The sequence below is a fragment of the Brevundimonas sp. UBA4553 genome (assembly GCF_002387245.1).
Taxonomy (GTDB): domain Bacteria; phylum Pseudomonadota; class Alphaproteobacteria; order Caulobacterales; family Caulobacteraceae; genus Brevundimonas.
Window position 1 is genome coordinate 273515 of the sequence record NZ_DGLD01000002.1, and the last position, 54217, is coordinate 327731.

58 protein-coding genes and 1 pseudogene (1 of these 59 only partly in view) are annotated in these 54217 nt (G+C 67.0%); 40 read left to right on the plus strand and 19 right to left on the minus strand.

The features are described 5' to 3' along the window. Positions 1 to 455 precede the first annotated feature (455 nt). The gene (locus B4A39_RS02715; RefSeq protein ID WP_292032995.1) at positions 456 to 2255 is read left to right on the plus strand and encodes a M3 family oligoendopeptidase; all 1800 of its coding nucleotides are present in this window, start codon (positions 456 to 458) and stop codon (positions 2253 to 2255) included. On the opposite strand, the gene B4A39_RS02720 is transcribed toward B4A39_RS02715, so the two are convergent. Beyond that, positions 2252 to 3064 (minus strand): universal stress protein, encoded by an 813-nt coding sequence (locus B4A39_RS02720; protein WP_292032998.1) that lies wholly within the window; start codon positions 3062 to 3064, stop codon positions 2252 to 2254. The genes B4A39_RS02715 and B4A39_RS02720 overlap by 4 nt on opposite strands. A 101-nt stretch (positions 3065 to 3165) precedes the next feature. Here B4A39_RS02720 and B4A39_RS02725 point away from each other — a divergent pair, with 101 nt between their 5' ends. The 13 genes from B4A39_RS02725 (at position 3166) to B4A39_RS02785 (ending at position 12508) form a co-directional block, all read left to right on the plus strand. Further along, entirely contained in the window at positions 3166 to 4527 is a 1362-nt protein-coding gene (locus B4A39_RS02725; protein WP_292033000.1) for a serine hydrolase domain-containing protein, read from the plus strand. Positions 4528 to 4601: 74 nt separating this feature from the next. Then, positions 4602 to 4850, plus strand: a complete 249-nt coding sequence (locus tag B4A39_RS02730) for an aa3-type cytochrome c oxidase subunit IV (protein WP_292033001.1) — start codon at positions 4602 to 4604, stop codon at positions 4848 to 4850. Positions 4851 to 5073: 223 nt separating this feature from the next. Beyond that, a complete protein-coding gene (locus B4A39_RS02735) occupies positions 5074 to 6207 on the plus strand; it encodes a Re/Si-specific NAD(P)(+) transhydrogenase subunit alpha (protein ID WP_292033003.1) in 1134 nt (377 codons plus the stop codon). Then, entirely contained in the window at positions 6204 to 6455 is a 252-nt protein-coding gene (locus B4A39_RS02740; protein WP_292033007.1) for a hypothetical protein, read from the plus strand. Before B4A39_RS02735 ends, B4A39_RS02740 begins: the two co-directional genes overlap by 4 nt. Further along, positions 6455 to 6781, plus strand: coding sequence for an NAD(P) transhydrogenase subunit alpha (locus B4A39_RS02745; RefSeq protein ID WP_292033008.1), 327 nt, complete (start codon positions 6455 to 6457; stop codon positions 6779 to 6781). The genes B4A39_RS02740 and B4A39_RS02745 overlap by 1 nt, the downstream gene beginning before the upstream one ends. Continuing rightward, on the plus strand, positions 6778 to 7062 hold the full coding sequence (locus tag B4A39_RS02750; RefSeq protein WP_292033010.1) for a hypothetical protein: 285 nt from the start codon (positions 6778 to 6780) through the stop codon (positions 7060 to 7062). The genes B4A39_RS02745 and B4A39_RS02750 overlap by 4 nt, the downstream gene beginning before the upstream one ends. 11 nt (positions 7063 to 7073) lie before the next feature. After that, a complete protein-coding gene (locus B4A39_RS02755) occupies positions 7074 to 7451 on the plus strand; it encodes a hypothetical protein (protein WP_292033013.1) in 378 nt (125 codons plus the stop codon). Positions 7452 to 7493: 42 nt separating this feature from the next. After that, entirely contained in the window at positions 7494 to 8912 is a 1419-nt protein-coding gene (locus tag B4A39_RS02760; RefSeq protein ID WP_292033015.1) for an NAD(P)(+) transhydrogenase (Re/Si-specific) subunit beta, read from the plus strand. Positions 8913 to 8950: 38 nt separating this feature from the next. Continuing rightward, the gene (locus tag B4A39_RS02765) at positions 8951 to 9685 is read left to right on the plus strand and encodes a hypothetical protein (RefSeq protein WP_292033017.1); all 735 of its coding nucleotides are present in this window, start codon (positions 8951 to 8953) and stop codon (positions 9683 to 9685) included. Further along, the gene (locus B4A39_RS02770; RefSeq protein ID WP_292033020.1) at positions 9679 to 10131 is read left to right on the plus strand and encodes a hypothetical protein; all 453 of its coding nucleotides are present in this window, start codon (positions 9679 to 9681) and stop codon (positions 10129 to 10131) included. Before B4A39_RS02765 ends, B4A39_RS02770 begins: the two co-directional genes overlap by 7 nt. Positions 10132 to 10183: 52 nt before the next feature. Continuing rightward, positions 10184 to 10591 carry a cupin domain-containing protein gene (locus B4A39_RS02775; protein WP_292033023.1) on the plus strand — a complete coding sequence of 136 codons (408 nt, stop codon included), beginning with the start codon at positions 10184 to 10186 and terminating at the stop codon, positions 10589 to 10591. Continuing rightward, positions 10584 to 10997 carry a DUF1801 domain-containing protein gene (locus B4A39_RS02780; protein WP_292033026.1) on the plus strand — a complete coding sequence of 138 codons (414 nt, stop codon included), beginning with the start codon at positions 10584 to 10586 and terminating at the stop codon, positions 10995 to 10997. Before B4A39_RS02775 ends, B4A39_RS02780 begins: the two co-directional genes overlap by 8 nt. Positions 10998 to 11038: 41 nt before the next feature. Then, a complete protein-coding gene (locus B4A39_RS02785) occupies positions 11039 to 12508 on the plus strand; it encodes an amidohydrolase family protein (RefSeq protein WP_292033027.1) in 1470 nt (489 codons plus the stop codon). On the opposite strand, the gene B4A39_RS02790 is transcribed toward B4A39_RS02785, so the two are convergent. Both B4A39_RS02790 and B4A39_RS02795 read right to left on the minus strand, forming a co-directional pair. Continuing rightward, positions 12486 to 13064, minus strand: a complete 579-nt coding sequence (locus tag B4A39_RS02790; protein ID WP_292033029.1) for an HdeD family acid-resistance protein — start codon at positions 13062 to 13064, stop codon at positions 12486 to 12488. The genes B4A39_RS02785 and B4A39_RS02790 overlap by 23 nt on opposite strands. Positions 13065 to 13136: 72 nt before the next feature. After that, positions 13137 to 13379 (minus strand): hypothetical protein, encoded by a 243-nt coding sequence (locus B4A39_RS02795; RefSeq protein ID WP_292033033.1) that lies wholly within the window; start codon positions 13377 to 13379, stop codon positions 13137 to 13139. Between the two features lie 93 nt (positions 13380 to 13472). Between B4A39_RS02795 and B4A39_RS02800 the strand changes: the two genes are divergently transcribed. The 3 genes from B4A39_RS02800 (at position 13473) to B4A39_RS02810 (ending at position 16878) form a co-directional block, all read left to right on the plus strand. Next, positions 13473 to 14462, plus strand: coding sequence for a helix-turn-helix transcriptional regulator (locus tag B4A39_RS02800; RefSeq protein WP_292033035.1), 990 nt, complete (start codon positions 13473 to 13475; stop codon positions 14460 to 14462). A gap of 68 nt (positions 14463 to 14530) precedes the next feature. Then, positions 14531 to 15967, plus strand: coding sequence for a hypothetical protein (locus B4A39_RS02805; RefSeq protein ID WP_292033037.1), 1437 nt, complete (start codon positions 14531 to 14533; stop codon positions 15965 to 15967). Positions 15968 to 16044: 77 nt separating this feature from the next. Then, positions 16045 to 16878, plus strand: a complete 834-nt coding sequence (locus B4A39_RS02810; RefSeq protein WP_292033039.1) for a universal stress protein — start codon at positions 16045 to 16047, stop codon at positions 16876 to 16878. Between the two features lie 4 nt (positions 16879 to 16882). Here the strand turns inward: B4A39_RS02810 and B4A39_RS02815 are convergent, their stop codons facing one another. Further along, a complete protein-coding gene (locus B4A39_RS02815; RefSeq protein ID WP_292033040.1) occupies positions 16883 to 18313 on the minus strand; it encodes a helix-turn-helix domain-containing protein in 1431 nt (476 codons plus the stop codon). 169 nt (positions 18314 to 18482) lie between these two features. Between B4A39_RS02815 and aceA the strand changes: the two genes are divergently transcribed. Together aceA and B4A39_RS02825 are read left to right on the plus strand one after the other, a co-directional pair. Then, entirely contained in the window at positions 18483 to 19760 is a 1278-nt protein-coding gene (gene aceA / locus B4A39_RS02820) for an isocitrate lyase (RefSeq protein ID WP_292033042.1), read from the plus strand. A gap of 14 nt (positions 19761 to 19774) precedes the next feature. After that, positions 19775 to 19984, plus strand: a complete 210-nt coding sequence (locus B4A39_RS02825; RefSeq protein WP_292033044.1) for a hypothetical protein — start codon at positions 19775 to 19777, stop codon at positions 19982 to 19984. 12 nt (positions 19985 to 19996) lie between these two features. Here B4A39_RS02825 and B4A39_RS02830 read toward each other — a convergent pair whose 3' ends face one another. Next, on the minus strand, positions 19997 to 22285 hold the full coding sequence (locus B4A39_RS02830) for an ATP-binding protein (RefSeq protein ID WP_292033046.1): 2289 nt from the start codon (positions 22283 to 22285) through the stop codon (positions 19997 to 19999). A gap of 149 nt (positions 22286 to 22434) precedes the next feature. Here B4A39_RS02830 and B4A39_RS02835 point away from each other — a divergent pair, with 149 nt between their 5' ends. From B4A39_RS02835 to B4A39_RS02865, 7 genes are all read left to right on the plus strand, one after another. Further along, positions 22435 to 23859, plus strand: coding sequence for a sensor histidine kinase (locus tag B4A39_RS02835; protein WP_409449548.1), 1425 nt, complete (start codon positions 22435 to 22437; stop codon positions 23857 to 23859). A gap of 107 nt (positions 23860 to 23966) precedes the next feature. Then, entirely contained in the window at positions 23967 to 25397 is a 1431-nt protein-coding gene (gene pstC / locus B4A39_RS02840) for a phosphate ABC transporter permease subunit PstC (protein ID WP_292033050.1), read from the plus strand. Further along, positions 25390 to 26697, plus strand: a complete 1308-nt coding sequence (pstA, locus tag B4A39_RS02845) for a phosphate ABC transporter permease PstA (RefSeq protein WP_292033052.1) — start codon at positions 25390 to 25392, stop codon at positions 26695 to 26697. The genes pstC and pstA overlap by 8 nt, the downstream gene beginning before the upstream one ends. Positions 26698 to 26701: 4 nt before the next feature. Further along, entirely contained in the window at positions 26702 to 27574 is an 873-nt protein-coding gene (pstB, locus tag B4A39_RS02850; RefSeq protein ID WP_292033054.1) for a phosphate ABC transporter ATP-binding protein PstB, read from the plus strand. 8 nt (positions 27575 to 27582) lie between these two features. Then, on the plus strand, positions 27583 to 28335 hold the full coding sequence (phoU, locus tag B4A39_RS02855) for a phosphate signaling complex protein PhoU (RefSeq protein WP_292033057.1): 753 nt from the start codon (positions 27583 to 27585) through the stop codon (positions 28333 to 28335). Positions 28336 to 28375: 40 nt separating this feature from the next. After that, positions 28376 to 29065 (plus strand): phosphate regulon transcriptional regulator PhoB, encoded by a 690-nt coding sequence (gene phoB / locus B4A39_RS02860; RefSeq protein WP_105562885.1) that lies wholly within the window; start codon positions 28376 to 28378, stop codon positions 29063 to 29065. 96 nt (positions 29066 to 29161) lie between these two features. Beyond that, entirely contained in the window at positions 29162 to 29881 is a 720-nt protein-coding gene (locus tag B4A39_RS02865; protein WP_292033065.1) for a CPBP family intramembrane glutamic endopeptidase, BDIM_20840 family, read from the plus strand. Here B4A39_RS02865 and B4A39_RS02870 read toward each other — a convergent pair. Beyond that, complete coding sequence (locus B4A39_RS02870) at positions 29878 to 30813, minus strand: Hsp33 family molecular chaperone (RefSeq protein WP_292033068.1); 936 nt, start codon at positions 30811 to 30813, stop codon at positions 29878 to 29880. The two genes, B4A39_RS02865 and B4A39_RS02870, sit on opposite strands and share 4 nt — an antisense overlap. Positions 30814 to 30990: 177 nt before the next feature. Here B4A39_RS02870 and B4A39_RS02875 point away from each other — a divergent pair, with 177 nt between their 5' ends. The 7 genes and pseudogenes from B4A39_RS02875 (at position 30991) to B4A39_RS02900 (ending at position 38769) form a co-directional block, all read left to right on the plus strand. Further along, complete coding sequence (locus B4A39_RS02875; protein ID WP_292033070.1) at positions 30991 to 31518, plus strand: hypothetical protein; 528 nt, start codon at positions 30991 to 30993, stop codon at positions 31516 to 31518. Positions 31519 to 31602: 84 nt separating this feature from the next. After that, a pseudogene (locus tag B4A39_RS16400) lies at positions 31603 to 32127 on the plus strand (HAD-IB family phosphatase); the annotation flags it as partial. Between the two features lie 120 nt (positions 32128 to 32247). Then, on the plus strand, positions 32248 to 33492 hold the full coding sequence (gene serA, locus B4A39_RS02880; RefSeq protein WP_349679242.1) for a phosphoglycerate dehydrogenase: 1245 nt from the start codon (positions 32248 to 32250) through the stop codon (positions 33490 to 33492). A 98-nt stretch (positions 33493 to 33590) separates the two neighbouring features. Then, a complete protein-coding gene (locus B4A39_RS02885) occupies positions 33591 to 35393 on the plus strand; it encodes an autotransporter domain-containing protein (protein ID WP_292033076.1) in 1803 nt (600 codons plus the stop codon). Positions 35394 to 35632: 239 nt separating this feature from the next. Next, positions 35633 to 36259, plus strand: a complete 627-nt coding sequence (locus B4A39_RS02890) for a M23 family metallopeptidase (RefSeq protein ID WP_292033077.1) — start codon at positions 35633 to 35635, stop codon at positions 36257 to 36259. A 99-nt stretch (positions 36260 to 36358) separates the two neighbouring features. Beyond that, positions 36359 to 37327, plus strand: a complete 969-nt coding sequence (locus tag B4A39_RS02895) for an ABC transporter ATP-binding protein (protein WP_292033079.1) — start codon at positions 36359 to 36361, stop codon at positions 37325 to 37327. Continuing rightward, the gene (locus B4A39_RS02900) at positions 37324 to 38769 is read left to right on the plus strand and encodes an ABC transporter permease (protein ID WP_292033081.1); all 1446 of its coding nucleotides are present in this window, start codon (positions 37324 to 37326) and stop codon (positions 38767 to 38769) included. The genes B4A39_RS02895 and B4A39_RS02900 overlap by 4 nt, the downstream gene beginning before the upstream one ends. Positions 38770 to 38896: 127 nt before the next feature. On the opposite strand, the gene rpsU is transcribed toward B4A39_RS02900, so the two are convergent. Further along, positions 38897 to 39139 (minus strand): 30S ribosomal protein S21, encoded by a 243-nt coding sequence (rpsU, locus tag B4A39_RS02905; RefSeq protein WP_184271562.1) that lies wholly within the window; start codon positions 39137 to 39139, stop codon positions 38897 to 38899. 189 nt (positions 39140 to 39328) lie between these two features. Between rpsU and B4A39_RS02910 the strand changes: the two genes are divergently transcribed. Beyond that, positions 39329 to 40009 carry a COQ9 family protein gene (locus B4A39_RS02910; protein WP_292033083.1) on the plus strand — a complete coding sequence of 227 codons (681 nt, stop codon included), beginning with the start codon at positions 39329 to 39331 and terminating at the stop codon, positions 40007 to 40009. 4 nt (positions 40010 to 40013) lie between these two features. On the opposite strand, the gene B4A39_RS02915 is transcribed toward B4A39_RS02910, so the two are convergent. Continuing rightward, positions 40014 to 41111, minus strand: coding sequence for a 5-(carboxyamino)imidazole ribonucleotide synthase (locus B4A39_RS02915; RefSeq protein WP_292033085.1), 1098 nt, complete (start codon positions 41109 to 41111; stop codon positions 40014 to 40016). Position 41112: 1 nt separating this feature from the next. Next, on the minus strand, positions 41113 to 41604 hold the full coding sequence (gene purE, locus B4A39_RS02920; protein ID WP_292033088.1) for a 5-(carboxyamino)imidazole ribonucleotide mutase: 492 nt from the start codon (positions 41602 to 41604) through the stop codon (positions 41113 to 41115). 135 nt (positions 41605 to 41739) lie between these two features. On the opposite strand from purE, the gene B4A39_RS02925 reads away from it, so the two are divergent. Next, positions 41740 to 42306 (plus strand): GGDEF domain-containing protein, encoded by a 567-nt coding sequence (locus B4A39_RS02925; RefSeq protein ID WP_292033324.1) that lies wholly within the window; start codon positions 41740 to 41742, stop codon positions 42304 to 42306. A 13-nt stretch (positions 42307 to 42319) separates the two neighbouring features. On the opposite strand, the gene B4A39_RS02930 is transcribed toward B4A39_RS02925, so the two are convergent. Genes B4A39_RS02930 through B4A39_RS02940 form a run of 3 tightly spaced genes read right to left on the minus strand, consistent with a single transcriptional unit; the run spans position 42320 to position 43665 of the window. Beyond that, entirely contained in the window at positions 42320 to 42544 is a 225-nt protein-coding gene (locus tag B4A39_RS02930; protein ID WP_292033090.1) for a YdcH family protein, read from the minus strand. 39 nt (positions 42545 to 42583) lie between these two features. Beyond that, positions 42584 to 43051, minus strand: a complete 468-nt coding sequence (locus tag B4A39_RS02935; protein ID WP_292033091.1) for a TIGR02444 family protein — start codon at positions 43049 to 43051, stop codon at positions 42584 to 42586. Further along, on the minus strand, positions 43048 to 43665 hold the full coding sequence (locus B4A39_RS02940) for a UbiX family flavin prenyltransferase (RefSeq protein WP_292033092.1): 618 nt from the start codon (positions 43663 to 43665) through the stop codon (positions 43048 to 43050). Before B4A39_RS02940 ends, B4A39_RS02935 begins: the two co-directional genes overlap by 4 nt. 115 nt (positions 43666 to 43780) lie before the next feature. On the opposite strand from B4A39_RS02940, the gene B4A39_RS02945 reads away from it, so the two are divergent. After that, positions 43781 to 43954 (plus strand): YdcH family protein, encoded by a 174-nt coding sequence (locus B4A39_RS02945; RefSeq protein WP_292033094.1) that lies wholly within the window; start codon positions 43781 to 43783, stop codon positions 43952 to 43954. Between the two features lie 71 nt (positions 43955 to 44025). Here the strand turns inward: B4A39_RS02945 and B4A39_RS02950 are convergent, their stop codons facing one another. Next, the gene (locus B4A39_RS02950) at positions 44026 to 44691 is read right to left on the minus strand and encodes a DUF1013 domain-containing protein (RefSeq protein WP_292033095.1); all 666 of its coding nucleotides are present in this window, start codon (positions 44689 to 44691) and stop codon (positions 44026 to 44028) included. A 216-nt stretch (positions 44692 to 44907) separates the two neighbouring features. Between B4A39_RS02950 and B4A39_RS02955 the strand changes: the two genes are divergently transcribed. Next, positions 44908 to 45552, plus strand: coding sequence for a beta/gamma crystallin-related protein (locus B4A39_RS02955; RefSeq protein WP_292033097.1), 645 nt, complete (start codon positions 44908 to 44910; stop codon positions 45550 to 45552). Between the two features lie 43 nt (positions 45553 to 45595). Here B4A39_RS02955 and B4A39_RS02960 read toward each other — a convergent pair whose 3' ends face one another. After that, positions 45596 to 46567: an NAD(P)H-quinone oxidoreductase gene (locus B4A39_RS02960; RefSeq protein ID WP_292033328.1), complete on the minus strand. Its 972-nt coding sequence runs from the start codon at positions 46565 to 46567 to the stop codon at positions 45596 to 45598. Between the two features lie 79 nt (positions 46568 to 46646). On the opposite strand from B4A39_RS02960, the gene B4A39_RS02965 reads away from it, so the two are divergent. After that, positions 46647 to 46850 (plus strand): DUF1192 domain-containing protein, encoded by a 204-nt coding sequence (locus B4A39_RS02965; RefSeq protein WP_292033099.1) that lies wholly within the window; start codon positions 46647 to 46649, stop codon positions 46848 to 46850. A 139-nt stretch (positions 46851 to 46989) separates the two neighbouring features. Beyond that, a complete protein-coding gene (locus tag B4A39_RS02970; protein ID WP_292033332.1) occupies positions 46990 to 47481 on the plus strand; it encodes a DUF1465 family protein in 492 nt (163 codons plus the stop codon). 25 nt (positions 47482 to 47506) lie between these two features. Here B4A39_RS02970 and B4A39_RS02975 read toward each other — a convergent pair whose 3' ends face one another. Both B4A39_RS02975 and rpmE read right to left on the minus strand, forming a co-directional pair. Further along, positions 47507 to 49063, minus strand: coding sequence for a L,D-transpeptidase family protein (locus tag B4A39_RS02975; protein ID WP_292033101.1), 1557 nt, complete (start codon positions 49061 to 49063; stop codon positions 47507 to 47509). A gap of 163 nt (positions 49064 to 49226) precedes the next feature. Then, positions 49227 to 49451, minus strand: coding sequence for a 50S ribosomal protein L31 (rpmE, locus tag B4A39_RS02980; RefSeq protein ID WP_105562861.1), 225 nt, complete (start codon positions 49449 to 49451; stop codon positions 49227 to 49229). A 131-nt stretch (positions 49452 to 49582) separates the two neighbouring features. On the opposite strand from rpmE, the gene B4A39_RS02985 reads away from it, so the two are divergent. Continuing rightward, positions 49583 to 51442, plus strand: a complete 1860-nt coding sequence (locus tag B4A39_RS02985) for an ABC transporter transmembrane domain-containing protein (RefSeq protein WP_292033104.1) — start codon at positions 49583 to 49585, stop codon at positions 51440 to 51442. Between the two features lie 223 nt (positions 51443 to 51665). Here the strand turns inward: B4A39_RS02985 and B4A39_RS02990 are convergent, their stop codons facing one another. The 3 genes from B4A39_RS02990 to efp form a co-directional block, all read right to left on the minus strand. After that, positions 51666 to 52700: a glycerophosphodiester phosphodiesterase gene (locus tag B4A39_RS02990; protein WP_292033106.1), complete on the minus strand. Its 1035-nt coding sequence runs from the start codon at positions 52698 to 52700 to the stop codon at positions 51666 to 51668. 81 nt (positions 52701 to 52781) lie between these two features. Beyond that, entirely contained in the window at positions 52782 to 53588 is an 807-nt protein-coding gene (locus B4A39_RS02995) for an inositol monophosphatase family protein (protein WP_292033108.1), read from the minus strand. A 136-nt stretch (positions 53589 to 53724) separates the two neighbouring features. After that, positions 53725 to 54217, minus strand: partial view of an elongation factor P gene (gene efp, locus B4A39_RS03000; protein ID WP_292033110.1) — the 3' portion only. It continues 74 nt past the right edge of the window; the window shows 493 of its 567 coding nt (coding positions 75-567); its start codon lies off the right edge, out of view — the gene reads right to left on this strand; its stop codon occupies positions 53725 to 53727.

Below are 54217 nucleotides of genomic sequence, written 5' to 3' on the forward strand. Positions count from 1 at the left end.
GGAGCGCGGACGGTTCTCCATACGACGTCTCAGGACAGCGCATGACGTGGTCTCAAGCCGCGCGAACGCGCGATAGACCACAAGAAAGACAAGACGCCGCAGGGGCCTAGAGACGGTGCGTTCGACCCGTCCGCCAGAGAGGTCCCGGTCAGGGGCGCGGGGGTTACGCGGACCGTTCCAGGACTGCACGCCGGTGCAGCCTGCTCGTCATGGGCGCCGGGGGTAGCCGCAAAGAACGGCGCCTGCCCCGAGCTCATGTCCAACTCTTCGCGCGGGGCGTCGGTCTTCGTCGAAACGGTAAAACCAAATCACTCCGGGCGAAGGCCCGGCGCCCCGCCCAGCCCTCCACCGCCCGCTGCGTCAGCGAGGCGGGCAAGCGTGTTCCGTCTCCCGCAGGGGGGAGAAGGCGCCGCACCCGCTTGCGCCCGCAGGCCCGCGCCCCCACAACCAAGGGCATGAACGCGCCCATGAAGACGACCGATTTCACCGACGCCCCGCTGTGGGACCTGTCCGACCTCTACGCCTCGCGCGAGGATGCGCGCATCGCCGCCGACCTGGATCGGGCCAAGACCCTGGTGGACCAGATGAACGCCTTTCAGGGCCAGCTGGTCCGCCAACGTGGCGACGCGGCGGCTCTGGGACAGTCGCTGGATCAGACCATCGCCCTCTATGAGCAGGCGGCGGACGTCATGGGCGGTCTGGGCGCCTACGCCTTCCTCGCCGCCTCGACCGCGCGCGACGATGCGGGCGCGCAAGGCTTCGAGGCCAATATCCGCGAGAAGATGACGGTCATCGCCACCCCTACCGTCTGGCTGACGCTGGAGATCAACCAGCTTGAAGAGGCCGAGATCGAAGCGGCCCTGACGGCTCATCCCGCCGCCGCGCGCTGGTCGCCCTGGTTGCGCCGGGTGCGGTCGATGAAGCCGCATGAGCTGTCCACGGAGCTTGAAACCTTCATCGCCGAACGCGGCCCCATTCAGGCCCAGTGGCCGCGCCTGTTCGACGAGACCCTGGCGGCGCTGCGGGCCGAGGCCGAGGGCGAGAGCCTGACCCTGTCGGAGGCTCTGAACCGCCTCAGCGACGCCGACGCCGCCAAGCGCGCCTCCGCCGCCGAGGGCCTGTCGAAGGCCTTCGCCGACAAGGCCCAGACCATGGCCATGGTCATGAACACCGTCGCCGCCGACAAGGCGCTGGAGGACAGGTGGCGCGGCTTCAAACGCCCCGCCGACAGCCGCCACCTCGGCAACGAGGTCGACGGCGAGAGCGTCGACGCCATGGCCGAGGCCGTGGCCGAAGCCTATCCGCGCATCTCGCACCGGTATTACGCGCTCAAGGCCAAGGCCATGGGCAAGACGGCGCTGGACCACTGGGACCGCAACGCCCCCATCGAGGCGACGCCGCCGCGCACCTATGACTGGGCGCAGGCCCGCGCGGTGGTGCTGGCCAGCTTCGCGGACCTCGGCGGCGACTTCGCCGATCGCGCCGCCTGGTTCTTCGACCGGCCGTGGATCGACGCCAGGGCCCGACCGAGCAAGCAGTCGGGCGCCTATGCCCACCCGGTGACGGCCGACCGTCACCCCTATGTCTTCCTGAACTGGATGGGCGAGCGGCGCGACCTGCTGACCCTGGCCCACGAACTGGGCCACGGGGTGCACCAGACCCTGGCGGCGGCGCAGGGCTCGCTGCTGGCGGACACCCCTCTGACCCTGGCCGAAACCGCGTCCATCTTCGCCGAGGGGCTGACCTTCGACCGTCTGCTGGCCGAGGCGACGCCTGCCGATCAGCGCGCCCTGCTGGCGGGCCGTATCGAGGACGGCCTGAACACCGTGGTGCGCCAGATCGCCTTCCACCGCTTCGAAACCCGCTTCCACGACGAGCGCGCGGCGGGCGAGGTTTCGGTCGAGCGCATTGGCGAGATCTGGATGGAGGAACTGGGCGCCAGCCTCGGCCCGGCGGTGACGCTGAACCCCGGCTACGAGAACTGGTGGGCCTACGTCAGCCACTTCGTCCACTCGCCCTTCTATGTCTACGCCTACGCCTTCGGCGACCTGCTGGTCGCGGCCCTGATGGAGACGCGGGCCAAGGACCCTGCGGCCTTCACGCCCCTTTATCGCGACCTGCTGTCGGGCGGCGGCGCCCACACCTATGTCGAGGCGCTGAAGCCGTTCGGCCTCAATCCCCGCGACCCGGCCTTCTGGACCATCGGGACCAAGCGTCTGGAACGTCTGGTCGATCAGTTCGAGGCGCTCGGCTAGGTCTGGCGCACCACCAGAACGTCGCAGGGGAGACGCTTCAGCAGGGTCGAGGCCTGGCTGCCCAGCGTCGCCTGCACCAGGCCGCTGCGTCCGTGCGAGCCTATGACGACCAGGTCTGGCGCGTCCCTGCGGACGCGTTGTTCCACGACCGTTTCGACATCGCCCTTGAGCACGAGGCTGTGGATGGCGTCGGGCCTTGCCGGCGCCGCCCGTTTGACGAAGGCGGCCATCTCGGCCTCCGCCTCCTCGCGCGCTGCCTCCGCCACATCGGCGGAGGGCATGCGCGCCTCGAAGGGCACGCTGTAGGCGTTGACGATCTCGAAGCGCGCATCCGGGAACAGCTGCAACGCCGTCTGGAACGCCTGCTGGGCGCCCTCGGAATAGTCGGTGGCCACCAGGATGGAGCGATACGGGCCGTCGGCGCGACGCTTCACCACCAGCACTGGCTGCTCGGCGTGCCGCACAAGGTGATCGACCGCAGTGCCCAGGAAGAAGTCGCTCAGACCGTTGTAGCGTCCGGCGCCGGTGACGATCAGATCCGCGCCCTGACCCGCGGCGAGGGCGGCCAGAACCTTGGGCGCTGCGCCGTGGTCAGAGATGACCGTCGCTTCGGACAGCGACGGCGGCAGCGCGTCGCGCACGGCGTGCAGGATCTCTTCGTCGCGCTCGCGATCGAAGCCGGGACCCTCGACGACATGGGCGACCGTGACCGAGGCCCCGATCTGCTCCGCCAGCAGGGCGGCGCGGTCCAGCGGACGATCGCTGCGCGCGGTCAGGTCGGTGGCGACGAGGACGGTCGAGGCTGGCATGGCGGCTCCTTGATCCGGCGGGACGATGGCAGGCCATCATGAACGCTGGTCGATGGGCGTCAACGCGTTGACAGGTCGCGTCAGGCTGCGAAGCTTGCGGCATGATGACCCTGTCCCGTTTCGCGACCATCGCGACCGCCCTGTCTCTGGCGAGCGCGGCTGCCGCCCAGACGCCGCCGACATCCTCCGCGTCGGCGACCCCGACCCATCGCGCGCTTGCGGCCGGCTACAAGGCCCTGACGGTCTGCAGCGCGGTCTTCACGGCGCGGGAAGCGGGCGCGGATCGGACACCGGCCAGTGTCGAAGCGAACGAACTCGTCGGCATCTATCCCGAACTTCAGCCTCTGATCGGCGCTATGTCGGTTGAAATGACAGCCGACGCCGTCTCTGTCGCCTGGGACGAGGCGGCGCCGCCGCGCATCGCCACCTACGCGGCGGGCCGGGGGTGCGTGATCGAGCCGATGGGGGCGACGCAGACGTCCCGGCGCCCGCCGCTGGCCCGCTCGACCTCGACGTCGGAGCTTCCCACGGCCGCGCCGCGCGGCGATGCGACGGCCTTGAACAGTGCGGTCGATCGCGCCTTCGCTGGCGGCTTCGGCGTCGGAACCAATACGACCGGCGTGGTCGTGCTGCAGGACGGCCGCATCGTCGCCGAACATTACGCTGCCGATTTCGGACCCCATGTGCCGCAGCGCACATGGTCGGTGGCCAAGAGTCTGGCGGGGACCCTGATCGGAGCGGCGGTCCATCGCGGCGAGGTCGACGTGACTGCGCCGGCGGCCATCGCCAACTGGCGCGCCCCGGGCGATCCGCGCGCCGCCATCACGCTGGAAGCCCTGATGCGAATGTCGTCAGGCCTGACCAGCGACACGGCGGGCAACCGCACCGACGGCCTGTATTTCGGCGGCACCACCGTGGACGAACAGGCGCCGGGCTGGCCGCTGCTGGCGCCGGTCGGTTCAACCTATCGCTACGCCAACAACGACACCCTGCTGGCGGTTATGGCTATATCGCCGACGTTCGAGGCGCACCCGCCGGCCGAGCTGTTCGACCGCCTGGGCATGACGCATACGTTCGCCGAGACGGACTGGCGCGGGAACTACATCCTGTCCAGCCAGGTCTGGACCACGGCGCGCGATCTGGCGCGGTTCGGCCAGCTCTATGTTCAAAACGGCGTGTGGGAGGGCGAACGCATCCTGCCAGAGGGCTGGGGGACCTTTGTCTCGACGACGTCGGGCCCGCAGCCGCCGACCGGCGCCTTCGGCTATGGCGCGACCTTCTGGGTGATGAACCGCTCGGACGGCGTGCCCGCCGACGCCTTCGCGGCCTTCGGCAATCGCGGGCAGTACGTGGTTATCGTGCCCAGTCGCAACCTCGTCATCGTGCGGCGCGGCGAGGACCCCGCGGGCAAGGGTTTCGACATCGCCGCCTTCGCACGCGATGTTCTGGCGGCGCTTGATTGAGCCCGGCCCTTGAGCGCCGCGCCCCGACCGCTATAAGAGCCGTCGAAATCTCGACTCTTTTTCGGAAGACCTGAATGGCCGACCAGCACGCTGACAACGCCGACCACGCCTATGTGCATGGCGCGATGGAAATCTCCGAACAGGTCTCGACCTGGCATCTGTTCATGTTCATGGCCAAGTGGGGTTCGCTGCTGACCGCCGCCCTTCTGGTGCTGCTGACCGTGTGGTTCGCCGTCGGCGCGGGCTTCATCGCCGGCGCCATCAGCGGCGTGGCCGTGTTTGTGATCGGCTTCGTCGCCCTGCGCTCCAAGCCCGCTCACTGAGATCGGACCGCCTCGCGGTCTAGGAATCCAGCCCGTCGAGCTTTGCGCTTGGCGGGCTTTTTCGTGCCGTTCGCCTCGCGTCGGGCGGTGGAAATTTGCGTCCGTGAGGGAGAAACTCTGGCGGGTCGCAACAAAATGTCAGGCTGAGGGGCGGTTTGCGCTTTGACGCCCCCTTTCGCTTCGTCCTAACGTTCAGGTCCTGGGGGATTTGGGAGGGATTCGCTTGGCTGTCGCCATCGCCGTGACCCGCGAGCGCCGTGAAGGCGAAACGCGTTGCGCTGTAACGCCGGAGACGGTGAAGAAGCTGATCGCCCTGGGCGCGACCGTCTCGGTCGAGGCCGGGACGGGGATCGGCTCGTCCATTCCCGACGCCGACTATGCCGAGGCTGGCGCCACGGTGAAGCCCGACACCCGCGCTGTGCTGGACGGCGCCGACATCGTGCTGAAGGTGCGCGGCCCGACAGCGCAGGAGACCAGCGCGCTGAAGTCCGGCGCTATCGTCGTCGCCATGCTGGACGCTTATCGCGAGAAGGCTGCGGTCGAGGCGCTGAAGGGCGCCAATGTCACCGCCTTCGCCATGGAGTTCGTACCGCGCATCACCCGCGCCCAGGTCATGGACGTGCTGTCGTCCCAGGCCAATCTGGCCGGCTATCGCGCGGTGATCGAGGCGGCCTACGCCTTCGGCAAGGGGTTCCCGATGATGATGACGGCGGCGGGCACGGTCGCCCCGGCCAAGGTCTTCGTCATGGGCGTGGGCGTGGCGGGGCTGCAGGCCATCGCCACGGCGCGGCGTCTGGGCGCGGTCGTCACGGCCACCGACGTGCGTCCGGCCACCAAGGAACAGGTCGAGAGCCTGGGCGCCAAGTTCCTGGCGGTCGAGGACGAGGAGTTCAAGAACGCCCAGACGGCGGGCGGCTACGCCAAGCCGATGTCGCCGGAATATCAGGCCAAGCAGGCCGTCCTGACCGGCGAACACATCAGGAAGCAGGACATCGTCATCACCACGGCTCTGATCCCGGGCCGCGCGGCGCCGGTTCTGGTCAGCGCCGAACAGGTGGCCTCGATGAAGCCCGGCTCGGTCCTGATCGATCTGGCGGTCGAGGCGGGCGGCAATGTCGCGGGCGCCAAGGCGGGCGAGGTCGTGACCACGGCGAACGGCGTATCCATCGTCGGCTACACCAACCTGCCCGGTCGGATCGCGGCGGACGCCAGCGCCCTCTATGCGCGCAACCTCGCGGCCTTCGTCGGATTGATGCTCAAGGACGGCGTCGTGACGCTGGACCTGGACGACGAAATCCTCAAGGCCGCCGTCGTCACCCACGGCGGGGCCGTGGTGCATGAAGGTGTGAAGGGATGATGAGCGATAACTTGCGCGGCTTTTTCGGGGCTGCGGCTTGGTTGTTAATCGTGATCGGCGTCATCATCGCGGTAGGGCACGGCCTTCGGATGTTTGGCTTTTTCAGCCCGCCAATCGTGTCTGTGAACCAAGGGGCGGTGTTTCAGGGGCTGTCCGTGATAGGGGCGATTTTCGCTCCCATCGTTCAGGGCGGGATGCTGTTGAGCTTGCTGAGTATCGACGAACGCATTCAGAACAGGGGACAATGATGGAACACGTCGATCCCACGATCTTCCGCCTGGCCATCTTCGTGCTGGCCATCTTCGTCGGCTACTATGTGGTGTGGAGCGTGACGCCTGCGCTGCACACGCCGCTGATGGCCGTGACCAACGCCATTTCCAGCGTCATCATCGTCGGCGGCCTGATCGCCGCCGCGGCGCTCAGCCCTGAGGCGGCTGGTCCGAACGCCTGGATCGCCAAGGGCGCGGGCGTGGTCGCCGTGACGCTGGCCAGCGTCAACATCTTCGGCGGCTTCATGGTCACGCGACGGATGCTGGCCATGTACAAGAAGAAGGAAAGGCCCAAGGCCTCGTGATCTTCTCGCCGACCCTGTTCGCCTTTTATGTCTCCTGGGCCGTCACCGGTCTGGGCGTGGGCCTGTGGATCTGGAGCTGGGTGCGAGTGAAGGACCCCATCGGCAAGCTGCGGTTCCAGGACTGCGGCGTGGTGCTGGTCTTCGCCGCCGTCCTGACGCGTATCGTCATTCAGAACCGAGAGATGACGATCTTCGACTGGGCCATGATATTCCTGGGGCCGCTGTTCATCGCCGCCGCACTGTGGCGGCTGACCCGCACCCAAAGTCTGACCAAACGCTAAGAGTAACCGTGATGAAATCCACCCTGATTTTCGCCGCTGTCCTGACCGCCGCCGTCGGCGCGTCGGGCGCCGCCTCGGCTCAAAAGACCGAAGAGGTCGGGCAGAACCCTTACGGCGGCCTGCACTGGTCCGTCGCCGCGCCGCAAGGCGCCAGCTGGACCCTGCAGTGCCAGTTCTCGCCCGTGACCATTCGCGGCATCCACATGAACCGCATCAACCACACGGGCACGGGCCGCATGGCCGGCCGCCTGCCCAGCGACAACGGCAGCTGCCGCGTGACCAAGACGGGCGGCGAGGGCGGCGTCGGCGTCGCCGTCGTCAAGAACGGGGTGGCGACCGCCGCAGGCACCAATGACCCGGCCGCGCCGGCCGTCGTCAACGTCTTCTGATCTGAAATGACCGACTGACATGACCCTTGGGGAGGGGATCTGATGAACGCATCCATAGCCGCGCTGGCCTATCTGGCCGCGGGGGTCCTGTTCATCCTCTCGCTCAGGGGCTTGTCCAGCCCCGAGACCAGCCGTCGAGGCAATACGCTTGGCATGATCGGCATGGGTCTGGCCGTCGGCGTGACCCTGCTGACGCTGGGAACCTCGGGCGCGCTCGACTTGCTGACCCTGGCCCTGATCGGCGGAGGCGTCGTGGTCGGTGGCGGCGCGGGCGCCCTGATCGCCAAGCGGGTGCCGATGACGGCCATGCCGCAGCTGGTCGCAGCCTTCCACTCACTGGTGGGTCTGGCCGCCTGTCTTGTGGCTGTCGGCGCCGTCTATGCCCCTGACGCCTTCGGCATCATGACGGCGGAGGGCGGCATCAAGACCCTGTCGATCGTCGAGCTGTCGCTGGGCGTGGCCATCGGTGCGATCACCTTCACCGGCTCGGTCATCGCCTTCGCAAAGCTGGACGGCCGGATGAGCGGCTCGCCCATCCTGCTGCCGGCGCGCCACCTGATCAACATCGGTCTGGCCCTGGCTCTGGTCTTCCTGATCGGGGTGCTGATCGGCACCGGCGGCACGGCCATCTGGGCCTTCTGGGGCGTGTTCGCCATCGCCCTGATCCTGGGCGCGACCCTGATCATTCCCATCGGCGGCGCCGACATGCCGGTCGTGGTGTCGATGCTGAACTCCTATTCCGGCTGGGCCGCGGCGGCCCTGGGCTTCACGCTGGAGAACATCGCCCTGATCATCACCGGCGCCCTGGTCGGGTCGTCGGGCGCCATCCTCAGCTACATCATGTGCAAGGGCATGAACCGCAGCTTCATCAGCGTCATCCTGGGCGGCTTTGGCGGTGGTGATGCCGCCGCAACCGGTGGCGGCGTGGTCGAGACGCGTCCCGTCAAGCAGGGCTCGGCCGAGGACGCCGCCTTCATCATGAAGAACGCTTCCAAGGTCATCATCGTCCCCGGCTACGGCATGGCGGTCGCTCAGGCCCAACACGCCCTGCGTGAAATGGCCGATAAGCTGAAGGAAGAGGGCGTCGAGGTAAAATACGCCATCCACCCCGTCGCGGGCCGGATGCCGGGCCACATGAACGTCCTGCTGGCCGAGGCCAATGTCCCCTATGACGAGGTGTTCGAGCTGGAGGACATCAACTCCGAATTCTCGTCCGCCGACGTGGCCTTCGTCATCGGTGCCAACGACGTCACCAACCCCGCCGCCAAGACCGACCCGCAATCGCCCATCTACGGCATGCCGGTTCTGGACGTGGAGAAGGCGGGCACTGTTCTTTTCATCAAGCGCGGCATGGCGGCGGGCTACGCTGGGGTCGAGAACGAGCTCTTCTTCCGCGACAACACCATGATGCTGTTCGCCGACGCCAAGAAGATGGTCGAGGGTATTGTGAAGGCGCTCTAGCAGTCGCGAGCGAACAGATCATCAGCCGTGGAGAGACCATGACCGTATTGCAGCGCCTGAAGTCAGTCGCCGTCCTCGGCCTCCTGGCGGGACTGGCCGCCTGCGGGCAGGGAGACAAGGCGGTCGGAAACGCTGATGCCGCCTCGGTTGAGCCGACGCCGGCGAGCGCGTCCGACGTCGCGCCGGCCTCCAGTGCGGACCGCGCGGTGTCCATCAGTCGGATGATGGGCGTTCAGGTCGCTTACCTGGAATCCAAGCTGGGTCCCGCTCGCACGATCCAGGACAAGGAAAGGACCTATGAGATCGGCGGCTGCACGGTGCGGGTCCAGGCCGAGGGCGGCGAAGTCGTTGGCTATGTCGTGCCTATGACCGAGGCCTGCTCGGCCCAGGCCCTTGCGGCGCTGAAGGACTATGATCTGCCGCAGAAGATCACCCTGACCATGGGTGAATTCGCCGCCGCGCGCGGCAACGCCGACTTCAAGGCCGACTGCTTGACGCTGTGCGGCAATGCGGCTGATCCGTGGGTCTACCTGGAAAGCGCCGGGCCGCGCGTCTCGCCGGGCATCCGTGCCTCGGCCGTGATGGTCAGCGACGCCACCATCGACGCCTCTTTCCGCATTCGGGACGCCATCAAGGCGGCCAAGGGCGAGGATTACGTGATCGACACCGGCTTCAACTGCTCCTCCGAATTCGACCAGATGGCGGTGCGCGAACTGAAGAACGTCCGCATCGACGAGATCGAGGTCGGCTACGTCCCTTACGGCGTGTGCTGAGGCGCGGTGCAGGCTGGCGCAACGGTGCCGCTCTGGCGACGGCGGCAGTCGTCCTGGCCGCCTGCTCGGCCATGATCCCGGTGACGATCAGCGGTTCGCTGGATCGTCCGATGGCAACCTTCGGCGTGGACCCCGCAAGCCCCGAGAAAGCCTGCCTCAGCGGCCTCGCCGTGCATGAAACGTCCAACGCCATGATGCGGCCCGTCTGGACCATCAGCGCCACGGGCCACGAGTGCCGCCAACTGACCCGGGTCGTTTTCGGCGAAGCGCCCGAGGGGTTTGTCACGGACGTCCCGGCGACGGCGCTGAAGTCTGGCGTGCGCTACGTCGTAGTCGGCTACGGCTGGACGGGGTGGCCCGCCGCTGTTCCCTGGCGCGGCGGCGGCGAGTTCATGTTCGAAAATGGTCAGTGGCGTCAGGCTCCGCCTTTCACGCCCAGCCGTTGAGTCTCGCTCCGAACAGCGCCATCAAGGCCCTGAGTTCACCAGCGAGGCGGCCATGGAGGAGGGGGAGATCGTGTTCAGCGCGGACGAGATCATCGCCAACTTGTCGCTGACGCCGCATCCCGAGGGCGGGCATTTCCGGCCGATGGCGCGCGATTCGGGGCTGGCGGCCTGTGGATCGGAGGCCGCGACCGAGTACCGGCTTCTGACAGGGGGCGCTACGGACGACTGGCGTCCGGTCGAGGCGACCGAGATCTGGGCCTTCTACATGGGTGCGCCCCTGACGCTGGAACTCGCCACGGATCAGGGGCTGAGGCCCCTGGTGCTGGGGCCGGACCAGAAGCAGGTCGCCGCGCCCGCGGGGGCCTGGCGGCGCATGCGCAGTCAGGGCGACTGGACCCTGGCCTCCTGTTCGACGGCGCCGGGTCTGGCCATCGAGGCCGTGGAGACGCCGCATGTCTGAACCGAAGACCCTGCCGACAGATGCTTGCGTCGAGGATTTCCTGGCCGCCGTCGAACCGGCGCGGCGCCGCGAGGAGGGGCGCGTCCTCTGCGCACTGATGCAGGAGGTGACGGGCGAGGCGGCCGTGATGTGGGGGCCGTCCATTGTCGGCTTCGGCCGCTACGCCAATGTCACCGCCAACGGCAAGAGCGCCGACTGGCCGCGCATGGGCTTCTCGCCACGCAAGGCAGCCCTGACCCTCTATCTCGCCACGACGGACGAGAACGAGGATCTGTTGGCCCGGCTGGGGCCGCACACGACCAGCGTCGCCTGCCTCTACATCAAGCGGTTGGATCAGGTGGACATGGACGTGTTGCGCGACCTGTGCGTCGCCAGCCGGGACGAGATGAACCGCCGCTATCCCTGAATCGCTTGTTCCGGGTGCGGAGCGGCGTATAGCGGATGCCCATGCGCACCTTCCTGATCGTCGCCGCCGCCGCCCTGTTATCCGCCTGCGCCACGGCGCCGCTGACGGCTGTTGAAACGCCGGTCGAGACGGTCGACCTGCTTCTGACCTCGGCCACGGTGGTGGATGTCGAGAAGGGGGCGGCGACCCCTGATCAACTGGTGGCCGTGCGCGGCGGCGACATCGTCGCCGTCCTGCCCGAGGGACAGGCCAGCCGCTACCGGGCGACGCGGACGATGGACCTGGGCGACCGCTACGTCATGCCCGGTCTGTGGGACATGCACGTCCACTTCGGCGGGGGCGAGGCCTTGATCGAGGAGAACGCCGAACTGATGCCGCTCTATGTCGTCAACGGCGTGGTGGCGGTGCGCGACGCGGCGGGCGATCTGGCGCAGCAGGTGTTGGACTGGCGCGACGCCCCGCCGACGCCTGACAGCCCGCGCATCTTCACCTCCGGTCCCAAGATCGAGGGCATCGCCCCGGTCTGGAAGGGCGTGATCGAGACCGGCAGCGAGGCCGATGTGGACGCCGCTCTGGACCGCCTGCAGGCCCTCCGCGTCGACTTCGTCAAGATCACCGACAACACTCTGAAGCCCGAACTCTTCCTCTACGCCGTACGCGAGGCGAAGAAGCGGGGCATGAAGACCTCGGCCCACATCCCGGCCAGCATCACTGTGCTGGAGGCCGCCGAGGCGGGCCTGTCGTCGATCGAACATCTCGACTACGCCATGAAGGCGGGTTCGCGCGATGAGGCCGCCATCGCCGCCGACTATCTGGCGGGCAAGTACACCTACGCCCAGACCATGCGGCGCTACGCCGACACCTTCGATGTCGAGACGGCGCGGCGGGTCTATGCCCGACTGCGAGAGCTGGGCACGGCGGTTTCGCCGACCCTCTATGGCTCGACCACCCTGGCCAATCTTGACCTGGACGATCACTCGCACGATGACGGCCTGGCCTATGTCGGGCCGGGGATCCGCGCCACCTATGCCTGGCGCGTCGAGCGCGCGGCCAAGGCTACGCCGCAGCAGGTGGCCGACCGCCACTTCGTCAAGGACGTGACCGCCCGCACCCTGCCCATGCTGCGCGATGCGGGGGTGACCATTCTGACCGGGACGGACGCGGGCTTCCTCAACTCGTTCAACTATCCGGGCTTCTCGCTGCATGACGAACTGGAGCTTTACGTCACGCTGGGTCTGACCCCGCGCGAGGCCCTGATGGGTTCGGTCGTGGACGGGCCGCGCTTCCTCAACCAAGGCGAACGTTATGGCGCGGTGGCGGCGGGCAAGTCTGCCGACCTGCTGGTGCTGGAGGCGGATCCGCTGAAGGACGTGTCGGCGACGCGTCGCATCGCTGACGTGGTGCTGCGTGGCCGTCTGATCGAGGCGAGCGAACTTGAGCGGATGCGCGGGGAGATCCGCGCCCGCGTCGTTGCCCGCAACGCCCGCTTTACGCCTTCGCCAGCGTCCTGACCCGGAAGGCCAGGAAGATCAACAGGCCGCCGAAAAGGATGGCCCAGGCGGCGATCAGCCACAGTAGGCCCATGGCTCCGGCGCCCGGCGCGAAGACCAGGATCAGGCCGAAGATGACCGACAGGGCGCCGGCCGCGATCAGCGTCCACTCATTGGCGATTTCCTTGCGCAGGCGGATGGCGCCGAAAATCTCGAGCGCCCCGCGCATGATCGACCAGAAGCCGATCAGGTAGATCAGAACCAGCGCGGTCAGTCCGGGCCAGACGAAGGCCAGCGCGCCGGCCAGAATGCTGATCACCCCGCCCAGCGCCAGCCACCAGCGCGGGGCGATCCCCCCTCCGCGAATGGCGGCGATCAGGGCCAGAACGCCGTCCGCCACGGCGTAGATTCCATAGACCAGGATCAGGCTGAGCAAGCTGATCTGCGGCCAGACGAAGGTCGCGACGCCGAAGGCGATAGCGATGAGCCCGCGTAGCAGCAACAGCCACCAGGACCGTTGAAGAGCCGATCTGACAATGCTCTCAAGCGAAGGCGCGGCGGAATGGGACGATGTCATCAGCAGTTCCCCCTCTGGCGAGACCGAAACGGTCACGCTGGGGCGAACGCAAGAACACCGAACGCGGTTCCATCAGGCCGCCATTCGCCAGTCGGACTGGGAAACGACGGCGGGGGCGTGGAACTCGTCCCACAGTGCGTCTTCGTCCGAGTAGCGGCTGCTGGCCGAGGCGGAGATGACATCCACGACCTGTTCCTCCTGACGGTCCCAGATCACGGCCAGATCGCCCTCGGCCTCGCACGGCACGATCATGTACCGGTCGGCGAAGGTCTTTTTGGCGGGCTTTTGAACCGTCGGGGTGCGGGCGAAGGCCATGTCGTGATCTCCTGAAGCGATTGCCTCTTGCTGATGTTGAGAGGATGCGACAGCATTGCGTCAGTTTCGGACGTATCTCTGTGGAGAAGTTTCTTGCGGCACGACAAGGCGGCGATGGTCATCGACCTAGCGCGCGGCATGGCGGCCAGCGCTGAGGGGCTGACGCTGAACGAGATGGCCGGACAACTCAGGGTCGGGCGGCGCACGGCCGAGCGGATGCGCGACGCCGTCCTGATGCTGTTTCCGCAGGTCGAGGAGATCAGCGATCCGCCCAGCAAGCGCTGGCGCATTCGCGGCGGCCTGTCGGCCTTCGAGCAGGCCCCGACCGCCACCGAGATTCTGGAGCTGACGAAGGCGGCTGCGGCCCTGCGTGCGGCGGGCGAACCGGCGCGGGCGACGGCGCTGGAGGGGCTGGAGCGCAAGGTCAAGGCGGCCATGCGCTCGACCACTCTGAATCGCATGGCCCCCGATCTGGAGGCCTTGGTCCGGGCCGAGACCATCGCCGTCCAGGCTGGACCGCGCCCCACCGCCGACGAGACGGTGCTGGCCGAGATCCGCGGGGCGGTCCTGGCCGAGCGGCCGCTGAGCTTCATCTACGCCCGCCCGGGCGCCGAGGCGCGCAGCCGCAGCGTGGCGCCGTGCGGTCTGATGTTCGGGCGCGCCAACTATCTGGTGGCGGCGGACCGTGAGAGCGGGCGCATCCAGACTTTCCGCCTGGATCGTATGTCCTCGGTCGAGGCGGGCGAGGGGACGGCGCGTCCACCCTCCGATTTCGATCTGGCCGCCTTCGCCAGCCAGTCTTTCGGCATCTATCAGGATGAGATCGAAGAGGTGGTGCTGCGCATTGCGCCTCAAGGCGCGGCCGAGGCGCGCGGCTGGCGCTGGCACCCGACCCAGACGATCGAGGATCAAACCGACGGATCGGTCCTGGTGCGGTTTCGCGCCTCGGGCATGCGCGAACTGGCCTGGCACCTGTTCACCTGGGGCGAGCAGGTGGCCATCGAGGCGCCGCAGAGGCTGAAGGCCGTGATGGCTGGCGAACTGGCGGCCGCGACGCGCGCCCTCGAACGAACCAAAGCATGAGGGAACGGTAAGCTGACGCCGGCATTGCGTCGCCTATGCTCAAGCGGAACTGTTCGGAGTCTGTCGCCTTGCGTCTAAAAGTCCTCGCCGTCTCAACCTTGCTGACCGCCGCTCTGCTGGGCGCCTGCGCCGCCGCTCCCCTGCCGCCAGGCACCTGGGACGCGCGGGCCGCGCCGAGCGTCGAGGTGGTCCGTGACGGCGACCGGTGGACCGTCGACTATGTTTTCCACCGCGCGGCCCCGGTCTGGGCCTTCATGGATTCGGCGTTGATGGCGGATGGCCGTCAGCCTTGGCGACCGCAACAGTGGACGCTCGAGACGCCGGGCGTCGTTATGGAGCGGCGAGGCCACTACGACGTGATCCGCAGCACGGACGGCGGGCCTGTGCCGAGCCGCGTTCGCTTCTCGATCCGGCCCAAGGGGGTGGAACTGGAGGCGGAATACGGCGCGCTGACCTTCTCCGACGGCGCGGTGGCCCTGCCGACGCGGCAGTTCGATGTCTTCGCTCTGCCGTCGGTCGAGGCGGCAGAGGCGATGCCCGCCGACCTGAACGGCGTTGATCTGGAGGGCGGGCCTTCCGCCGTGACCTGGCGGGACACGGCCGGGCCTGTGCTGTTCAACGGTGAACGTCGCGCCTCTCTGACCACCACGACCGAACGGTCCTATGTTCTGCTGGGCCAGGCGCGGGTGACGCCCAGCGAAGGCCTGACGACCGTTATCGACCCCAATCTGCCGCCATGGATCGGGGAGGAGATTCGCAATTTCGCCCCGCGCATCGACGACTACTACCTTCGCCGTCTTGGGCCCCCGGGCGCCGGCAGCGAGGCCTCGACGGTCATGGTCAGTTGGAACGGGCCGACCGCACGGCTTTCAAGCATGGGCGGTAGCGTCCTGCCCGGCCTGATTGTCATGAAGTTCGAGGGCGTCGGCGTTCTGAATCCCAGCCAGGAAGTGCTGGAACGCTCGCGATGGTTCATCGGCCACGAAAGCGCGCATTTCTGGTTGGGACAGGCGGTGCGTTATCAGTTCGCGCGCGACGCCTGGATCACCGAGGGCGGGGCGGACCTGATGGCGGTGCGCGGGTTCAAGGCATTGGATTCGGCCTATGATGCGCGCGCCGAGCTTCAGACCGAGGTGGACAACTGCATTGATCTGGCCCGCGGCAGGCCCGTGGCCGAGGCGGGCGAGCGGGGCGAGCACCGCGCCTACTACGCCTGCGGGGCCGTCTTCGCCATGGTCGCCGAGGGCGCGCAGAAGCGGCACGACGGCGGCGACTGGTTCGACTTCCTGCGGCCGGTTCTGATCGCCAACCGCGAAGACGGCGTCCTGACCCGCGCCGAATGGCTGGACGCCCTGACCCGCGTCTCCGGCGAACCTTCGCTGGCGGCGACCATCGCGCGGATGCTGGATCAGGGCGTTGCCGATCCCTCATCCGAAATAGCGAGCCTGTTTCGCGAGACCGGAGTCCCGCACCGGGTAGAGAACGGCCGGGTGGTGTTGTTGTGATCGCCGTTATTTGATCGGCATCAAGGACCGGCGTCCGGTTCGGACGTTCTATCCTTCTGGAATAAGAGGAGGCCGCCATGACCTGGTCCAGTCTGATCGTCTATGTCGATGACGAGCCTGACAACATCCAGCGGATCGAACAGGCCGCAACCTTGGCCAAGGCGCACGGCGCCCACCTGATCGGCGTGTCGGCCTGCGCGCCTGAGACGCCGCTGGCCGACGCCTACGGCGCGGGCATTCTGATGGGTGAAGTGCTGACGGCGCAGCACGAGAGGGCCGAAAGCGCGCTGAAGGGGGCCGAGGGCAGGTTCCGTGAGGCGGCGACCAGGGCGGGCCTGTCGTGCGAGTGGCGGGCCGACGTGGGCGACCCGACGGGGCTGCTGGTCAAGCGTGCCCGCGCGGCCGACATCCTGATCGTCGGGCGCGACGCGGCCAACGCCAGCGGCTGGCGCGCCCCGCACCCGGCCGATCTGACCATGAGGGCCGGTCGGCCGGTGCTGATCGTGCCGCCCAATCCGGCGCCCTCGGTCTCCGGTGCGCCGGTGTTGCTGGCCTGGACCGACAGCCGCGAGAGCCGACTGGCGGCGGCGGCCGCCATCCCCCTGCTGCGCGAGGCCGAAGGCGTGCGCGTGCTGGAACTTTGCGACCCTGAAGACATGGACGGCGCGCGACTACGCACCGCCGATGTGGTGAACTGGTTGAAGCGTCACGGCGTCAAGGCTGAGGCGGACGCCCGGGCTCATGACGACCGCGCGGCCGGACGCCGCCTGCTGGACTGCGCCGTCGAGCTGAAGGTCGGCGTCATCGTCAGCGGCGCGTGGGGCCATGCGCGGATGCGGCAATGGATCTTCGGCGGGGTGACGCAGACCCTGATCACCGAAAGCCCGGTGGCCCTGCTGCTGGCGCACTGAGTCGTCAGGCGAATGGATAGGGGCTGACCGACTTCGACCAGTCGTCCACCGTCAGCGCGCGCCCGACCGGCGGGGCGGCGCGTTCGGCGCAGGGGTGGCGTTCACACAGGCGACAGGCCGGGCCGATGGGCGTGACCTCGGGCTTTTGCAGGTCCAGACCGCGCGCGTAGATCAGGCGGTGGGCGTGTTTCAGCTCGCAGCCCAGGCCGATGGCCAGGTCCTGGCCCTCGGTGAAGGCGTCCTGACCCTGGCGGTCGACGGTGCGGGCCAGGGTGAACCAGCGCGATCCGTCCGGCGTCTCGATGATCTGGGTGACGATCCGGCCCGGGGTGCGGAAGGCCGAGTGCAGCCGCCAGCGCGGACAGGCCCCGCCGAAGCGAGAGAACGGAAAGGCGCCCGAGGCGTAGCGCTTGGACACATTGCCCGCCTGATCGACCCGCATCAGGAAGAAGGGCACGCCGCGCGCCGTGGGCCGCGACAGCGTCGTCAGCCGGTGCGCTGCCTGCTCGAAGCCGACGCCGAAGCGGGCCTGCAGCCGGGCCAGATCATAGCCGGTCTCTTCCGCCGTGCGCTGGAAGGCGGCGTAGGGCATGAGGATGGCGGCGGCCAGGCTATTGGTCAGCGAGGCCTTCAGCAGGTTGCGCGTCGGGGCGTCGGGCGGATTGGCCGCCTCGGTCAAGGCCTGAAGCTCGGCCCCATGCTCCATCAGCGCCAGTTGACAGGCGACGGCGAAGGCGCGCGACGACGGACCGAGCGTGTCGGACAGTAGCAGCCGCCCCCGATGCGGGTCGAAACGGCGGGTCCATTCGACCATAACCTCGGCGGGTAGGGTGCGGACCGTCAGGCCGTGGCGGGCGAACAACCGCGCCCGGGCCAGGGCCTCGAAGTTTTCGTCCGGCGACGAGGCTTCGGCTTTCAGGGCTTCATGCAGAGCTTCGCCGAGCGCATCCAGCTCGGGAACATGGTTGTGGCGACTCTGGATGTATTCGCGCACCCATTCCGACGGGCTGTCGGTCGGAGCAGCGCCGCCCCCGGCCTCGGTCTCGGCGCGGTCACGCACGCGGCGGTCGGAGAAGGCGCGATAAAGTCGCAGGATGGCGTCGGCGGCGGCGGGCTGATCCTCGGCCAGTTGCACGATCTCGTGGCGCGGCACGGCCAGGCCTTGGAACAGGGGGTCGGCGAAGGCCTCGGCCAGTTCGGCTTCGGACGCCGGACCGCCCGACTGGCCCAAGTTCCTCAGGTCCACGTCATAGGTCTCGGCCAGACGCAGCAGCAGCTGGGCCGAGACGGGGCGCTGATTGCGCTCGATGTGGTTCAGATAGGAGGGCGAGACGCCCAGGTCGCTCGCCATCGCCGTTTGCGACAGGCCGAGATCGCGCCGCAGCCGTTTCAGGCGCCCGCCGAGGAAGAGTTTGCGATCAGCGGCGGCGTTCATGGCGCGATGATGTCACGATATGACTCAATTACAAGTGTCATGATGTGACTGTTTGACTTGAATGTCGAAGGTCTTTCGGTGTCATTCGTGACGGTGGCGTGTTCTGGTCTCGGCAGCGGCGGCCCATTCTTCGTTCTTGAGGCCGCGCCCATCAAAAGCCGAGACGAACATGACGACCTTCGCCGATCTGGTTCCTTCGCCCGCCGGCCGTTTTGACGGTATCGAACGCCCCTATACGCCTGAGGACGTCCTGCGCCTGCGCGGCTCGGTGCCGATCACCCATACGCTGGCCGAGCGCGGCGCCAACCGCCTGTGGGAACTCCTGCACACCGAGCCCTTCATCAACGCCTTGGGCGCCGTCACCGGCAATCAGGCGATGCAGATGGTCCGCGCCGGGCTGAAGGCCATCTATCTGTCGGGCTGGCAGGTCGCCGCCGACGCTAACACGGCCGGGGCCATGTATCCTGACCAGTCGCTGTATCCCGCCAACGCCGCGCCCGAGCTGTGCCGTCGCATCAATCGCACCCTGCAACGCGCCGACCAGATCGAGCACGCGGAAGGCGGCGCCAAGCGCGACTGGTTCGCCCCTATCGTCGCCGACGCCGAGGCTGGATTCGGCGGGCCGCTGAACAGCTTCGAGATCATGAAGGCCTTCATCGAGGCGGGCGCCGCGGGCGTCCACTTCGAGGACCAACTGGCCAGCGAGAAAAAGTGCGGCCATCTGGGCGGCAAGGTGCTGATCCCGACTCAGGCGCATGAGCGTAATCTGGTCGCCGCCCGTCTAGCCGCTGACGTCATGGGCACGCCGACCATCACGGTCGCCCGCACCGACGCCGAGAGCGCGCAACTGATCACCTCGGACATCGACGAGCGCGACCAGCCCTTTATCGACCGCGACAACCGCACGCCCGAGGGCTTCTTCCGCCTGAAGGAAGGCACCGGCCTGGATCACTGCATCGCGCGCGGCCTGTCCTACGCCAACATCGCCGACCTGCTGTGGTGGGAAACCTCGCACCCCGATCTGGACGACGCCAAGAAGTTCGCCGAGGCGATCCAGAAGGCGCATCCGGGCAAGCTGATGGCCTACAATTGCTCGCCCTCCTTCAACTGGAAGGCCAAGCTGGACGACGCCACCATCGCCAAGTTCCAGCGCGAGCTGGGGGCCATGGGCTACAAGTTCCAGTTCGTGACCCTGGCCGGCTTCCACAGCCTGAACAACGGCATGTTTGAGCTGGCCGACGGCTATCGCGATCGCGGCATGGCGGCCTATTCCGAGCTGCAACAGCGCGAGTTCGCCAACGAGGCCATCGGCTACACCGCCACGCGTCACCAGCGCGAGGTCGGCACCGGCTACTTCGACCAGGTCGCGACCGTCATTTCCAACGGGCAGTCGTCCACGACCGCCATGAAGGAATCCACCGAGACCGCCCAGTTCCACGCCGCTTAGGAAAGGATAGAGCTATGGAACCTCTGAACCGACCCCACGCGATCATCGAATTCTGCCTGGCGCCGCTTGGGCTCGACCCGGACGCCGAGGCGACGAAGGAGGTTCGCAAGCGGCTGGAACACGTCATCAAGACGTTTCAGGCCAAGGCGACGAAGCCGGTCAGCATCGACTTCTCAACCATGCCATCACAGGTCATCAACGAAGCCGCGCACGGCTACGAGTAGAAGACGAAACCCTCAGGCCGCCTGAAAAGCGGCCTGAGGCGCGTCCGATGTCAGCTCCGCCACCATGGCCAGCAGGGCGTCGACGCTGAAAGGCTTCGCCAGATGGCGATCGGCGCCGGCGTCAAGGCCAGCCGCTATGTGTTCGGGCAGGGCGTTGGCGGTCAGCATGACGACCGGCGTACGCGGCATGCCCATGGCCACCTCATGCAGGCGGATCTCGCGGGTCGCCGTCAGCCCGTCCATGACCGGCATCTGCATATCCATCAGCACCAGATCGAAGACGCTGGCGCGGCAGGCCTCGACGGCCTGAACACCGTCCTCGACCGAGACCAGTTCAACGGCTTCCTGATCCAGGATCAGCTCGACCACGCGGCGATTGGTCGGATGGTCGTCGGCCACCAGAATACGCAGGCGGCGAGCCTTCTCGACCAGGCGTGCGTGGTCCGGCGCCACGAGGGTCGGTGTCGACGCCGCGGGCGCTGCGGCCGGGCGCAGGGGCAGGGTCAGGATAAAGGCGGCGCCGCCTCCCGGTTCGCTTTCACAGCCAAGGTCCCCGCCCATCATGGCCGCCAGCTCGCGACTGATCGCCAAGCCCAGACCGGAGCCGCCGAAGCGACGTGTGATGTCGCCATCGGCCTGTTCGAAGCGGCTGAACAACCGGTCGCGGGTCTCGGCGTCAAAACCTATGCCTGTATCCTGAATCACGAACCGCAGCCCCTGAGGTCCGGCGTCCACCGTCAGGCTGACGAAGCCCGAAGCGGTGAACTTGACGGCGTTGGAGACCAGATTGGTCAGAACCTGCTTCAGGCGGATGGCGTCGCCCTGCACCCATATGCGGGCTTCGGGCGCGACCTCGACCAGGAATTGCAGCCCCTTGTCGCGTGCGGCGGCGGCGTAGAGTTGCGCCGCTTCCTCGGTCGCGCGCGCCAGATCGAAGGCTTCATCGCTCAACTCCAGGCGACCGGATTCGACGCGGGCCAGATCAAGGATGTCGCTCAACAGGGTCTGCAGCGTGCGGCTGGATGAGTGGATCAGGTCCAGCATCTCTCGCTGTTGTTCATCAAGGTCGGTGCGCGCCAGCGCCTGAGCCACGCCGATGACCCCGTTCAGGGGGGTGCGAATCTCGTGGCTCATATTGGCGAGGAACTGGCTCTTTGCGCGATTGGCGGTGTCGGCGGCGTCGCGGGCTTCGGCCAGGGCCTGGGCGTCGCGTTTCAGATCGGTGATGTCGGAGCAGACCGTGACCGTGCCCTTTTCGGAGGTGCGGCGGTCCTGCACCCGGAGCCAGCGGTCGCCGACATTCTGTTCCATCGCGCCCAAGGGACGGCGTCTGTTGGCCAGGCGCTCGGCCATCCAGGCTTGCTCGCGCCCTTCGGCGCAGGGATAGATGCCAGCCCTGAGCCCTGTCTCAAGGATTTCGCGGAAGGTGACGCCGACCTTCAGGGCCGAGGCGATCTCCGGATTGACCTCGGCGTAGCGCTGGTTCCAGATCGCCAGCCGATCGTCGGCGTCATAGAAGCCCAGGCCGTCGGGCATGGCCTCGATGGCCTCGCGAAGTTGGCCCAGAGCGCTGTGGCGCGACCACCAGACCATGCCGGTCAGGAAGGCGGCGATGATGGCCAAAAGGCCGACGCTGGCTCCTATCCACAGCGTCAGGGTCGCCTCGGCAGCCGCAGCGGCGGGCAGCAGCACGCCGGGCGTCGGCGTTATGATCACGGCGCTCATGGCGACAAAGTGGAGCCAGCAGACGCCCAGAGCGCCAAGAAACGTGGCGAGAAACACGCGCCTTGCGCCTACACGCCATGGCAGCAGGGCGATGGCGCTGACGAGCAGCATCCCGCCGGCCAACGCGATCACGACCAGAAGCGGGTTCCACGACAGCATTGCGCCCGACAGGCGCAGGCCCGCCATGCCCAGGAAATGCATGGAGGCGACGCCAAGGCCGCAGGTCAGAGCGGCGACCACGCGACTGACCCGGCCGGCCTCGGCCAGGGCCAGATGCATGGCGGCGTAGAAGGCGATCACCACCACGCCGAGCGAGAGAGCGGTCTCCTCGATATCGTAGCGCACCGGCACCCCGACATCATAGGCCTTCATGGCGATGAAATGGGTGCTCCACACGCCCAGACCGGCGACCAGAGGCGCGGCGATCAGATAGACGCGTCGAGAGCGCCGAGCGACGTTGCGGGCGCGATCAAACAGGGACAGTGCGATCAGCAGGCTGAAGACCGAGACGAGCAGTGCGAATGGCAGAATGCGCCAGTCGTGCTGCTGAACCAGGCAGTTCAGGATCGTATTCACTTCAAAAGCCCCTCCAGCCCCTCGAAAAGACTGCCGCAAATCGGTGAACAAAATACGTTATGCGCGAGAATCCTCGCCCATCCGGTCGCTCTTCGAACAGGCTTCAGCATAGGGTGCGGTCGCTGAACAATGAGATAACGTCGATTTTCATGCCGTACGAGCATTCGCCTTCGCCGGTCGCACCCACCGCTTCGTCCAGACTTTGGACGGCAGGCGCCAGCGGCGGCGTGGCGATTCTGGTGATGGCGGTGCTCGCGGTGATGAAGCCGGAGCTCGCGGGCTGGCTGGCCGCCGGCGCCTTGGCGGTCGCGGCGGCGACCTGGCTGGTCAACCGCCGCCCGCCCGCCCTGGTCAGCATCAGCGATCTGGACGGCAGCGGCCCCGCCGATGTGGCGCCCGATGGCGCTCTGTTGGGCGATGTCTTTGAAGCCCTGGCCGATCCGATCCTGATCATCAGCGGAGGGGAGGCCGACGACATCGCCGGGCGGCGCATCGCCCTGGCCAACGCGGCTGCACGTGAGCTGTTTCGACTCCAGGGGACCGGGGCCGGGCTTCTGGTGTCGGTGATCCGCGATCCCAAGGTGCTGGAGGCGGTCGACGAGGCCCTGTTCGGCGAGTTCAGCAGCACGGTGGACTACGTCGGCGGCGGCGCTCAGGAACGGCACTGGCGGGCTTTCATTCGTCCTCTGCCTGAGCGGGACGCTCATCTGTGGGGCGCGGGGGCGATGGCGCTTCTGGCGCTGCGCGACGAGACCGACGCCCGCCGCATGGAGATGATGCGGGTCGACTTCCTGGCCAACGCCAGCCACGAGTTGCGCACGCCGCTGGCCTCATTGTCAGGCTTCATCGAGACGCTGAAGGGGCACGCCAAGGACGATCCAAAGGCGCGGGACAAGTTTCTCGACATCATGGCCATTCAGGCTGACCGGATGGGGCGCCTGGTCGCTGACCTGCTGTCTCTGAGCCGCATCGAATTGAACGAGCACATCGCGCCGCTGGGCCGCGTCGACCTGGCCCGAGCCGCTTCAGACGTGGTGGACGCCGTCAGCGTCATCTCACGCGAGCGCGGCGTGACGATCAAAGCCGACCTGGGGCAGGGCGGGGCGACCGTGACGGGCGACCGGGATGAAATTGTTCAAGTCATCCAGAACCTGATCGACAACGCCCTGAAGTATTCCAGCAACAGCGGCGTGGTGGAGTTGTCCATCGACCGCGATCGCACGCTGGACGAGGCCATGGCGGCGCGTATGCCCGAAGGCACGCGCCTTTCGCTGGTTACGCCGGATCGGGAGGCCGGTCAGAGGTATGCGGTGGTCACAGTGCGCGATCACGGCCCCGGCATGGCGCGTGAGCATCTGCCGCGGCTAACCGAGCGATTCTATCGCGTGGAAGGCCAGAAAAGCGGCGAGCGCCAGGGCACCGGTCTGGGGCTGGCGATCGTGCGGCACATCATCATTCGCCACCGAGGCGGACTGGCGGTCGACAGCGCCCTGGGGCAGGGCGCGATCTTCGCGGCCTGCTTCCCGTTGGCGCTTACGCGTGATGCCGAAACTGTGGGCGGATCTACGCCGTAACAGAACTGTCACGCCGCCGTCTTAATCCGCTCGCCAATCGCAGGCAGGTTCCCGGCCGAAACGCGCCGGACCCGGCACGTTAATGATTCACGCGTGCACGGACCCGGATGATCTGGATTTTCCTGTTACTGCTGATCGCCTTCTCCGGGCTCGCCTATCTGGGCGGGCGCAGGTTGGCCGCGCGCCGCAGCCTGGGCGTCAGGGCGCATTCGCGTCCCGGCCAGCATGGCCTCTACGCCCTGATCTGGGTCGGCATGCCGGCCCTGGCGGTGCTGATCGCCGCCTCGACCTTCTCCACGCCGTTGGAGCGCCAGATGATGGCGGCGGGCGCGCCGGAGGCTGTGGCCCAACTGGAGCCGTTCCGCCGTGAGGCCTTCTTCTCGGACGCGCGCCGCATCGGCGACGGTCTGGAGGCCCAGCAGATCTGGCCGGCCCCCTATGCCGAGGAACTGCCGGCTGAGGGACGTCGTGCTCACCGTATCTCTTCCGTTCTGGACTGGGGCGGCGGGGTTGCAGCCCTGATCGCAGCCGTTCTGGGCGGCGTCTTCGTCTTCGTGCGCATCCGTCCCGACCTGCGTGCGCGCAATCGGGTTGAAAGCTGGATCAGCATCGTTCTGTTCGCCTGCTCGGCCGTGGCCGTGCTGACGACTGTGGGCATCATCTTCTCCCTGGTGTGGGACAGTCTCCGCTTCTTCGCCTCAGTGCCGATCACGGAGTTCCTGTTCGGCACCAAGTGGAGCCCGCAGATGGCCATCCGCGCCGACCAGATCGGCTCGTCGGGCGCCTTTGGGGCCGTGCCGCTGTTCGCCGGCACCTTCCTGATCATGATGATCGCCATGCTCGTGGCCGGACCGATCGGCCTGTTCTCGGCCATCTATCTGTCGGAATACGCCGGTCGTCGCACTCGCGCGGTGGTCAAGCCCATGCTCGAGGTCCTGGCCGGGGTTCCGACGGTGGTCTACGGCTTCTTCGCCGCCCTGACGGTGGGGCCGGCCTTCCGCGTCTTCTTCAACACCATCGGGGGCTGGCTGGTCGGCGGACCGCTGGATGGCATGGGCCAATACCTGCTGCTGGTGCAGAACCAGATGGCCCTGGTGGCCGGCGCCGTCATGGGCATCATGCTGATCCCCTTCGTCAGCTCCCTGTCCGACGACATCATGAACGCAGTGCCGCAATCGCTGCGAGACGGTTCCTACGCCATGGGCGCGACCAAGTCCGAAACGGTCAAGAAGGTGCTGCTGCCCGCCGCCCTGCCGGGCATTGCGGGGGCCTTCCTGCTGGCCATCTCGCGCGCTATCGGCGAGACCATGATCGTGACCATGGCCGCCGGTCTGGCGGCCAAGCTGACGCTGAACCCGCTGGACACGGTGACGACCGTCACGGTGCAGATCGTCACTCTTCTGACCGGGGATCAGGAGTTCAACAGTCCCAAGACCCTGGCTGCCTTTGGTCTGGGCCTGACCCTGTTTGTCGTAACCCTGCTGCTCAACATTGTCGCCATGCGCATCGTGCAAGCCTATCGGGAACAATATGACTGACGCGCCCGTCGATATTGGCGTGAAGACGAGCGCCGTCAGCCCACGGACCGAGCGTCTGCAGGCGCGCCTGCGTGGCCGCTACGCCCGCGAGACTCGCTTCAAGTGGTATGGCCGCGCGGCCATCGGCTTCGCCCTGGTCTTCCTGGTGATCCTTCTGGGCAGCATCATCCTGCAGGGCCGCACGGCCTTCTACAGCCACAGCGTGACCCTGCCGGTCCATATGGATGCGTCGCGGATCGACCGCGCCTATCCGCAGGGCGCCAACTTCGAGCAGATCGTCGCCGAGCAGCAGTTGCGCCGTCTGGGTATTCCCGACGACGCCCAGGGCTCCAAGGCGGCGGCGATGAAGGCTCTGTTCTCGTCGGAGCTGAAGTTCCAGGCGGCGGGCATGATCACCCGCCAGCCCAGCTTGCTGGGCCAGACCGTGCCGGTGACCGCGCCCCTGTCCGACAACGCCGATCTTTATCTGAAGGGCGAAATCTCCAAGGCCACGCCTGAGGATCAGCGTCGCATCAGCAATGAGCAGATGGCTTGGCTGGACCGCATGAAGGCCTCGGGTGCGGTGCGCGCCCACTTCAACAGCGCCCTGTTCACCAAGGGCGACTCGACCCAGCCCGAGCTGGCGGGTCTGCTGGGTGCGGTAGTCGGTTCGGCCCTGATGCTGCTGGTTACGGCCCTGATCGCCATTCCGGTCGGCGTCGGCGCCGCTGTCTGGCTGGAAGAATACTCGCCGCGCAACCGGCTGACCGCGATCATCGAGGTCAACATCAACAACCTCGCCGCCGTGCCGTCGATCGTTTACGGCCTGCTGGGTTTGGCCCTCTTCATCAACTTCATGCACCTGCCGCGCGCCAGCCCGCTGGTCGGCGGTCTGGTTCTGGCCCTGATGGCTCTGCCGACCGTTATCATCGCCACGCGTTCGTCGCTGAAGGCCGTGCCGCCCTCGATCCGCGAGGCCGCCCTGGCCATGGGCGCCAGCCGCACCCAGACGGTGTTCGGTCACGTCCTGCCCCTGGCCATGCCGGGGGTCATGACGGGTTCGATCATCGCCATGGCGCATGCCCTGGGCGAAACGGCGCCCCTGCTGCTGATCGGCATGATCAGCTTCGTCCCCGGCGTGCCCCACGCCATCGACGAGCCGGTCGGCGCTCTGCCTTCGCTGATCTATATCTGGGAGAACGCCTCGGAGCGCGCGTTCCACGAGCGGACCGCCGCCGCCATCCTTGTGCTCCTCGCCTTCATGATCGTCATGAACGCCGCCGCGATCCTGCTGCGTCGGCGCTTTGAACGCCGGTGGTAGTCTTATGAAGTTCAATATTCTCCGCGCCCCCGAGGGCCAGGGCGGCGGCTCCGCCGCAGCCGAGCCCTCGACCCTGTCGACCGCCCCCGTCGTCGGCGCTCACGCCTCGGCGCCGCTTGGCCCGATCAAGATCGCCGCGCGCGACGTTTCCGTCTTCTACGGTGAGAAGCAGGCCCTGTTCGGCGTCTCGCTGGACATCCCGGACAAGACCGTCACGGCCCTGATCGGCCCGTCGGGCTGCGGCAAGTCGACCTTCCTGCGGACCATGAACCGCATGAACGACACCATCCCGGGCTGCCGTGTCACCGGCGAGATCGAGATGGACGGCGGCGACATCAATGACCGCAAGATCGACCCTGTGCTGCTGCGCGCTCAGGTTGGCATGGTGTTCCAGAAGCCCAATCCCTTCCCCAAGACGATCTACGAGAACGTCGCCTATGGGCCGAAGATCCACGGTCTGGCTTCGTCCAAGGGCGAACTGGACGACATCGTCCAGAAGGCTCTGAAACGCGCCGGTCTGTGGGATGAGGTCGCCGACCGTCTGCACTCGCCGGGCACCGGCCTGTCGGGCGGTCAGCAGCAGCGTCTGGTCATCGCCCGCGCCATCGCGGTCGAACCCGAAGTCATCCTGATGGACGAACCCTGCTCGGCGCTGGACCCCATCGCCACGGCCAAGATCGAGGAACTGATCGACGAACTGCGCGAGCGCTACTGCATCGTCATCGTCACCCACTCCATGGCCCAGGCGGCCCGCGTGTCGCAACGCACGGCTTTCTTCCACATGGGCAAGCTGGTCGAGACCGGCGACACCGAAGAGATCTTCACCAATCCGCGCGAGCGTCGCACGCTCGACTACATCACCGGCCGCTTCGGCTAAGGGCAGTCATGAACCAGCATACGGTCAAGGCTTACGGCGACGAACTGAACCAACTGACGGCCGAGGTCGTCCGCATGGGCGGTCTGGCCGAGGCCCAGGTGGCGGACGCCATCGAATCCGTCGCTCGCCGGGATGTGGCCCTGGCGAAGGCGGTGGTCGAACGTGACAACCGGCTCGACGCCCTGCATCGCGACATCGAGAAGAAGTCGATTCGTCTGATCGCCCTGCGTCAGCCGGTGGCCTCGGACTTACGGCGCACGCTGGGGGCCATGAAGCTGGCCTCGGATCTGGAACGCACCGGCGATCTGGCCAAGAACATCGCCAAGCGGGCGCTGATCCTGGCCGAGGGCGAGCCCATGCAGCCCCTGACCCGTTCGATCGAGCGGATGGGCCGCCTGGTTTCGACCCGTCTGCGCGACGTCCTGGACGCCTATACGGCGTCGGAGATTGAACGGGCCCTGTCGGTGTGGAGCACCGATGACGAGGTGGACGAGCACTACAACGCCCTGTTCCGCGAGTTGCTGACCTACATGATGGGCGACCCGCGCACGATCACGGCCTGCACCCATCTGCTGTTTATGGCCAAGAACCTGGAGCGGATCGGCGACCACGCGACCAATATCGCCGAGACGGTCCACTATGAGATCACTGGCGAGGAAATGCTGGGCGAGCGGCCAAAGGCCGTCCCCGGTCCGGGCGAGGAACAAACGCCCACCCCGCATATCTCGACCCCGCCGCCGTCCGACACGGCGGCTGACTGAACCTTCCTGCTGACGACTTCGACCGACCGGAGAGCCTGACGTGCAACCCTATATTCTGGTGATGGAAGACGAGGACGCCCTGGCCACCCTGCTTCAGTACAATCTGGAGAAGGAGGGCTATGACGTGACCGTGGCGGCGGACGGGGAGGAGGGGCTGCTCCAGGTCGACGAGCGCCTGCCCGATCTGGTGCTGCTGGACTGGATGCTGCCCAAGCTGTCGGGCATCGAGGTTTGCCGCCGCCTGCGCGGCCGGGCCGAGACCCGCAACCTGCCGATCATCATGCTGACGGCGCGCGGCGAGGAAACCGACCGCGTGCGCGGCTTGGACACCGGCGCCGACGACTACATGACCAAGCCCTTCTCGATGACCGAGCTGACGGCCCGCATCCGCGCCGTCCTGCGTCGTATCCGTCCGGGTCTGGCCGATGACCGCATCAACCACGCTGACATTGTCATCGACCGCGTCGCCCACCGCGTCCGTCGTGCAGGCAAGGAGGTCCACCTCGGCCCGACCGAGTTCCGCCTGCTGGATCACCTGATGAAGCATCCGGGGCGCGTGTTCAGCCGCGAGCAGCTGCTGGACGCCGTCTGGGGCTCGGACGTCTATGTCGAGGCGCGCACCGTGGATGTCCACGTCGGCCGCCTGCGCAAGGCGCTGAACGTCGAGGGCACGGTCAACCCTATCCGCACCGTCCGTTCGGCCGGCTACTCGCTGGACCTGAACAGCTAGAACGTCGCTGGTTCGGCCGGCGCGTTAAATTTCAGTCATCCGCATCCACTGACGGCGCCGCCTGCCTCATGACGACAGGTCATGGGGAGAGGCGGAATGCCGGACGCGATCATTGCAATGCTGGGCTGGATCGGAGCGGTCGCCCTGGGCGGGGTGGCGGCCGCCGTTCTTGTGAAGGGACGCGTGCGGTGGGGGTGGCTGATCGCCGCCCTGTTGCTGATGGCGGTCTATGACGCGGTGCTGACACGCGGTTACGGCCATATTCCCCTGTCGTTTGGCCCTTCGAACTGGAACTGGGAGGGCAAAGCCATGGCCGCCCTTCTTTCATTGGCCGTGGCCAGCCTGCCTGTCATCGGCTGGAAGCGGGCGGGTCTGACGCTGAAGCAGGATCGCCGGGGCCTGACGGGCGCCTTGGTCATGTCGGGTTTGCTGGTCGCCCTGTTCCTTGGGCTAGCCCTCTATTTCCCAGGGCAGGGGTTCGACCTCGACAGCCTCGCCTTCCAGTTGACGATGCCGGGTCTGGACGAGGAACTCTTCTATCGCGGCGTGCTGCTGCTGATGCTGAACGAGGTGTTCGGCAAGCCGGTGCGCATTCTGGGCGCATGGATGGGTTGGGGCGCGGTGCTGTCGTCGCTGGCCTTCGGTCTGACCCATGCTCTGGGCTATTCCGACGGCGGCTTCACCTTTGAGCCTTTGCTGATGGCGACGACCGGCGGCGCCGCCCTGCTGCTCGTCTGGCTGCGCGAGAAGACCGGCAGCGTCCTGCTGCCGATCCTCCTGCACAACTACGGCAATGCGATCTTCATGCTGGTCTAGGCGACCGGCTGTTCGATCTCGCTCGGGTCGATCTCATAGACGGTCGAGCAGTACTCGCACGTCGCATGGATCTTGCCGTCATCCTCGATCATCTCGGCGCGGTCTTCGACAGGGAAGGACTGCATTACGGCGACGATCCGCTCTCTGGAGCAGCGGCAGACAGCCGCGAGCGCCTTGGCGCCCTCCAGCCGCACGCCGTCTTCGTGGAACAGACGATACAGCAGGGTCTCGGCGCTGATGGTTGGGTCGATCAGTTCGTCGTCGCCCAGGGTGAAGAACAGGGCGCGCGTGCGTTCCCAGACGTCTTCGGTCGAACCGCGCGCGTCGTCGCTGGCGATCACCTGGATCATGGCACCGCCCGCGCGCCAGGATGTGCCCGCCTCGGTGGTGACCTGGCCCACGGCCAGACGCACCTTGGTCGGGACCTGTTCGGACTGGGTGAAGTAGTGCTCGGCGCACAGGGACAGGCTTTCCCCTTCGATAGGGGTGATGCCCTGGGTGCGCTCGAAGTCTTCGCCCCGGTCGATGGTCATCATGAAGACGCCCTTGCCCAGCAGCGTCTGGGCGCCGGGACGAACGAAGCCCTCGGATGCGGCGGCGACGCCTTCGGGATCAAAGCGGCAGAAGCCGCGCAGCGTCCCCGCCGTGTCGTAGTCGGCCACGACATAGCGCACCGGACCGTCGCCCTGAGCCTGGACGATGAGCCGCCCTTCGAACTTCAGCGCCGATCCGACGATGGCCGCCAGCACGCAGGCTTCGCCCAGCAGGGCTGCCACGGGCTCGGGATAGTCATGGGCCGAAAGAACCGTGTTGACCGCTTCGCCCAACCGGACCAGGCGACCGCGCACCGGCCAGCCTTCGATCTGGAAAGCGGCGGCGAAGTCGTCGGAAGGAACGGCGGCTGGTTGTGCGGCGGGCGCGTGATCGGTCACGGCGGAAATCCTGAAAAAGGCGAAACTGTTCGGAAGCGGCGCAACATAGGGAGGCGACGGTCAAATGGTAAGAGGCGGGTCCTCGCGCTTGCAGCTTGGCCGTTTGTAGCGGAACCTCTTTCGGCCCGGTTCGCTCCTGTCACACGACGGTTTCGACAAGAAGAGGTTTGGTTGCCCATGGTTCGACAGTTCAACGCCGTGGACGAAGTCCGCAAACATCCCGGGATCACGGCCGGCGTGGTCGCTGTTCTGGCGGGCGTGGGCCTGGCCGCTCTGCTGCTGAACCAGTGCAGCGGCCCCACGCGATACGAACGTCTGCGCGATCGGGTCGATCCACGCGGTTGGTTTGACGCCGAGGCTCTGCGGCATCGGTTTGACGACATCGCACGCGGCGTTCGCCACGGCGCCGACGATCTGACCCATCGTGCTGCTGAACTGGGCGACTATGCGGGCGAGCGGGCAGGGCGGTTTGGTCATGGCGCCCGCGCCCAGGCCGAGCATTGGCTGCAACGCTCGCGCGCCAAGTCGCGCAAGCCCATGAAACGTTACGCCAAGCAGGCGCGGCGCTACGCCGAGGACGCAGGTGACTTCGCCCGCGATCATGCGAAAGAGGGCGGCGCCTTGCTGGCCGTGGCCACGATCGCCGCTGCGATCGGCGCCGCTGCTCTGGAAAGCCGTCGCAAGGGCGGTTTCGGCAAGCTGTAGGCCGGTTGGAAAATTCGTGCGGAAAGGGGGGCTGGTGTCCCCCTTTTTATTGCTGCAGGTGCGAAGCTGGGCTAGGTCCGGCGCATGACTTCGCCTGTCTTCATCTTTGATTTCGATTCCACTCTGGTGCGCATCGAGACGCTGGAAGCGCTCGCTGACATCGCCCTGTCGGACGCTCCCGACGCCGCGACGCGCAAGGCCGAGATCGCGGCCCTGACCGATCAGGCGATGTCGGGGCAGGTGGATTTCGGCACGGCGCTGCGCCGCCGGTTGGAGTTGTTGGCCCTGCGCCGCAGCCATGTCGAAACCCTGACCGACCGGATTCTGGACGAGGCCAGCGCCTCGATCCGCCGCAACGTCGACTTCTTCGAACGCCACGCCGAGCGGGTCTACATCCTGTCAGGCGGTTTCCGTGAGGTGATCGCGCCCTTGGCCGCCCGTCTCGGAATCGCCGCAGATCACGTCCTGGCCAACGACCTGATCTATGACGCCGAGGATCGCGTCACGGGCGTGGACGACGCCAACCCCCTGTCGCGCGACAACGGCAAGCCCGAGGTCATCAAGGCCCTGAACCTGACCGGCCCTGTGGTCATGGTCGGCGACGGCTGGACCGACGCCGAGGTCAAGCTGGCCGGCGCCGCCGATCGCTTCTACGCCTTCACCGAAGTGGTGAACCGTCAGAAGGTCGTAGAGGTCGCCGACGCGACAGCCGCCTCTCTGGATGAGGTGTTGTTCGCCGAAGGCGTCGCCGGGCGTTGGTCCTATCCGCGCAACCGCATCAAGATGCTGCTGCTGGAGAACATCCACGCCGCCGCCGTCGAGCGGCTGGAGGAGGCGGGTTACACTGTCGAGACGATGAAGGGCGCGCTGGACGAGGACGACCTGATCGAGGCGATCAAGGGCGTCCATGTTCTGGGCATTCGCTCCAAGACCAATGTCAGCAAGCGGGTTCTGGAGCACGCCGACCGCCTGCTGGCCGTCGCCGCCTTCTGCATCGGCACCAACCAGATCGATCTGGACGCCGCCGCAGCGCACGGCGTGGCGGTATTTAATGCTCCGTATTCCAACACCCGTTCGGTGGTCGAGCTGGCTATCGGCCTGACCATCGTCCTGATGCGCGATGTGACCGACAAGTCGGCGGCCATGCACCAGGGCCAGTGGAACAAGTCGGCGACCGGTTCGCGCGAGCTGCGCGGCAAGACCCTGGGCATCGTCGGCTACGGCGCTATCGGCTCGCAGCTGTCGGTTCTGGCCGAGGGTCTGGGAATGCGGGTTATCTTCCACGATCTGTCGGAACGTCTGGCCCTGGGCAACGCTCGGAGAATGCGCTCGCTTGACGCCCTGCTGGCCGAGGCTGACGTGGTCAGCCTCCACGTCGACGGGCGCAAGGACAACGCCGACGTCATCGGCGCGGCCCAGTTCGCCAGGATGAAGCCTGGCGCCCTGTTCCTGAACCTGTCGCGCGGTCACGTCGTTGATGTCGACGCCTTGGCCGAGGCGGTGAAGTCGGGTCGGATCGCCGGCGCAGCGGTCGACGTCTTCCCCGAGGAGCCGCGCACCAACGCCGATCCCTTCGCCAGCCCCTTGCAGGGCCTGAAGAACGTCATCCTGTCCCCCCACATCGGCGGTTCGACCGAGGAGGCGCAGGAAGCCATAGCCGAGTTCGCGGCCGAGCGACTGCTGGGCTATCTCAACCGGGGCGACACCACATTCTGCGTCAACCTGCCGAACGTGCAATTGGCCGAGGTCTCGCGCGCCCACCGCCTGCTGCACATCCACCGGAATCAACCGGGGGTTCTGGCCGAGCTCAACCGGGCCTTGTCGTCGGCAGGCCTCAATATCCTGGGCCAGCATCTGAAAACCGACGAACAGACAGGCTATGTGATCACCGACGTGGATCGGGGCTATGATCCCGAGGTGCTGAAGGTTCTGCGTGACTTGCCGGGCACAGTCCGCTTCAGAATCCTTCACTGATCACTGTTCAGATTCCCTAGGGGCATCTTGCGCTTGCGGCAAAGCAGCGCATCCTCCCGCATAACGACCGCACACTGACGGTCGAGGGAGGAACACCGATGTCTCGTTTTCTTCGTGGAGCGGCCGTCGCCGCATTGAGTCTGGCGGCCCTGTCGACGGCGAGCGCCGCCGGGGCGCAAACCTATAATCGGCTGGTCGTTTTCGGCGACAGCCTGTCCGACAACGGCAACCTCTATCTGGCGTCGGGTCGGACGACGCCAGCGTCGCCGCCCTATTATCAGGGTCGTTTCTCCAGCGGGCCGGTCTTCACCGAGCGGCTGGGCTTCAATGCTGCGAACTTCACGGGTCCGGTGACGGGCAGCATAAACTACGCCTTTGGCGGCGCGCGCACCGACAGCCAGGCTTCTCCTCTGGGGATGCGGTTGCAGCTTTCTCAGTATCAGTCGCGGGGCGGAACGTTCGGCGCCGGGGATCTGGTCAGTATTCTGGGCGGGGCCAACAACATATTCCAGGGCCTGCCGGCGGCGGGCGCTTCGGCCAATCCCCAGGGCAGCATCGCGCCGGTGGCGCTGAGCGCCGCCTCGGACATCAACTTCATCGTCGGTGGCGTGGCCCAGGCCGGGGCGGGAACCATTCTGGTCACCAACCTGCCCAAGCTGAGCCTCACGCCGCAGTTTCGCGGCACGGCCGCAGCGCCTCTGGCCGACTACGCCGTGACCACCTTCAACGGCGCTCTGCTGACGGGGCTGAACGCCACGGCGGCGGCGCGTCCCGGCACCAACATCATCATGATGGACCTGTTCAAGATCGGTGACGTCATCGCCGCCAATCCCAGCGCATTCGGCGTGAGCAACGTCACTCAGCCCTGCTTCAACGGGGTGACCGTCTGCTCCAATCCCAATGACTATTTCTATTTCGACGGGGTGCATCCCACCGCAGCAGGCCATGCTGCGATCGCGCGTCTGGCCAACGACTATCTGTACTACGGCGACCTCGGGTCCCAGACCTCCCTGCTGGGCGAGACAGCCGGGCGACACCGAGAGGACGCTCTGGACGACGCCACCGCCGGCCTGTCGGAGCGAGAGGCCTGGACCGCCGGCACATCCATTTCCGTCTCGGCCCTGGTGGATCGAACCAAGACGGACGCGCGCGAAGCCATCGGCGAGGCGACCTCGGACGGCTATGGCGTCCGGATCGCGTTGGAAGGCGGCAGCGAGACGCTGAAATTCGGTCTGGCGGGCAGCTATCGCAACGCTGACGTGGACGCTGGCAGCCTGAACTTCGATCTGGATACCTTTGGCCTGGACATCTACGGCGGCTGGCGCTCCGGGGATGTGTTCATCAACGCTGCAGCAGGCGTGGCCCAGGACGATTTCAACGACGTCAGCCGACTGACCTCGCTCGCTCCCGTGGTTCACACCGGCTCGACCCGTGGCGTGTCGACGGGCGCGCGTCTGCAAGGCGGGATGTGGTTCGACGTGGGCGGCATCGCTCTGTCGCCGCGTGCAGCCGTGGTGTGGGTCAACAGCGACGTTGACGGCTTCACCGAGCAAGGGCCGGCGGCGCAGTACGACTACAAGGATCGTGCCGTGCAATCCACGACGGCTGAGGTGGTTCTGCGCGCCGAGCTGGAGCTTGATCAGTTCCAGTTCTACGCCGAGGGCGGCTATCGCGACTCTCTGAGCGACGACAGCGCCGCCGTACGCACGGGAATCGCGGGCAATCCCGCCCAGGTCCTGTCGCGCGAGATCGAGGACCCCTGGGGCGGTCAGTTCCTCGCGTCGGTTGGGATCGAAGGCACGGTGATGGACCGGCTGAAGGTTTCCGTCGGATACAAGGGCCGCTTTGGCGATGCGGCTGACAGCCACATGGGCGGGATCATGTTGACCCTGCCGCTGTAGAGCGTTCCGCTAGATAATCGGAAAGGCCGCGCGGCTCGTCTGCGCTGCCTTTCTCGTTCCGGGTTCCTTTGGTGCGACGCCTTGTCGCCCCGACGCGGCCCCATTCGCGTCCCGGTGTGATGGCAAAAGGCGATCAACCCCGGCCGTCGGCGAGCGTTTCCGCCACCAGCGCACCTCTTTTCGCGTGACCAAGACGGCCCTCCCGCTCGTGGATCGAGCGCCTGGAGTGCAGTTTCAGTATGCGTTTTTTTCCTCCGGCCGTGAGGCCGCTGGCGATCCGCTTTGGTCAAACCAGCGTTGTCGCCGTTACCGCCGTTCTCGCCATGGCCGGCGCGCCCCTCGGCGCGGCCAGCCTGCCGTCGGACACGGCTGAACCCCTGTCCGCGCCCGCCGCCCCGCCGGTTCAGGCGGTGGCCAAGCCCGCAGGCCCGGTCACGCGCAAGGTGCAGTTTGACGCGCCGGTGAAGGGCTACCGCGTCAACTCGGCGTTCGGTCTTCGCAAGCTGACGATCGAGGCCAAGGCGCGTGCGCACAAGGGCGTGGACATCGCGGCGCCCCAGGGCACCAGCGTCTACACCACGGCCGAGGGGCGGGTGGTCCGGGCGGGCTTTCAGGCCGGCGGCTACGGCAACTTTATCGAGGTCAAACACCCGAATGGCATGAGCAGCGTCTACGGCCATCTGAGCCGCATCGACGTCCATGTGGGTCAGGCGGTGGCCTCGGACGAGCGCATCGGGCTGGTCGGCTCGACCGGCTATTCCACGGGGCCGCATCTGCATTTCGAGGTGCGACGAAATGGCGGTCAGGTGAACCCCGCCAAGGTCGTGGGGCAGGCTTTCGACGTGAAGGTCAGCGCGCCCAAATAGGTGGCTTCGGCTTCATGACCGAACTGTAATGTAAAATGCCCTTTCCATTTGCGCCGTCGCCCCGTTAGGATTCGCTCCGACGCTTGCGAGGGGAATGGCATGGTTGCGGCGCTGACGCTGGACGGGATCAGCAAGACCTATGGCGGCTTTCAGGCCGTTTCCGACCTCAGTTTCGAGGTGGAGAAGGGCACGATCTGCGGCTTTCTCGGCCCCAACGGCGCGGGCAAGACCTCGACCCTGCGCATGATCTTGGGCCTGCAGCCGGCCACCTCGGGTCGTATTGAAATCCTCGGCGCCGACGATGGGCGCAAGGTGCGCGACCGGATCGGCTTCCTGCCGGAGGAGCGCGGCCTCTACAAGAAGATGACGCCCGTGGACGCCATCGCCTTCTTCGGCGGCCTCAAGGGCGTGCCCGCGTCCGAGGGGCGCAAGCGCGCCCGCGAGATGCTGACGCAGATGGGGCTGGGCGACGCCCAGAAGAAGAAGATGAAAGAGCTGTCCAAGGGGATGGCTCAGAAGGTCCAGTTGATCGCCTCGGTCGTGCATCGCCCCGAATTCGTGATCCTGGACGAGCCGTTTTCCGGGCTGGATCCGATGAATCAGCAAGGGCTGGAAGCCATGATCCGCGCCCTGGCCGCCGACGGGGCGACGGTCCTGTTCTCGACCCACGTCATGCAGCACGCCGAGCGTCTGTGCGACAAGGTGGTGCTCCTGGCGCGCGGCAGGAAGGCCTTTGAGGGCACGGTGGATCAGGCGCGTGCGACCTCGCCCCGCTTCCTGGAATTGGAGGGCGCGCTGGATGTCGCTTCTGTTTCCGCACTGCCGGGGGTGAGCGGCGTCGAGGTTCTGACCGAGCAGGACGGCGCGCGCACGCTGCGCGCCGGGTTGGCGCCAGGCGCAGGCGGGCAGGAGGCGTTGAAGTCGGCCTTCTTGAGCGGCCTCGACGTGCGCCGTTTCCAGATCAAGGAACCGACCTTGCATGACGCCTTCATCGCCCTGACCGGCGATCATCCCGATGAGGATCAGAGCGTCGCTCGCGACGCCGTCAAGGCGGAGGTCGCCCGATGAACCGCACCCTTCTGATCGCACGCCGCGAGTTCATGGCCTACGCCAAAACCGTCGGTTTCTGGCTGTCGTTGCTGGCCTTCCCCCTGTTCGGGGTGCTGGGCGGCGCCATTCCCATCCTGATGAGCCACGCTGAACCCGTGCGGCAGGTCGCGCTCGTCGATGAAGCGCCGACGGGGTCTGGCCTTGCCGCCGCCGTGCGTCAGTCTCTGGAAAACGAACAGGCGAGACGCGACATCAGCGCCCTGCGCATGGCCGCCATTCCTGAAGCCGGCGTGGCGGGCGGCGATCGGGTGCGCCAGGTCGCCGAGGCGGAGGGCTATGAGGCTGGTCTGGCCGCGTTGAAGCGCGAAGCCCCCAGGGCGGGCGCGGCCTTCGAGACGCCGAAACGCAGCCTGACCTTGGTCGCGCCACCGGCGGACATCCTGGCTGCCGCGCCGGGCGAGGCCCGCGACGCCTTGGCCCGTCGATATCTGGGCGATGACGCGTCGCAAGGACAGAAGCTGAGCAGCGTCGTCTTCCTGACCGAAGTGAACGGTCAGCCAGGCGCCCGCGTCTGGACCGCCCGCGCCACCGACGACGCGGTCGAGGACGCCGTGCGCGATGCGCTGAAGGACGTCAATCGACGTCAGGTTTTCGCCGCCAGCGGCATCGATCCCAGCGTGGTGGCTCAGACGGATCGCTTCCGTCCCGACCTGTCGGTCTTCTCGCCCAAGGCGCGATCGGGTGGAGAGGTCTCGTTCCGCGACAAGCTGCCGACTGTGGTCGGTCTGGCGGTGGGCTTCATCCTGTGGTCGCTGATCATCACAGGGGCCTCCATCCTGCTGAACAGCGTCATGGAGGAAAAGTCGAACAAGATCCTGGAAGTTCTGCTGTCCTCGGCCTCGGCCACCGAAATCCTGACGGGCAAGGTGCTGGGCGTGGCCCTGTTGACGTTGACCGTGCTGGCCGCCTGGGGCGGACTGGGCGGCATCGGTCTGGTCGTGGCTGCGCCGGACATGGCGCGCGACATCGGCTCGGTTCTGATGAGCAACGGCCTGCTGATCTACTTCCTGCTGTTCATGGTCGGCGGCTATCTGATGTACGCGGTCCTGTTCGCGGCCATCGGCGCCTTCTGCGAGACGCCGCGCGACGCCCAGACCCTGATGGGACCGATCATGATGGTGCTGTTTGTCCCGCTGATCGTCATGCAGATGGCCATTCGCACGCCCGATGCGACGGTGGTCAAGGTGATGAGCCTGATCCCGCCTTTCACGCCCTTCGTCATGGCTGCGCGCGCGCCCAGCGGCCCGCCGCTGATCGAGATCATCGGCGCCTTGATCGGTATGTTCCTGTTCGCCGCCCTGATGGTCTGGGTCGCTGGCCGGGCTTTCCGCGCTGGCGCCCTGTCGGATGTGAAGTTGAACTGGAAGAGCTTCCTCGGCGCCGTGCGCGGGGGAAGTTAAGGCGGTGAAGGTCCCGTCGCCCCTTCGCCCCTTCAATGGGGCGGGGCGCTCCCTGTCGGACAAAGAAAAGGCCCGCTCCAGTTTCCTGGAGCGGGCCTTGATCTTTTAGCCTAGGGCTGGGGCCGTATTAACGGCCGCCCGGAACCCGGGGCTTCGGAGCCGGCAGCAGACCCTCGCGCTGAGCGCGCTTGCGGGCCAGCTTGCGGGCGCGACGGACAGCTTCAGCCTTTTGACGGGCGCGCTTTTCCGACGGCTTTTCGAAGTGCACGTGGCGCTTCATTTCACGGAAGCTGCCTTCGCGTTGCATCTTCTTCTTCAGGGCCTTGAGCGCCTGATCGACATTGTTGTCGCGGACGAAAATCTGAACCAGGGTTATCTCTCCTTTGGCCGCCCGCCGCGTCCTTTCGAAGGGAGACGGGCAGACAAAATAAAAACTCTCCCGAAAGACAGGGCTCTCGGATGAAGGCGCGCTGATACACGACCCACGGGGGCCTGTCCAGATCGACACAGGCAATCGTGATGGGTCGAAAAGCCCGGAAGACCGGACTATTCTGGGGATATGATCCAGATCGCAGACACCGTTCCCAAGACCGACTGGGCCTCTCGCATGGAGCAGGTCGTCCTGGACGCCGTCATTGAACGTGCGCCTGCGCTGGGCTGGAACAGCCGGCTGGTGCGCGCGGCCTGCGAGGCCAACGGCCTGTCGCTGGGCGACGAGGAACTGCTTTTGCCCAATGGCGCGCGGGACCTGGCCGTCCTGCTGTCGCGGCGTCACGACGCCAAGGCGCTAAAGGCGCTGGAGGCGACGCCGCCCGAGACCATGAAGATTCGCGAGAGAATCGCCGCCGCCGTCTCGGCGCGGATGGAGGCGGGCGCCGAAGATCTCGAGGCGGCCAAGCGTTGCGCCGGTTTTCTGGCCCTCCCGACCAACATGGACTTGGGGTTCAAGCTGGCGTGGGAGAGCGCCGACGATCTGTGGCGCTGGGCCGGCGATACGGCGACAGACCAGAATCACTATTCCAAGCGCGCCATTCTGGGTGGCATCCTGATCCCGGCCCTGACCATGCGCTGGTTCGATGGGCGTGAGGCGGCCGAGGCCTTCGTCGCCCGCCGCATCGAGAACGTCATGGCCTTCGAGAAGTGGAAGGCGGGCAAGGACTTTGACGCACCGATCAAGGCGGTCACGGACGCACTGGGGCGGCTGCGCTACGGAGCGAAGGAAGAGACTCCTTCGCCCTGAAAGGTCAGATCGAGCCCATCACCCGGTTCACGTGCGCCATCTTGCGACCTGCGCGCGCCTCGTGCTTGCCGTAGAGGTGCAGACGGGCGTTGGGCTCGGCGGCCAGAGCGCGCCACTGATCGACCTCGTCGCCCAGCAGGTTGGTCATCTCGATGCGGACGTGGGCTTCGGTGGGGCCAAGCGGCCAGCCGACGATGGCGCGGATGTGCTGTTCGAACTGGTCGCAGACGCAGCCGTCCTGGGTCCAGTGGCCGGTGTTATGGACGCGCGGAGCGACCTCGTTCACCAGCAGAACGGGCTTTCCTTCAGAGTCGGTCCCCATGTCGAACAGCTCAATCCCCATGACGCCGACGTAGTCGAGGCCGTCGAGGACGGCGGCGGCGATTTCATGGGCGCGGGCCTGGGTCCTAGCGTCGACCGCGGCCGGGGCCAGGGTGGTCTTCAGCACGCCGTTGGCGTGGATGTTCTCGCCCAGGGGATAGACGGCGACTTCGCCGTCATGGCCACGCGCGGCGATCACCGACAGTTCGCGGTTGAAGACGGCGGCGGCTTCCAAAACGGCGGGGCGGCGGCCGATGGCGTTGAAGGCGGCCTCAGCGTCGGCGGCGTCACGGATCCAGACCTGGCCCTTGCCGTCATAGCCCTCGCGGCGGGTCTTCAGCACGGCGGGCAGACCAAGCTTGCTGATGGCGGCGGTCAGGTCGTCCAGGGTCGTGACGGCGGCGAAGTCGGCGGTCACGGCGCCGACAGCGTTGAGATAGGTCTTCTCGTCTACCCGGTCCTGCGCCACGGCGAGCGCGGTTGGCCCAGGCGCGACCAGGGCACCGGCCTCGGCCAGGGTCTCGACCGAGGAAGCGGGGACGTTCTCGAACTCGAAGGTGACGACGTCGCACAGGCGGCCGAGGGCCTGCAGCGCGTCGGGGTCGTCATAGGGCGCAGTGATCTGCGCGCGCGAGACGCGGGCGGCCGGGCAGTCCGGCTGAGGATCGAGGATCACCACGTCGAAGCCGAGGCGTGAGGCGGCCTGGCTCAGCATCCGGCCCAACTGGCCCCCGCCGAGAATGCCGAGGGTCGATCCGGGGCTCAGGGGCAACTGGGGCAAGTCAGTCCTCGACGGTTTCGGCGACGGATAGGGTCTGCGCGGCGCGGAAGGCGTTGAGGCGCTCGGCCAATGCAGGATCGGACAATGCCAGGATCTGCGCCGCTAGGATGCCTGCGTTGGCGGCGCCCGCCTCGCCGATGGCCAGGGTGGCGACCGGCACGCCGCCGGGCATCTGGACGATGGAGAGCAGGCTATCCATGCCCTTCAGCGCCTTGGACTGCACCGGCACGCCCAGGACCGGCAGGTCTGTCATCGAGGCGGCCATTCCGGGCAGGTGGGCAGCGCCGCCGGCGCCCGCGATGATGACCTTGTGGCCGTTGGCCCTGGCGTTCGTCGCGAAGTCATAGAGGCGTTGGGGGGTGCGGTGGGCGCTGACGACCTTGGCTTCCCAGGCGACGCCCAGTTGATCCAGGCGTTCGGCGGCCAGCTTCATGGTCGGCCAGTCGGACCGGCTGCCCATGATGATGGCGACGGGTGGCGTCGAGGCGGTCATGCGAAGGCTCCCCACACGGAAAGCGGCCCGTTACAGCACGCGCGTTGCGCCCGCAACCAAGGTCGCTAGAATCATCTCCGTCGCATGGCCCTGAGTCGGCCTTGATTCGCGACGCCGGAGCCTGACTTGAATCACGTGGCCGAACCGACTGCAGGCATTGATCTGCACGCCGAGATCGAACGGCTGCGCGCCGAAGTCGCCGCCCTGACCGTGCGCGCCGAGACAGCTGAGGCCCTGGCTGACCACGACGTTCTGACGCCGGCGTTGAACCGGCGCGGCTTCATGAGCGTGCTTAACCGCAGCATGGCCTATTGCCGCCGTCATGAGGTGGAGGCGGCGCTGCTCTATCTCGACATGGATGGGTTCAAGGGCGTCAACGATGGTCTGGGGCACGCTGCGGGCGACGCCGCCCTGATGGCCGTCGCGGACCTGCTGCTGGCCAATGTGCGCGAGTCCGACGCCGTAGGGCGCCTGGGTGGGGACGAGTTCGCGCTTCTACTGATGAACGCCGGCGCGGACGAGGGGCGAGAGAAGGCGAAACGTCTGGCCGCGTCGCTGGAAACCGAAGGCTTTGTCTGGGACGGTTCGACCGTGGCGCTGGGCGGCTCGTTCGGCGTTCGCGCCTATGCCGGCCAGACCGACCCCGAGGTCTGGCTGTCCGAAGCCGACGCCGCCATGTGGTTACGGAAAAAGGCCCGCTAAGCCTTTCGCCGGCCTAGGCGATGATGTCGGGCAGGATGCGGTCTTCGATCTTCACGATCTCGTCGCGCAGGGCCAGCTTCTTGCGCTTGAGGCGCGCGATCCGCAGTTGATCGGGAATGGGCATGTGGCCCAGCGCCTCGATGGAGGCGTCAAGATCGGCATGCTCCTGCTGGAGCGCCTTCAACTGGTCCCGAAGCTGCTGGTCCTCATCGGACAGGAAAGGTTGATCGTCGTTCATGGCTCGCCCCGGACGTCCTTGTTCATAGCCGACTGAGGCTCAGGCGGGAAGGCGATCGGCCAATGTCGTAAGCGCTGGGCGCGGCACGACCCGCGCCCACAACTTCGCCGTCTCGGCCAGGCCGTCGATGGCGCGGCGTGGGGCGCCCGAGGGCGTAGGAGCCAGGGCCTCCAACTCCAGCATCAGTCGGCGCTCAGCGTCCAGCTCCAGCGCCTTGACCTGCTGGCGCAGGGCCTCGCGGTGGTCATTGTCGATGTCGGGAATGGGCGCCTTCAGCGTGCGGCGCACGGCGCGCAGCTGGGCGACGATGACGGAGTCATAGGCGCGGGCGGCGTCGCAGGCGGCCTCGATCGTTTCCTCATCCGGGCGACGGCCGGTGACGGCGACCCAGGCGGCCCAGAGCAGCAGGGGCACGTTCTGTTCGTTATGGTCCTGCAGACTCAGGCAGGCCTCGGCCACGCCCGGCGCCTCATAGGCCGCGACCGCCCAGGTCCAGAAGTCGCTCATGCCGATGTGCCAGCGTTCAGACCTTCCCAGCGGCGCACGGCGGACCAGTCCAGACCGAACAGGTCCAGCGCCCGGCCGACCGACTGGTCCACCATGTCGGCGATGCTCGCGGGGCGGGCGTAGAAGGCGGGCAGGGGCGGGGCGATGGTGGCGCCCATTTCGGCCAGGGCTGTCATGGTGCGCAGGTGGCCAAGGTGCAGCGGGGTCTCGCGCACCATCAGCACCAGGGGGCGGCGCTCTTTCAACACGACGTCGGCGGCGCGGGTCAGCAGGGTCGAGGTCACGCCGGTGGCTATCTCGCTCATGGTCCGGACCGAACAGGGGGCCACGATCATGCCCATCGTGCGGAAGGAACCCGAGGCGATGGCGGCGCCGACATCGGCGAGCTTGTAGGCGACGTCCGCCTTCGACATCAGATCGTCAGGCGACAGATCCGTCTCCTGCGACAATGTGAGCAGGGCGGCCTTGGTGACCACCAGATGGCTCTCGACACCCAGTTCGCGCAGGGCGTCGAGGACGCGCGCGCCATAGATCACGCCCGAAGCGCCAGAGATTCCAACGACCAACCGCGACGGCTTCGGGTTCCGTATGGTCGAGTTCACATCATCGGCCATTTTGACTTCCACAGTGTCCGTGTTCGGAGCGGCTGAGGGTCACCGCAATGTGATTCCACAGGCCGTCGTTCCGAGCGTTCTGTGTAGTGGTCCCTTAGACATGGAGGCGCAAGCCATGACCATCGAGGCTCGTATTCGCGAACTGGGAAACAGGCACCGGTCGCTGGATGAAATGATCCAGCAGGAGTCGCGGAGACCCACCGCGGACCCGATCCAGATCAGGGAACTCAAGCAACGAAAGCTCAGGCTGAAGGAAGAGATCACCAGTCTGGAGGCCAGAACCCACTAGGGCGGCCTCCCGAAAACAACAACGGCCCCGAAGATCGATCTTCGGGGCCGTTTTCATGTTCCGGCGAAGGATCAGTCGTTCTTGCCGAAGACCGATTCGGCGGTCGGCTCGGCGCCAGGGCGCACGCGCTCTTCCGGCACGAACTCGGGCTCCTCGGGCTCGGCCTCGATGGCCTGCAGAACGCCGCCGCCCGACTTGGCGTCGTCCTTGGCCTTCTTGTCGGCGGCCTTCTTGACGATCTCGTCGAGCTGCAACTGACCGATCAGGCCCAGGGTCACCGGATCGACCGGCTTGATGTTCGCCGAGTTCCAGTGGGTGCGGTTGCGCACGCTCTCGATGGTGGACTTGGTCGTGCCCAGCAGCTTGGCGATCTGGGCGTCGGTCACTTCCGGGTGGTTGCGCACGAACCAGGAGATGGCGTCCGGGCGGTCCTGACGACGCGAGACGGGGGTGTATTTCGGTCCGGTCTTGGACGGCTTCAGCAGTTCGGCATGGCGGCTGATGACGGCCTTCATGCGGTAGTCGGGGTTGTCCTGGGCTTTTTCCAGTTCTTCGCGCGTCAATTGACCGCCGGTGACCGGATCCACGCCGCGAATGTCGCGCGCCACGTCGCCGTCGGCGATGCCGCGCACTTCAAGCGGGTGCAGTCCGCAAAAATCAGCGATCTGCTCGAACGAGAGCGAGGTGTTGTCCACCAGCCAGACCGCGGTGGCCTTGGGCATCAGGATGTCGGTCATGGGGCGTGCGTCCCGGCGTTTGCGGCCCGAAAGTCGGGCGTTTGAATCGACGGCGCCCGACCTTTCGGCCGGGCGCTGAGAACCTCTGTATAGGCCCATTCATGATAAAAGAAAACGCCGTCTGGCCGCGCCATACAGCCAAGGTTCATCTGATCTGTTGAACTGTGAGGCTAAGGGCGCGTTGTGCGCCGTGGGAGATGCGGAGGAGACCGTCCCATGAAAAGGTTCTTGATTGCAGCCGCTGGCGTGATTGCAGCAACCGGCGGACTGTCGGCGGTCAACGTCACCCCGGCCGAAGCCCAGGCGCAGGCCCGGGGTGCGCCGCGCGGCAGCTATGCTCAAAGCTGCACTGGGAGCTACGTCAACCAGGGCCGGCTGTACGCCGACTGTCGCGACACCCGAAACCGGATGCGCGAGACCTCCATCGAACTGGCGCGGTGCTCCAGCAGCGACATCGCCAATGACAACGGCCTGCTGGTCTGCCAGGGGCATCGCGGGGATTTCGAGGACGGTGGTCGCCCCGGAGGCGGTAATGGCAACAACCCCGGCTGGCCCGGCGGCCCCGGCGGCGGCAACGGCGGACCCGGCTGGGGCGATACGACCATCACGGTCTATCAGGACGCGAATTTCCGCGGACGCTCGATGACCTTCCGGGAGGCCATTCCTAACCTTCGCAACAGCGGCCTGAACGACGCCATCAGTTCGATGCGCCTGGGACGCGGCAGCTGGGAAGTGTGCGAAGACGCCAACTATCGCGGCCGCTGCCAGGTCATAAGCAATGACGTGCGTGATCTGGCGCGCACCGGCATGAACGACCGGATTTCGTCGCTGCGTCCCGCGCGTCGCGGCGGCAACTGGTAGGCAGGGAAACGGGAGGTTTCGGCCTCCCGTTTTTGTCTGGCGCTCAGAGCGTCAGAACGATCTTGCCGATGTGGTCGCCGGCCTCGAGGCGTCGATGGGCGGCGGCGGCCTGTTCCAGAGGGAAGGTCGCCTCCACCCTGGCGCGCACCGCGCCGGCCGCAACCCAGGGCCAGACCGTCTGGTGGACGACGCTGGCCAGGCGCGCCTTTTCATCAGTGCGGCGGCTGCGCAGGGTCGAGCCGGTGAGCATGATCCGTTTCAGCATGACCCGCATCAAGTCGATCTGGGCCAGGGCGCCGGTCAATGTGGCGATGACCACCCAGCGTCCGCCGGGTTTGAGCGCATTCAGGTTCAACTCGGCGTAGGCCGCGCCCACCATGTCCAGCACGACGTCGGCACCACCTGCCGCCTTGATTCCAGCCAGCAGATCGCCCGTGGTGGCGTCCAGGCTGACGTCGGCACCCAGAGCTAGGGCGGCCTGTGCCTTGGCCGCGCCGCGCGAGGTGGCGATGACGCGGGCGCCCGCCGCCTTGGCCATCTGGATCGCCATGACGCCGATGCCGCTGGTGGCACCGTGTATCAGCAGGGTCTCGCCCGCCTTCAGCCCGCCGCCTTCGAAGACGTTGGCGAAGACCGTGAAGGCGGTCTCCGGCAGGGCTGCAGCCTGCGTGAAATCGAGACCGTCGGGCATGGGCAGGGCGTGGCGGGCGTCGACCACGGCGTAGTCGGCGTAGCCCCCGCCGCCCAGCAGGGCGCACACCCTGTCGCCGACGCGCCAGCGGGTCACATCCTGTCCCACGGCCTCGACCTCGCCGGCGATTTCCAGGCCCAGGATGTCCGAAGCGCCGGGCGGCGGCGGATAATGCCCCAGCCGCTGGACGATGTCGGGCCGATTGACGCCGGCGGCCCGCACGCGAACGCGAATCTCGCCGGGGCCAGGCGTCGGCTGCGGTCGTTCCGCCAGACGCAAGGCCTCGGCCGGTCCCTGGCCGCCTTCAATCTCGATGACCCGCATGATGCCTCCGCCGCTTGCAATCGTCGTCATTGGGGCGTTTTCATACGGGTTCGTGTGGAATCTGGCCACGGAGGCGGTGATGACGTTCGAAGACCTGGAACCCCGACCCCAGGGCGGCGAGGCGCTGAGAGCGCTGGGGCGTGAGGACCTCGACCTCTACGCGGTGGACGAACTGCATGAGCGCATCACGGCCTTGGAGGCCGAGATCGCGCGCTCCAGAACCGCCATCGAGGGCAAGTCCTCCAAGCGTAGCGCGGCGGACGCCCTGTTCAATTTCCGCTGACAAGCCTCTCCCGCGATCCGGTAATCCGTGGCATGACGATTGCAGTTCCAGTCCGTGCGGAGTCGTTGTGACCCGCGAGTTTGACGGACGCGCGTGACACTTCATGGGTAGAACCGAGTTGACTGCCATCGACGCTGACATGGTCGGATCGCGTTCGCGCAGCGCTGAGGTGCTGGATTTCGCGCGCTCGGAACTGTTTGACCGTACGTTTCGCGAGGGGATGGAGCTGGTCGAAGAGACCGCCGCCTATCTCGATGGCGATGGTCGCCAGGATTCGAGGCTGCTGTCTCGCGCTGCGGCGCTGGCCTATGCGGGCGAGAGCATGAAGCTGACCACCCGCTTGATGCAGATCGCCTCCTGGCTGCTGGTGCAGCGCGCCGTGCGCGAAGACGACATGAGCGCCGACGCCGCCTGTGAGCCGCGCTACAGGCTGGCGGACCGCAAGGTCGAAGGCGAGCCCAGCCATCGCGAACTGCCGATCGCCCTGATCGAATACGCGGTGCGGGCCGAGAAGCTGTACGATCGGGTCCTGCACCTGGACCAGCGTATGTATCTGGGAGGCGATGAGGTCCAACCCGTCAATCCGGTGCAGAGCCAGCTGGATCGCCTGCAGGCGGCGTTCGGGGGCTGAGCCCCCGAATCCTTGAAATCCGGTCCTAGGGCCCGACGTCGTTGGCGTCGCTGGGCCCGTCGGCGACGACGCGCGGCAGGCTGACCGCAATGCCGAGCGCCTGGGCCAGCTTTTCATCGCGACGATAGACGTCCTCGCGGAAGGCCACGCGGCCCTGACCATCGACGAAGGCGGTCCAGTAGAGCAGGCGGACGGCGATTTCGCGCCCGGTGGTGACCCGGGTGGTCTCGCGGCTGTCCTGCGCCGTGTCGAACTCGGCCAGCTTGGCCGGGTCGGGTTGCAGCAACAGGCGGGCGAATTCGACGGCGTTCTGAACCCGGACGCAGCCATGGCTGCGCTGGCGCACCGAAAGGTTGAAGGCGCCCTTGGACGGAGTGTCGTGCAGGAAGATGGCGTAGCTGTCGCGCAGCTCGAACTTCACATAGCCCAGGGAGGATTGAGGGCCGGCGCGCTGCACCACCCAGCCGTCCTTGTTGATGTACATGTCATGGGCGGCCAAGTACCCCGGCCCCTTGGGCAGGATTTCGCGGCGGGCGATGCCCATGGGCACGGTCCAGGGCGGGTTGGCCACGACCGAGGCGAAGGGCTTTTCCAGGCTGGGGGTCTGGTTCTCGGCCGAGCCGACCACGACGCGGTTGGAGTGAACCGGCTTGCCGTCCTTCCAGTAGACCATGATGGCGGCGGCGGTGTTGACCTCGATCCGCTCGGGATTCAGGTCACGCTTCAGCCAGCGGCGGCGCTCCAGATTGAGGGCGATCTGACGGGCGCGGTCTTCGGCCGAGGCGCCGAGCGAGCGCTGCGTCCCCGCGCCGATGCGACCGTCCGAGCCCAGGCCATGGCGGGTCTGGAAGCTGCGAACGGCCTGCTGCAGCTCGGTTCCGTAGACGAGGTTGCCTTTCAGGCGCTCGCCGGCGGCGGCGCTGAGGTCGCCCTCGGCCACCAGACGGGCGATCAGGGCCGGGATGCGGTTGTCGCTGGTCCCAGGCTCGATCGTGCCGCCCTGACGGAAGGCGGGCCAGCCGCCGGCGCGGGTGAGGCGGCGATAGCGGGCGTAACCGGCCGACAGATTGGTGTAGCCGATGTCGGTGGGGGCCAGGTTGTCGAACCACTGGCCCAACTGATTGGCGGTGACCGCCTGGGTCAGGCCGCGAGGGATGTCGACGCTGTTCTTCTGCATCTCCCACAGCTCCTCGACCGTTTCGGGGCGAACGCGCCCCTCGGCCAGGACGCGGGCATAGGTGACGGCGGCGGCGGTGGTGCGGATCTCGGCCGAACTGGGGTCGGCGGCCAGGCCCACGAAGTCGAAGAAGTCGCTGACGGGCAGGGCGTGGCGCTCGGCGCCGGCGGCGACCTCCTGCAGGATGCGGAGGCGGTCAGCGGTCCAGATCGGCTTGCCGCCGGTCAGTTGATAGACGGCGCGGACGTCGGCCTGAACCGACTCGGGCAGACGAGCCGCCTGAGCGTCGAAGCCGGCGATGAAGACCTGGGGATCGACCGGCCGGTTCTGCGCCATGGCGGCCGAGGCCGCGCCAAGGGTCAGGGTCGTCGTCGCGACGCCAAAGCCCAATTCCCGTCGGTTCATTCTCAAAACTCTTAGTCCGGTCCGGCGCCAGACCCGTCGCCTGCGCCCCGAAGGATCGAACGCCCCCATGTTATCGACGTTCCGGGCAAACAAAAAGCGCCGGCCCATCGGACCGGCGCTTCTGTGGCGACTATGTCGCAGGCCCTGCGAAGGGCCCAGAGGCTTACTTCTTGATGAAGCCGCCGAACTTGTTGTTGAAGCGCGACACGCGGCCGCCGCGGTCCAGCATCTGGGCGTTGCCGCCGGTCCAGGCGGGGTGGGTCGACGGGTCGATGTCGAGGGCCAGCGAGGCGCCTTCCTTGCCGTAGGTCGAACGGGTCTGGAAGGTGCTTCCGTCGGGCTTCACTACCGTGATGAAGTGGTAGTCGGGGTGCGTGTCCGCTTTCATCGATCTAATCCGTCTCTGCGCGGCGACGATGCCGACCGTCAATGCGCGTAAATAGAGAAACCCGCCGAGGCTGCGGCGGGAATGAGGGGCGGCGTTTACACCGGGGGGCGTTCCGGGGCAAGAGCGCGGGCATGACCCAAGTTTCCACGCCTTCCGTCTCTCAAGAAGCCAGTTCAGCGGCGAGGGGCCGCCCCGGCGCCGGCGCCCTGCTGGTCGAGCAGATGGACGAGGCGGGCGGCAAGCGGGCCAAGACCCGCAACATCAGGCCGCTGGGGCGGCTGCTGCCCTTCATGATGCGGCACAGGCTGGATGCGGGAATCGCCGGTCTGTGGCTGCTGTTCTCGACGGCGGCGTCGCTGGGGCTGACGGCGACGGCGCGCGGGGCCATCGACAACGGTTTCGAGAACGGCGGGCGCGACATCGACCTGTGGTTCCTGATCCTGGGCGCCAACGCCCTGATTCTGGGGCTGGCGACGGCCCTGCGATATTTCTACGTGACCAAGACCGGCGAGCGGGTCATCGCCGATCTGAGGACCGCCCTGTTCAAGCGCATCCTGACGCTGGACCCGGTCTTCTTCGCCCATATGCGGACCGGGGAGGTGCTGTCGCGCCTGACGACGGACATCCAACTGGTCGACACCCTGCTGACCACCTCGGTCAGCTACGCCCTGCGCAACTTCTTCACCCTGATCGGCGGGGTCATCCTGCTGTTCTTCGTCAGCCCCAAGCTGACCGGCTTCGTGCTGCTGATCGTGCCGGTGCTGATCGTGCCGCTGTTCATCTTTGGCCGGCAGGTGCGCAAGCTGACGGTCAAGTCGCAGGACACCTTCGCCAACGCCGTCGGCTTCGCTGGCGAGAGCGTGGACGCCATCGAGACGGTTCAGGCCTTTGGCCGTGAGAAGAGCGCCATCGGCCGTTTCGGCGCGGCGGTGGAGGAGGCCTTCGGCGTCTCCCTGATCCGGATGCGGGCGCGGGCGGTCATGACGGCCATGATCATCGTGGTCATGTTCGGCGGCGTGACCCTGGTGCTGTGGCTGGGGGCGCAGGACGTGATCGCCGGGACCATGACGCCGGGCGCTCTGTTGCAGTTCGTCCTGCTGTCGGTCTTCGCCGCCGGGGCCGTGGGGGCGCTGGGCGAAAGCTGGGGCGACGTGCAGAAGGCCGCCGGGGCCATGGAGCGGATCGACGAGCTGATGCGGGCCGTGCCCGCCATCGCCCCGCCCGCGACGCCGGTCGCCCTGCCGCAGCCGCCGCTGGGCGAGGTGTCGATGTCGGCCGTGGACTTCGCCTATCCGGGCCGTCCCGACCTGCCGGCGCTGAAGGGCTTCAGCCTGACCGTGCGTCCGGGCGAGACCGTGGCCCTGGTCGGGCCGTCGGGCGCGGGCAAGTCGACCGTTTTCCGCCTGCTGCTGCGCTTCTATGATCCGCAATCGGGCCTGGTGTCCGTGGACGGGGTGGACGTGCGCGCCGCCGATCCGGTCGAGGTGCGGGACCGTTTCGCCTGGGTGTCGCAGGAGGCGCCCCTGTTCTCGGGGTCGGCGCTGGAGAACATCCGCTTCGGTCGCGAGGCTGCGACCCTGGAGGAGGCCCGGATGGTCGCCGACGAGGCCCAGGCCCTGGGCTTCATCGACGCCCTGCCGCAGGGCTTCGACACGCCGCTGGGCGAGCGCGGCAAGAGCCTGTCGGGCGGCCAGAGGCAACGCCTGGCCATCGCGCGGGCTCTGGTCCGCGAAGCGCCGATCCTGCTGCTGGACGAAGCCACCAGCGCGCTGGACGCCGAAAACGAGCGTCTGGTGCAGGCGGCGCTGGATCAGGCCATGGAGACACGCACCACCCTGGTCATCGCCCACCGTCTGGCCACCGTCCTGCGCGCCGACCGCATCGCCGTCATGGACGGCGGCAAGGTGGTCGAGGAGGGCACGCACGCCGAGCTGACCGCGCGCGGCGGGCTGTATGCGCGGCTGGCGGCGCTGCAGTTCCAGGGGAGCTAGGCGGGGCGTTGCACTGCGATTGGAAAAAAAACAGTGCAATTGGTGCAATGCTCGAGATGACGATCCTCGCCTGAGGAGCGGGAGGATCGAAGGGTGTTTGCGGCTGCAACGATGTCAAAGAACGCGAGCATGATAACGCGGCTGGAGGCGGCGCCATGAGTTGCGCGTCGAGACGGCGAAAAAGCCTTTGAGATCAAGGCGCGAGGCAGCGTCGTTGTGATGGCTAGCGCGCCGCGACCGCCGTACCCGGAAAGTCGCTGAACACGGCGTCGACGCCGAGGGCGTAGAAGGCCTTGAGGTAGCTGGTCAGGTCGCCGTGATCCGCAGGGGCGTCGCCGTGGCGGTGTTCCAGCGGCAGGAAGAGGTTCTCGGCGCGGAAGGTCCAGACCACGACCCGCAGGCCTGCTGCATGGGCGTCGGCGACCAGAGACGTGGCGGGCAGGCTGCGGGCCATGTCATCGCGCGGGAGGATAAGCCCGGTCTCGACACCGACGGCGTCGGCGTAGGCGACGATGGCGCGCAGACCTTCGGGGCGGCTCATGGCGGCGTAGGTCAGGTCGGGACGGTCGGCGGGGCCGCCGCTGACGCTCATCAACTGCAGCAAGGGCGCGTCGATGCGGGCCTTGAGCCGTTGCAGCGCGCCGATTTCGAAGCACTGGATCAGGATGGCGGAGTCCGCGCCGGTCAGGTCATGACGCTGCAGCGCCTCGACAAGGGCGTCTTCCATCGGCAGGCCGAGGCCTGCGAAATAGGAGGGGTGCTTCAGTTCAGGCGCGACACCGATGACGCGGCCGGTGCGGGCGCTCTCCGCACGGGCGATGGCCACGACCTCGTCGAAGGTCAGGATGGGGTCCTGGCCGTCGTGAGCGGCGTTGGTCGGACGCAGCAGGGGCAGACGCTCGCGGGCGCGCAAGGTCTTCAACTCGGCCAGGGTGAAGTCTTCGGTGAACCAGCCGGTGATCTGCTGGCCGTCGATGATTTTGGCGGTCCTGCGGGCGGCGAACTCGGGCCGGTCGGCCACGTCGGTCGTGCCGCCGATCTCGTTCTCGTGCCGGACGACGAACTGGCCGTCGCGAGTCATGACCAGGTCGGGCTCGATGAAATCCGCGCCCTGTTCGACGGCCAGACGATAGGCCGAGGCCGTGTGCTCGGGTCGTTCGCCGGACGCGCCGCGGTGGGCGATGACTTGAGGAGCGGGCGCAGATATGGCCGGGGTTCCGCTGAGGAGGAGGGCGGCGGTCAGGATGAAGCGGATCATGCCGGGACGGTAGGGGCATGAGGTGACGGGCGTGTGATTGAAGCGATCCTCCCCTGCGAAGCGGGGGAGGATCAGGGGGTCTTACGCGCCTTGCAGGATCTTGCGCAGCTGCGGCTGCAGTTCCGGGTTGGCGGCGACGATCTGCTTGCCGTTCTTGGGATCGCCGTCGATGTCGATGGTGGTGACCACGCCGCCCGCCTCGGTGACGAACAGGATGCCCGCCGCCACGTCCCAAGGCTGCAGGTTACGCTCGAAGAAGGCGTCGTAGCGGCCGGCGGCGACCCAGGCGAAGTCCAGCGAGGCGGCGCCCAGGCGACGGATGCCGGCGACGCGTTGGCCGACCGCGTGGATGTCCTTGATGGCTTGCGAGTGGCCGGTCTTGCCGATGAAGGGCAGGCCGGTCGAGATCAGGCTTTCCGACAGATCACGACGGCCCGAGACGCGGATGCGCTGGTCGTTCAGGTAGCAGCCCTTGCCCTTTTCGGCCCAGAACAGCTCGTTCATCACCGGGTTGTAGGTGACGCCGGCGACGATCTCGGACGAGCCGTCGGGATGCTTGCGCTCCAGACCCACCGTGATGGCGAAGTGGGGCATGGCGTGCATGAAGTTGGTGGTGCCGTCGATCGGGTCGACGATCCAGGTGTGCGACTTGTCGGTGCCCTCGACCAGGCCGCGTTCCTCGCCGAGGAAGCCGTAGCCGGGGCGGGCCTTCATCAGCAGTTCGTAGAGGGTGTCTTCGGCCTTCAGGTCGGCGGCCGTGACGAAATCGCCGGGCCCTTTGCGCGAAACCTGAAGCTGGGCGACTTCGCCGAAGTCGCGAAGCATGGGGCGGGCGGTCTTGCGCACCGCGCTGATGATGACCTGAACGAGAGCAGAGGCGAGGGCCATGGGGTTCTCCTGGTCCGGCTGTCCTTGAAGGCCCTGTCGGCCCGGAGAGACGGAGAAGCAAAAGGGGCGCGGACCATCCGCGCCCCTGTAGATTACGTCTTAAGCATCCGACCTTGGCCGGGGAAGACGGCGTTTGTTAGTCGGCGCGGCGGACGTATTCGCCGGTCGTGGTGTCGACGATGATGCGTTCGCCGGCCGACATGTAGGGCGGGATCATGATGCGGACGCCGTTGGAGGCGATCGCAGGCTTGTAGGAGGACGAAGCCGTCTGGCCCTTCACGGTGGGTTCGGTCTCGGCGACTTCCAGCGTGACCTGCTCCGGCAGTTCCAGGCCGATCGGACGCTCTTCGTGCATCTCGATGATGACCTTCATGCCCTCTTGCAGATAGGGGATGCGCTCGTCGCCGACCCAGCCCTTTTGCAGTTCGATCTGCTCGTAGGTGGCGTCGTCCATGAAGACCAGGCTGTCGCCGTTGTCGAACAGGTAGGAGAAGTCCTTCTGCTCCAGGGTGACGCGCTCGACCTTGTCTTCCGAACGGAAGCGTTCGTTCAGCTTGTTGCCGGTCTCGAGGTTCTTGGCTTCCACGTTGGCGAAGGCGCCGCCCTTGCCGGGTTTGACGTGGCTGGCC

Excerpts from the sequence above, each read along its gene's own strand:
- B4A39_RS02715 (WP_292032995.1), top strand. The coding sequence starts at position 456 with ATGAACGCGCCCATGAAGACGACCGATTTCACCGACGCCCCGCTGTGG.
- B4A39_RS02720 (WP_292032998.1), bottom strand. The coding sequence starts at position 3,064 with ATGCCAGCCTCGACCGTCCTCGTCGCCACCGACCTGACCGCGCGCAGC.
- B4A39_RS02725 (WP_292033000.1), top strand. The coding sequence starts at position 3,166 with ATGATGACCCTGTCCCGTTTCGCGACCATCGCGACCGCCCTGTCTCTG.
- B4A39_RS02730 (WP_292033001.1), top strand. The coding sequence starts at position 4,602 with ATGGCCGACCAGCACGCTGACAACGCCGACCACGCCTATGTGCATGGC.
- B4A39_RS02740 (WP_292033007.1), top strand. The coding sequence starts at position 6,204 with ATGATGAGCGATAACTTGCGCGGCTTTTTCGGGGCTGCGGCTTGGTTG.
- B4A39_RS02745 (WP_292033008.1), top strand. The coding sequence starts at position 6,455 with ATGGAACACGTCGATCCCACGATCTTCCGCCTGGCCATCTTCGTGCTG.
- B4A39_RS02755 (WP_292033013.1), top strand. The coding sequence starts at position 7,074 with ATGAAATCCACCCTGATTTTCGCCGCTGTCCTGACCGCCGCCGTCGGC.
- B4A39_RS02760 (WP_292033015.1), top strand. The coding sequence starts at position 7,494 with ATGAACGCATCCATAGCCGCGCTGGCCTATCTGGCCGCGGGGGTCCTG.
- B4A39_RS02765 (WP_292033017.1), top strand. The coding sequence starts at position 8,951 with ATGACCGTATTGCAGCGCCTGAAGTCAGTCGCCGTCCTCGGCCTCCTG.
- B4A39_RS02775 (WP_292033023.1), top strand. The coding sequence starts at position 10,184 with ATGGAGGAGGGGGAGATCGTGTTCAGCGCGGACGAGATCATCGCCAAC.
- B4A39_RS02780 (WP_292033026.1), top strand. The coding sequence starts at position 10,584 with ATGTCTGAACCGAAGACCCTGCCGACAGATGCTTGCGTCGAGGATTTC.
- B4A39_RS02785 (WP_292033027.1), top strand. The coding sequence starts at position 11,039 with ATGCGCACCTTCCTGATCGTCGCCGCCGCCGCCCTGTTATCCGCCTGC.
- B4A39_RS02790 (WP_292033029.1), bottom strand. The coding sequence starts at position 13,064 with ATGACATCGTCCCATTCCGCCGCGCCTTCGCTTGAGAGCATTGTCAGA.
- B4A39_RS02795 (WP_292033033.1), bottom strand. The coding sequence starts at position 13,379 with ATGGCCTTCGCCCGCACCCCGACGGTTCAAAAGCCCGCCAAAAAGACC.
- B4A39_RS02810 (WP_292033039.1), top strand. The coding sequence starts at position 16,045 with ATGACCTGGTCCAGTCTGATCGTCTATGTCGATGACGAGCCTGACAAC.
- B4A39_RS02815 (WP_292033040.1), bottom strand. The coding sequence starts at position 18,313 with ATGAACGCCGCCGCTGATCGCAAACTCTTCCTCGGCGGGCGCCTGAAA.
- aceA (WP_292033042.1), top strand. The coding sequence starts at position 18,483 with ATGACGACCTTCGCCGATCTGGTTCCTTCGCCCGCCGGCCGTTTTGAC.
- B4A39_RS02825 (WP_292033044.1), top strand. The coding sequence starts at position 19,775 with ATGGAACCTCTGAACCGACCCCACGCGATCATCGAATTCTGCCTGGCG.
- B4A39_RS02835 (WP_409449548.1), top strand. The coding sequence starts at position 22,435 with ATGCCGTACGAGCATTCGCCTTCGCCGGTCGCACCCACCGCTTCGTCC.
- pstC (WP_292033050.1), top strand. The coding sequence starts at position 23,967 with ATGATCTGGATTTTCCTGTTACTGCTGATCGCCTTCTCCGGGCTCGCC.
- pstA (WP_292033052.1), top strand. The coding sequence starts at position 25,390 with ATGACTGACGCGCCCGTCGATATTGGCGTGAAGACGAGCGCCGTCAGC.
- pstB (WP_292033054.1), top strand. The coding sequence starts at position 26,702 with ATGAAGTTCAATATTCTCCGCGCCCCCGAGGGCCAGGGCGGCGGCTCC.
- phoU (WP_292033057.1), top strand. The coding sequence starts at position 27,583 with ATGAACCAGCATACGGTCAAGGCTTACGGCGACGAACTGAACCAACTG.
- B4A39_RS02865 (WP_292033065.1), top strand. The coding sequence starts at position 29,162 with ATGCCGGACGCGATCATTGCAATGCTGGGCTGGATCGGAGCGGTCGCC.
- B4A39_RS02875 (WP_292033070.1), top strand. The coding sequence starts at position 30,991 with ATGGTTCGACAGTTCAACGCCGTGGACGAAGTCCGCAAACATCCCGGG.
- B4A39_RS02885 (WP_292033076.1), top strand. The coding sequence starts at position 33,591 with ATGTCTCGTTTTCTTCGTGGAGCGGCCGTCGCCGCATTGAGTCTGGCG.
- B4A39_RS02890 (WP_292033077.1), top strand. The coding sequence starts at position 35,633 with ATGCGTTTTTTTCCTCCGGCCGTGAGGCCGCTGGCGATCCGCTTTGGT.
- B4A39_RS02895 (WP_292033079.1), top strand. The coding sequence starts at position 36,359 with ATGGTTGCGGCGCTGACGCTGGACGGGATCAGCAAGACCTATGGCGGC.
- B4A39_RS02900 (WP_292033081.1), top strand. The coding sequence starts at position 37,324 with ATGAACCGCACCCTTCTGATCGCACGCCGCGAGTTCATGGCCTACGCC.
- B4A39_RS02910 (WP_292033083.1), top strand. The coding sequence starts at position 39,329 with ATGATCCAGATCGCAGACACCGTTCCCAAGACCGACTGGGCCTCTCGC.
- purE (WP_292033088.1), bottom strand. The coding sequence starts at position 41,604 with ATGACCGCCTCGACGCCACCCGTCGCCATCATCATGGGCAGCCGGTCC.
- B4A39_RS02930 (WP_292033090.1), bottom strand. The coding sequence starts at position 42,544 with ATGAACGACGATCAACCTTTCCTGTCCGATGAGGACCAGCAGCTTCGG.
- B4A39_RS02935 (WP_292033091.1), bottom strand. The coding sequence starts at position 43,051 with ATGAGCGACTTCTGGACCTGGGCGGTCGCGGCCTATGAGGCGCCGGGC.
- B4A39_RS02940 (WP_292033092.1), bottom strand. The coding sequence starts at position 43,665 with ATGGCCGATGATGTGAACTCGACCATACGGAACCCGAAGCCGTCGCGG.
- B4A39_RS02945 (WP_292033094.1), top strand. The coding sequence starts at position 43,781 with ATGACCATCGAGGCTCGTATTCGCGAACTGGGAAACAGGCACCGGTCG.
- B4A39_RS02950 (WP_292033095.1), bottom strand. The coding sequence starts at position 44,691 with ATGACCGACATCCTGATGCCCAAGGCCACCGCGGTCTGGCTGGTGGAC.
- B4A39_RS02955 (WP_292033097.1), top strand. The coding sequence starts at position 44,908 with ATGAAAAGGTTCTTGATTGCAGCCGCTGGCGTGATTGCAGCAACCGGC.
- B4A39_RS02960 (WP_292033328.1), bottom strand. The coding sequence starts at position 46,567 with ATGCGGGTCATCGAGATTGAAGGCGGCCAGGGACCGGCCGAGGCCTTG.
- B4A39_RS02965 (WP_292033099.1), top strand. The coding sequence starts at position 46,647 with ATGACGTTCGAAGACCTGGAACCCCGACCCCAGGGCGGCGAGGCGCTG.
- B4A39_RS02970 (WP_292033332.1), top strand. The coding sequence starts at position 46,990 with ATGGTCGGATCGCGTTCGCGCAGCGCTGAGGTGCTGGATTTCGCGCGC.
- B4A39_RS02975 (WP_292033101.1), bottom strand. The coding sequence starts at position 49,063 with ATGAACCGACGGGAATTGGGCTTTGGCGTCGCGACGACGACCCTGACC.
- rpmE (WP_105562861.1), bottom strand. The coding sequence starts at position 49,451 with ATGAAAGCGGACACGCACCCCGACTACCACTTCATCACGGTAGTGAAG.
- B4A39_RS02985 (WP_292033104.1), top strand. The coding sequence starts at position 49,583 with ATGACCCAAGTTTCCACGCCTTCCGTCTCTCAAGAAGCCAGTTCAGCG.
- B4A39_RS02990 (WP_292033106.1), bottom strand. The coding sequence starts at position 52,700 with ATGATCCGCTTCATCCTGACCGCCGCCCTCCTCCTCAGCGGAACCCCG.
- B4A39_RS02995 (WP_292033108.1), bottom strand. The coding sequence starts at position 53,588 with ATGGCCCTCGCCTCTGCTCTCGTTCAGGTCATCATCAGCGCGGTGCGC.